60 protein-coding genes, 2 tRNA genes, 4 pseudogenes and 1 riboswitch (2 of these 67 running past the window's edge) are annotated in these 55860 nt (G+C 59.8%); of the genes and pseudogenes, 31 read left to right on the plus strand and 35 right to left on the minus strand.

Translation table 11 applies throughout. The features are described from left to right. Positions 1-1058, minus strand: a pseudogene (locus D3Y57_RS08130) (efflux RND transporter permease subunit); it reaches 2079 nt to the left of the window's first position. 269 nt (positions 1059-1327) lie between these two features. On the opposite strand from D3Y57_RS08130, the gene D3Y57_RS08140 reads away from it, so the two are divergent. After that, positions 1328-2458: an acyltransferase family protein gene (locus D3Y57_RS08140; RefSeq protein WP_121152575.1), complete on the plus strand. Its 1131-nt coding sequence runs from the start codon at positions 1328-1330 to the stop codon at positions 2456-2458. A gap of 52 nt (positions 2459-2510) precedes the next feature. On the opposite strand, the gene D3Y57_RS08145 is transcribed toward D3Y57_RS08140, so the two are convergent. Both D3Y57_RS08145 and epsC read right to left on the minus strand, forming a co-directional pair. After that, positions 2511-2903 (minus strand): DoxX family protein, encoded by a 393-nt coding sequence (locus tag D3Y57_RS08145; protein ID WP_121155616.1) that lies wholly within the window; start codon positions 2901-2903, stop codon positions 2511-2513. A gap of 131 nt (positions 2904-3034) precedes the next feature. Then, positions 3035-3994: a serine O-acetyltransferase EpsC gene (epsC, locus tag D3Y57_RS08150; protein WP_121152576.1), complete on the minus strand. Its 960-nt coding sequence runs from the start codon at positions 3992-3994 to the stop codon at positions 3035-3037. Positions 3995-4338: 344 nt separating this feature from the next. On the opposite strand from epsC, the gene D3Y57_RS08155 reads away from it, so the two are divergent. Together D3Y57_RS08155 and D3Y57_RS08160 are read left to right on the plus strand one after the other, a co-directional pair. Next, positions 4339-4887: an RBBP9/YdeN family alpha/beta hydrolase gene (locus D3Y57_RS08155; RefSeq protein ID WP_121152577.1), complete on the plus strand. Its 549-nt coding sequence runs from the start codon at positions 4339-4341 to the stop codon at positions 4885-4887. A 69-nt stretch (positions 4888-4956) separates the two neighbouring features. Beyond that, positions 4957-5697 (plus strand): glutamine amidotransferase, encoded by a 741-nt coding sequence (locus tag D3Y57_RS08160; protein ID WP_121152578.1) that lies wholly within the window; start codon positions 4957-4959, stop codon positions 5695-5697. Here D3Y57_RS08160 and D3Y57_RS08165 read toward each other — a convergent pair. Together D3Y57_RS08165 and D3Y57_RS08170 are read right to left on the minus strand one after the other, a co-directional pair. Further along, entirely contained in the window at positions 5682-7094 is a 1413-nt protein-coding gene (locus D3Y57_RS08165) for a helix-turn-helix domain-containing protein (protein WP_121152579.1), read from the minus strand. The genes D3Y57_RS08160 and D3Y57_RS08165 overlap by 16 nt on opposite strands. Positions 7095-7205: 111 nt before the next feature. Next, positions 7206-7994 (minus strand): enoyl-CoA hydratase, encoded by a 789-nt coding sequence (locus tag D3Y57_RS08170; RefSeq protein ID WP_121152580.1) that lies wholly within the window; start codon positions 7992-7994, stop codon positions 7206-7208. A gap of 76 nt (positions 7995-8070) precedes the next feature. On the opposite strand from D3Y57_RS08170, the gene D3Y57_RS08175 reads away from it, so the two are divergent. Continuing rightward, entirely contained in the window at positions 8071-8706 is a 636-nt protein-coding gene (locus D3Y57_RS08175; protein ID WP_121155618.1) for a glutathione S-transferase, read from the plus strand. 42 nt (positions 8707-8748) lie between these two features. Here the strand turns inward: D3Y57_RS08175 and D3Y57_RS08180 are convergent, their stop codons facing one another. Genes D3Y57_RS08180 through D3Y57_RS08190 form a run of 3 tightly spaced genes read right to left on the minus strand, consistent with a single transcriptional unit; the run spans position 8749 to position 11111 of the window. Next, positions 8749-9516 (minus strand): glycosyltransferase, encoded by a 768-nt coding sequence (locus D3Y57_RS08180; protein WP_121152581.1) that lies wholly within the window; start codon positions 9514-9516, stop codon positions 8749-8751. Further along, positions 9517-10314, minus strand: a complete 798-nt coding sequence (locus tag D3Y57_RS08185) for a glycosyltransferase (protein ID WP_162987052.1) — start codon at positions 10312-10314, stop codon at positions 9517-9519. Further along, positions 10311-11111 (minus strand): glycosyltransferase family 2 protein, encoded by an 801-nt coding sequence (locus D3Y57_RS08190; protein ID WP_162987053.1) that lies wholly within the window; start codon positions 11109-11111, stop codon positions 10311-10313. The genes D3Y57_RS08185 and D3Y57_RS08190 overlap by 4 nt, the downstream gene beginning before the upstream one ends. A 229-nt stretch (positions 11112-11340) precedes the next feature. Between D3Y57_RS08190 and D3Y57_RS08195 the strand changes: the two genes are divergently transcribed. Continuing rightward, entirely contained in the window at positions 11341-12216 is an 876-nt protein-coding gene (locus D3Y57_RS08195) for a family 16 glycosylhydrolase (RefSeq protein WP_162987054.1), read from the plus strand. 24 nt (positions 12217-12240) lie between these two features. Here D3Y57_RS08195 and D3Y57_RS08200 read toward each other — a convergent pair. Then, a tRNA-Gln gene (locus D3Y57_RS08200) sits at positions 12241-12315 on the minus strand. Between the two features lie 59 nt (positions 12316-12374). Continuing rightward, a complete protein-coding gene (locus D3Y57_RS08205; protein WP_121152585.1) occupies positions 12375-13472 on the minus strand; it encodes a branched-chain amino acid aminotransferase in 1098 nt (365 codons plus the stop codon). A 60-nt stretch (positions 13473-13532) separates the two neighbouring features. On the opposite strand from D3Y57_RS08205, the gene D3Y57_RS08210 reads away from it, so the two are divergent. Continuing rightward, positions 13533-14033 (plus strand): MarR family winged helix-turn-helix transcriptional regulator, encoded by a 501-nt coding sequence (locus D3Y57_RS08210; RefSeq protein ID WP_121152586.1) that lies wholly within the window; start codon positions 13533-13535, stop codon positions 14031-14033. On the opposite strand, the pseudogene D3Y57_RS08215 reads toward D3Y57_RS08210, so the two are convergent. The 5 genes and pseudogenes from D3Y57_RS08215 to D3Y57_RS08235 form a co-directional block, all read right to left on the minus strand. Beyond that, a pseudogene (locus D3Y57_RS08215) lies at positions 14017-14813 on the minus strand (pyrroline-5-carboxylate reductase family protein). The gene D3Y57_RS08210 and the pseudogene D3Y57_RS08215 overlap by 17 nt on opposite strands. A gap of 7 nt (positions 14814-14820) precedes the next feature. Then, positions 14821-15324 carry a type III secretion system chaperone family protein gene (locus D3Y57_RS08220; protein WP_121152587.1) on the minus strand — a complete coding sequence of 168 codons (504 nt, stop codon included), beginning with the start codon at positions 15322-15324 and terminating at the stop codon, positions 14821-14823. Positions 15325-15394: 70 nt separating this feature from the next. Further along, the gene (locus tag D3Y57_RS08225) at positions 15395-15640 is read right to left on the minus strand and encodes an accessory factor UbiK family protein (RefSeq protein ID WP_121152588.1); all 246 of its coding nucleotides are present in this window, start codon (positions 15638-15640) and stop codon (positions 15395-15397) included. 25 nt (positions 15641-15665) lie between these two features. After that, positions 15666-16220, minus strand: coding sequence for a TspO/MBR family protein (locus D3Y57_RS08230; protein ID WP_121152589.1), 555 nt, complete (start codon positions 16218-16220; stop codon positions 15666-15668). 32 nt (positions 16221-16252) lie between these two features. Further along, positions 16253-16990, minus strand: coding sequence for a TlyA family RNA methyltransferase (locus tag D3Y57_RS08235; RefSeq protein WP_121152590.1), 738 nt, complete (start codon positions 16988-16990; stop codon positions 16253-16255). Positions 16991-17142: 152 nt separating this feature from the next. Here D3Y57_RS08235 and D3Y57_RS08240 point away from each other — a divergent pair, with 152 nt between their 5' ends. Next, the gene (locus D3Y57_RS08240) at positions 17143-17826 is read left to right on the plus strand and encodes an RBBP9/YdeN family alpha/beta hydrolase (RefSeq protein ID WP_121152591.1); all 684 of its coding nucleotides are present in this window, start codon (positions 17143-17145) and stop codon (positions 17824-17826) included. Here the strand turns inward: D3Y57_RS08240 and dxs are convergent. The 3 genes from dxs to D3Y57_RS08255 are packed head-to-tail and all read right to left on the minus strand — an operon-like array spanning position 17823 to position 20661. Then, positions 17823-19748, minus strand: coding sequence for a 1-deoxy-D-xylulose-5-phosphate synthase (dxs, locus tag D3Y57_RS08245; protein WP_121152592.1), 1926 nt, complete (start codon positions 19746-19748; stop codon positions 17823-17825). The genes D3Y57_RS08240 and dxs overlap by 4 nt on opposite strands. A gap of 26 nt (positions 19749-19774) precedes the next feature. After that, positions 19775-20230 (minus strand): Fur family transcriptional regulator, encoded by a 456-nt coding sequence (locus D3Y57_RS08250; protein WP_121155620.1) that lies wholly within the window; start codon positions 20228-20230, stop codon positions 19775-19777. A gap of 41 nt (positions 20231-20271) precedes the next feature. Next, positions 20272-20661 (minus strand): MerC domain-containing protein, encoded by a 390-nt coding sequence (locus D3Y57_RS08255; RefSeq protein ID WP_121152593.1) that lies wholly within the window; start codon positions 20659-20661, stop codon positions 20272-20274. Between the two features lie 183 nt (positions 20662-20844). Here D3Y57_RS08255 and D3Y57_RS08260 point away from each other — a divergent pair, with 183 nt between their 5' ends. Continuing rightward, positions 20845-21162: a DMT family transporter gene (locus D3Y57_RS08260; RefSeq protein WP_121152594.1), complete on the plus strand. Its 318-nt coding sequence runs from the start codon at positions 20845-20847 to the stop codon at positions 21160-21162. A 189-nt stretch (positions 21163-21351) separates the two neighbouring features. Here the strand turns inward: D3Y57_RS08260 and D3Y57_RS20150 are convergent, their stop codons facing one another. The 5 genes from D3Y57_RS20150 to mutM all read right to left on the minus strand — a co-directional run bounded on the left by D3Y57_RS20150 (position 21352) and on the right by mutM (position 25453). Then, positions 21352-21504 carry a hypothetical protein gene (locus tag D3Y57_RS20150; protein WP_162987055.1) on the minus strand — a complete coding sequence of 51 codons (153 nt, stop codon included), beginning with the start codon at positions 21502-21504 and terminating at the stop codon, positions 21352-21354. Beyond that, positions 21501-22304: a DUF167 domain-containing protein gene (locus D3Y57_RS08265; protein WP_205590105.1), complete on the minus strand. Its 804-nt coding sequence runs from the start codon at positions 22302-22304 to the stop codon at positions 21501-21503. The genes D3Y57_RS20150 and D3Y57_RS08265 overlap by 4 nt, the downstream gene beginning before the upstream one ends. A 52-nt stretch (positions 22305-22356) precedes the next feature. Then, the gene (gene dnaA / locus D3Y57_RS08270) at positions 22357-23775 is read right to left on the minus strand and encodes a chromosomal replication initiator protein DnaA (protein ID WP_121152595.1); all 1419 of its coding nucleotides are present in this window, start codon (positions 23773-23775) and stop codon (positions 22357-22359) included. 486 nt (positions 23776-24261) lie between these two features. Continuing rightward, positions 24262-24525 carry a 30S ribosomal protein S20 gene (rpsT, locus tag D3Y57_RS08275; RefSeq protein WP_121152596.1) on the minus strand — a complete coding sequence of 88 codons (264 nt, stop codon included), beginning with the start codon at positions 24523-24525 and terminating at the stop codon, positions 24262-24264. 112 nt (positions 24526-24637) lie between these two features. Then, positions 24638-25453 carry a bifunctional DNA-formamidopyrimidine glycosylase/DNA-(apurinic or apyrimidinic site) lyase gene (mutM, locus tag D3Y57_RS08280; protein ID WP_121152597.1) on the minus strand — a complete coding sequence of 272 codons (816 nt, stop codon included), beginning with the start codon at positions 25451-25453 and terminating at the stop codon, positions 24638-24640. Between the two features lie 56 nt (positions 25454-25509). On the opposite strand from mutM, the gene D3Y57_RS08285 reads away from it, so the two are divergent. From D3Y57_RS08285 to D3Y57_RS08305, 5 genes are all read left to right on the plus strand, one after another. Beyond that, positions 25510-26241: a class I SAM-dependent methyltransferase gene (locus D3Y57_RS08285; protein ID WP_121152598.1), complete on the plus strand. Its 732-nt coding sequence runs from the start codon at positions 25510-25512 to the stop codon at positions 26239-26241. After that, positions 26238-27788, plus strand: coding sequence for a 2-polyprenylphenol 6-hydroxylase (gene ubiB, locus D3Y57_RS08290; RefSeq protein ID WP_121152599.1), 1551 nt, complete (start codon positions 26238-26240; stop codon positions 27786-27788). The genes D3Y57_RS08285 and ubiB overlap by 4 nt, the downstream gene beginning before the upstream one ends. Positions 27789-28311: 523 nt before the next feature. Further along, on the plus strand, positions 28312-29493 hold the full coding sequence (coaBC, locus tag D3Y57_RS08295) for a bifunctional phosphopantothenoylcysteine decarboxylase/phosphopantothenate--cysteine ligase CoaBC (protein ID WP_121155624.1): 1182 nt from the start codon (positions 28312-28314) through the stop codon (positions 29491-29493). After that, positions 29480-29929 (plus strand): dUTP diphosphatase, encoded by a 450-nt coding sequence (dut, locus tag D3Y57_RS08300; protein ID WP_121152600.1) that lies wholly within the window; start codon positions 29480-29482, stop codon positions 29927-29929. Before coaBC ends, dut begins: the two co-directional genes overlap by 14 nt. Continuing rightward, positions 29930-30685: a HesA/MoeB/ThiF family protein gene (locus D3Y57_RS08305; protein ID WP_121152601.1), complete on the plus strand. Its 756-nt coding sequence runs from the start codon at positions 29930-29932 to the stop codon at positions 30683-30685. Here the strand turns inward: D3Y57_RS08305 and topA are convergent. The 3 genes and pseudogenes from topA to plsY form a co-directional block, all read right to left on the minus strand. Then, a pseudogene (topA, locus tag D3Y57_RS08310) lies at positions 30682-33260 on the minus strand (type I DNA topoisomerase). The gene D3Y57_RS08305 and the pseudogene topA overlap by 4 nt on opposite strands. An 81-nt stretch (positions 33261-33341) precedes the next feature. Beyond that, positions 33342-34475 carry a DNA-processing protein DprA gene (dprA, locus tag D3Y57_RS08315; RefSeq protein ID WP_121152602.1) on the minus strand — a complete coding sequence of 378 codons (1134 nt, stop codon included), beginning with the start codon at positions 34473-34475 and terminating at the stop codon, positions 33342-33344. Further along, positions 34468-35082, minus strand: a complete 615-nt coding sequence (gene plsY, locus D3Y57_RS08320) for a glycerol-3-phosphate 1-O-acyltransferase PlsY (RefSeq protein ID WP_121152603.1) — start codon at positions 35080-35082, stop codon at positions 34468-34470. Before plsY ends, dprA begins: the two co-directional genes overlap by 8 nt. 142 nt (positions 35083-35224) lie before the next feature. Here plsY and murI point away from each other — a divergent pair. Further along, a pseudogene (gene murI / locus D3Y57_RS08325) lies at positions 35225-36021 on the plus strand (glutamate racemase). A 98-nt stretch (positions 36022-36119) separates the two neighbouring features. Further along, positions 36120-37334 (plus strand): 5-aminolevulinate synthase, encoded by a 1215-nt coding sequence (gene hemA / locus D3Y57_RS08330; protein ID WP_121152604.1) that lies wholly within the window; start codon positions 36120-36122, stop codon positions 37332-37334. Here the strand turns inward: hemA and D3Y57_RS08335 are convergent. The 4 genes from D3Y57_RS08335 to D3Y57_RS08345 all read right to left on the minus strand — a co-directional run bounded on the left by D3Y57_RS08335 (position 37331) and on the right by D3Y57_RS08345 (position 39697). Further along, on the minus strand, positions 37331-37954 hold the full coding sequence (locus D3Y57_RS08335) for a class I SAM-dependent methyltransferase (RefSeq protein ID WP_430739040.1): 624 nt from the start codon (positions 37952-37954) through the stop codon (positions 37331-37333). The two genes, hemA and D3Y57_RS08335, sit on opposite strands and share 4 nt — an antisense overlap. An 18-nt stretch (positions 37955-37972) precedes the next feature. Beyond that, positions 37973-39193, minus strand: coding sequence for a BtaA family protein (locus D3Y57_RS08340; protein ID WP_121152605.1), 1221 nt, complete (start codon positions 39191-39193; stop codon positions 37973-37975). A 79-nt stretch (positions 39194-39272) separates the two neighbouring features. After that, complete coding sequence (locus tag D3Y57_RS20155) at positions 39273-39449, minus strand: hypothetical protein (RefSeq protein WP_162987056.1); 177 nt, start codon at positions 39447-39449, stop codon at positions 39273-39275. 62 nt (positions 39450-39511) lie between these two features. After that, positions 39512-39697: a hypothetical protein gene (locus D3Y57_RS08345; protein ID WP_162987057.1), complete on the minus strand. Its 186-nt coding sequence runs from the start codon at positions 39695-39697 to the stop codon at positions 39512-39514. A 110-nt stretch (positions 39698-39807) separates the two neighbouring features. Here D3Y57_RS08345 and rpiB point away from each other — a divergent pair, with 110 nt between their 5' ends. From rpiB to D3Y57_RS08365, 4 genes are read left to right on the plus strand one after another with little or no spacing between them, the layout of a single operon-like run. After that, positions 39808-40281 carry a ribose 5-phosphate isomerase B gene (rpiB, locus tag D3Y57_RS08350; protein ID WP_277873341.1) on the plus strand — a complete coding sequence of 158 codons (474 nt, stop codon included), beginning with the start codon at positions 39808-39810 and terminating at the stop codon, positions 40279-40281. Continuing rightward, the gene (gene glyA / locus D3Y57_RS08355; RefSeq protein WP_121152607.1) at positions 40278-41591 is read left to right on the plus strand and encodes a serine hydroxymethyltransferase; all 1314 of its coding nucleotides are present in this window, start codon (positions 40278-40280) and stop codon (positions 41589-41591) included. Before rpiB ends, glyA begins: the two co-directional genes overlap by 4 nt. Beyond that, the gene (gene nrdR, locus D3Y57_RS08360; protein ID WP_121152608.1) at positions 41592-42053 is read left to right on the plus strand and encodes a transcriptional regulator NrdR; all 462 of its coding nucleotides are present in this window, start codon (positions 41592-41594) and stop codon (positions 42051-42053) included. It begins immediately after the preceding gene. After that, entirely contained in the window at positions 42047-42760 is a 714-nt protein-coding gene (locus D3Y57_RS08365; protein ID WP_121152609.1) for an RNA methyltransferase, read from the plus strand. The genes nrdR and D3Y57_RS08365 overlap by 7 nt, the downstream gene beginning before the upstream one ends. A 3-nt stretch (positions 42761-42763) precedes the next feature. Here D3Y57_RS08365 and D3Y57_RS08370 read toward each other — a convergent pair whose 3' ends face one another. Then, complete coding sequence (locus tag D3Y57_RS08370; protein WP_239025988.1) at positions 42764-43075, minus strand: chorismate mutase; 312 nt, start codon at positions 43073-43075, stop codon at positions 42764-42766. Positions 43076-43278: 203 nt separating this feature from the next. Here D3Y57_RS08370 and rpsD point away from each other — a divergent pair, with 203 nt between their 5' ends. The 4 genes from rpsD (at position 43279) to aguB (ending at position 47442) form a co-directional block, all read left to right on the plus strand. After that, positions 43279-43893 carry a 30S ribosomal protein S4 gene (rpsD, locus tag D3Y57_RS08375; RefSeq protein WP_121152610.1) on the plus strand — a complete coding sequence of 205 codons (615 nt, stop codon included), beginning with the start codon at positions 43279-43281 and terminating at the stop codon, positions 43891-43893. Between the two features lie 71 nt (positions 43894-43964). Further along, entirely contained in the window at positions 43965-45614 is a 1650-nt protein-coding gene (locus tag D3Y57_RS08380; protein WP_239025989.1) for a M28 family peptidase, read from the plus strand. Between the two features lie 5 nt (positions 45615-45619). After that, positions 45620-46597: an agmatine deiminase family protein gene (locus D3Y57_RS08385; RefSeq protein ID WP_121152611.1), complete on the plus strand. Its 978-nt coding sequence runs from the start codon at positions 45620-45622 to the stop codon at positions 46595-46597. Beyond that, positions 46594-47442 (plus strand): N-carbamoylputrescine amidase, encoded by an 849-nt coding sequence (gene aguB, locus D3Y57_RS08390; protein WP_121152612.1) that lies wholly within the window; start codon positions 46594-46596, stop codon positions 47440-47442. The genes D3Y57_RS08385 and aguB overlap by 4 nt, the downstream gene beginning before the upstream one ends. On the opposite strand, the gene D3Y57_RS08395 is transcribed toward aguB, so the two are convergent. Next, entirely contained in the window at positions 47415-48110 is a 696-nt protein-coding gene (locus D3Y57_RS08395) for a uracil-DNA glycosylase (protein ID WP_239025990.1), read from the minus strand. The genes aguB and D3Y57_RS08395 overlap by 28 nt on opposite strands. A gap of 126 nt (positions 48111-48236) precedes the next feature. Here D3Y57_RS08395 and folK point away from each other — a divergent pair, with 126 nt between their 5' ends. Both folK and D3Y57_RS08405 read left to right on the plus strand, forming a co-directional pair. Further along, entirely contained in the window at positions 48237-48620 is a 384-nt protein-coding gene (gene folK, locus D3Y57_RS08400; protein ID WP_239025991.1) for a 2-amino-4-hydroxy-6-hydroxymethyldihydropteridine diphosphokinase, read from the plus strand. A 23-nt stretch (positions 48621-48643) separates the two neighbouring features. Further along, a tRNA-Lys gene (locus D3Y57_RS08405) sits at positions 48644-48719 on the plus strand. A gap of 20 nt (positions 48720-48739) precedes the next feature. Here the strand turns inward: D3Y57_RS08405 and D3Y57_RS21085 are convergent. The 3 genes from D3Y57_RS21085 to D3Y57_RS08420 are packed head-to-tail and all read right to left on the minus strand — an operon-like array spanning position 48740 to position 49919. Further along, positions 48740-48961, minus strand: a complete 222-nt coding sequence (locus D3Y57_RS21085; RefSeq protein WP_121152613.1) for a diguanylate cyclase domain-containing protein — start codon at positions 48959-48961, stop codon at positions 48740-48742. Further along, positions 48946-49155 carry a GGDEF domain-containing protein gene (locus tag D3Y57_RS21090; protein ID WP_121152614.1) on the minus strand — a complete coding sequence of 70 codons (210 nt, stop codon included), beginning with the start codon at positions 49153-49155 and terminating at the stop codon, positions 48946-48948. The genes D3Y57_RS21085 and D3Y57_RS21090 overlap by 16 nt, the downstream gene beginning before the upstream one ends. Beyond that, the gene (locus D3Y57_RS08420) at positions 49146-49919 is read right to left on the minus strand and encodes a hypothetical protein (RefSeq protein ID WP_162987058.1); all 774 of its coding nucleotides are present in this window, start codon (positions 49917-49919) and stop codon (positions 49146-49148) included. The genes D3Y57_RS21090 and D3Y57_RS08420 overlap by 10 nt, the downstream gene beginning before the upstream one ends. A gap of 127 nt (positions 49920-50046) precedes the next feature. Further along, positions 50047-50244: riboswitch (cobalamin riboswitch) on the plus strand. Positions 50245-50326: 82 nt separating this feature from the next. On the opposite strand from D3Y57_RS08420, the gene D3Y57_RS08425 reads away from it, so the two are divergent. The 6 genes from D3Y57_RS08425 to D3Y57_RS08450 all read left to right on the plus strand — a co-directional run. After that, on the plus strand, positions 50327-52234 hold the full coding sequence (locus D3Y57_RS08425; RefSeq protein WP_239025992.1) for a TonB-dependent receptor plug domain-containing protein: 1908 nt from the start codon (positions 50327-50329) through the stop codon (positions 52232-52234). 2 nt (positions 52235-52236) lie between these two features. After that, positions 52237-53019 (plus strand): ABC transporter substrate-binding protein, encoded by a 783-nt coding sequence (locus tag D3Y57_RS08430; protein ID WP_121152617.1) that lies wholly within the window; start codon positions 52237-52239, stop codon positions 53017-53019. Then, positions 53016-53969 (plus strand): FecCD family ABC transporter permease, encoded by a 954-nt coding sequence (locus D3Y57_RS08435; RefSeq protein WP_121152618.1) that lies wholly within the window; start codon positions 53016-53018, stop codon positions 53967-53969. The genes D3Y57_RS08430 and D3Y57_RS08435 overlap by 4 nt, the downstream gene beginning before the upstream one ends. Positions 53970-53977: 8 nt before the next feature. Continuing rightward, a complete protein-coding gene (locus tag D3Y57_RS08440) occupies positions 53978-54496 on the plus strand; it encodes an ABC transporter ATP-binding protein (protein WP_121152619.1) in 519 nt (172 codons plus the stop codon). Next, complete coding sequence (locus tag D3Y57_RS08445; protein ID WP_162987059.1) at positions 54496-54717, plus strand: ATP-binding cassette domain-containing protein; 222 nt, start codon at positions 54496-54498, stop codon at positions 54715-54717. Before D3Y57_RS08440 ends, D3Y57_RS08445 begins: the two co-directional genes overlap by 1 nt. Before the next feature lie 68 nt (positions 54718-54785). After that, positions 54786-55860, plus strand: partial view of a TonB-dependent receptor gene (locus D3Y57_RS08450; protein ID WP_121152621.1) — the start only. It continues 1076 nt past the right edge of the window; only the first 1075 of its 2151 coding nucleotides appear in the window; it begins with the start codon at positions 54786-54788; the stop codon falls past the right edge of the window.

Consider the following 55860-nt stretch of genomic DNA (forward strand, 5'->3'; position numbering starts at 1 on the left):
ATCACGAGGACAACCGCTTCGAACAATGTCTTGATGACTTCGTTCACCGACAATTTGATGAAATCGGTTCCGTCATAGGGAAAAGCGTATTTGAAGCCGGGCGGGAACGACTTCGCCTGATTTATCACCTCGTTGCGAACAAGCGCTGCGGTTTTCAACGCATCGCCACCCGGTGCCAGTGAAATCGAGATACCAGCACCCGGATGTGTGTTCAGTCGACTGATCGCCGAATAGCTTTCACTGCCCAGTTCGATTCGAGCGACATCGCGTAATCGCACGCTCGATCCATCAGTCTGCGTCTTGACGATAATGTCGCGAAACTGGTCAGGGCTGGTCAGTCGCGATCGCGCCGTTACCGTGGCGTTCAGCATCTGGATGTCGGGTGAAGGCTGACCGCCGATCTGACCCGCCGCAACCTGAGTATTCTGCGCCTGGATGGCGTTAATGATGTCGCTCGGCATTAGTTTGACGCGGGCGAGCTTAAAGGGATCGAGCCACACCCGCATCGCATATTGCGAACCGAAGACGTTGATATCCCCGACACCCGCTAGTCGGGACAAAGAATCCTGCAAATTCGAAACCAGATAGTCGCCAATGTCACCGCTCGTAACACGATCGCTGCTATCGTAGATCGCGGCGATAATCAGCGGATCGCTGGACGCCTTGGTCACGACCAGCCCCTGTTGCTGAACAGCCTGAGGCAGACGCGGCAGCGCTTGCTGGACTTTATTCTGGACCTGAACCTGCGCGATATCGGGGTTAGTCCCCTTTTGCAGCGTCACCGTCACCGTGACCGATCCGGCCGAGCTCGATTGCGATGAGAAATACAGCAACCCGTCGATCGATGTGAGTTGTTGCTCGATAATCTGGGTAACGCTCGACTCCAGCGTTTCCGCTGACGCTCCTGGATAGGTTGCGCGGACGTTGATCGATGGCGGCGCAATATCGGGAAACTGCTCGACCGGCAGCGATAAAATGCCACCGACCCCGGCCATCATCACAATGATCGCCAAAACCCAGGCAAAGATCGGGCGATCAATGAATATGCGGGAAATCAACGCAGCGTCCCCGCACTGCGCGCACGCGCCAGATTATCGGAAATACGACCATATGACATTCGGCGAGCACCTATGTTTGCGAACCACGGTGCCGGAATCAATGCCCCCGAACATGGCCGAAATTACGTTTTGTCTACCCGTCGCCGGTTCAATAGCGGACGCTGTGGATTTTGAAAGGCAGGCTGTCATTAAAAAGCAGCTATATTTTAACGTGAATTCGATTGGGACCGTGGCATAGGCAGGCCGATTGAAACCCTGAAGATCAATTCATGCATCGTGGCCTGTCCATCTATCTCGATCTCCTTCGGCTGGTGGCCGCGCTGGAAGTATTCGTTTTCCATCTGGCCGGCCTTCCCAATACGGGCGTTGCAAGCGGTATCTGGAACGGATTCGGGCATGAAGCCGTCACAATATTTTTCGTGCTGTCGGGGTTCGTCATTCCCTATGCCGCCCAATCGCGCGAACCCGATCCGCGCGCGTTCGCCGTTGCCCGTCTCACGCGCATCTATTCGGTTGCCATCCCCTGCCTCGCGCTGACATTCGTGTTCGACTGGATCGGTCATCGTTTCGACCCGGCAATTTATCAGGGTCTGACACCCGGCGGTTCGACGCTTTTCCGACTTGGCATCGGCGCTGCGATGCTGAACGAAGCTTGGACTTCTGTGCAGATGTTGTCGAACACACCGTATTGGTCGATCAGCTATGAGTTTTGGTATTATGTTGTTTTCGCTGCATTGTTTTATCTGCGCGGGCGTCTTCGGCTGATCGCAACCTTGATCGCGATGCTGGTTGCAGGTCCGAATATCATGCTGTTGTTTCCGATCTGGCTGATCGGCTGGCTGGCCTATCGCGAACGGGCAACGGCTTCATGGCCAAGATGGCTGCTCTGGCTGGCCTTTGCTCAACCGCTGATCGTATTTGCGGCATATCATTACTTTGATTTCCAGGGCATTGGTGGACGGTGGCTTGAGAGCGCGCTGGGCCATGAACTGTGGTGGAATCAACTCGCGTGGTCCCGTTATTTGCTGACCGACACTTTGCTTGGGCTGAGTGTCGCCCTCAACCTGGCCGCCGCGAAAAACCTAGGCCCCACATTCGAAAGTGCACTCGGTTGGGTCAAGCGTCCTATCCGCTGGGGCGTTGCGCGTTCGTTCACGCTCTACCTCTTGCACCAGCCGGCAATTCTCGTCGTGACCGCCTTGCTTTCGACAACCCTGCCTCCTCAATTCAGGGGCATTTCGATCGCAGCCATTTCACTGGTGATCGTCATCCTCGTCGCACAACTGACCGAATTGCGACGGGATGCGCTGAAGCCGATTATACAACGATCGATCGACCTGATCTGCAAGGCTTGGTCTGTCATCACGCAAAAGCTACGACCCGCCCATGCACGCGCCTGACGCCCTCGATCGCTGCTCCGCGCCCTTTAGCGCCAATTTTCCTGCGTAACCGTTATCGGCGTGTCGCGCGTGACGCATCGATGCTCCATCGCCCCGCCCCGACCGTGCTGATGTACAGAAAGACAAAGCAGAACATCACCGCCATCTCGCCGCCATTGGCAATCGGAAACGGTGACTTTGGCATGTGCATCATAAAATAAGCCACCGCCATCATCCCCGACAGAACGAATGCCACAGGTCGCGTGAACAATCCCACCGCAATCAATGCACCGCCGACCAGTTCCAATATTCCCGCCACACCCAGCAACGAAGCCGGCTGAACGATTCCGAACGATGCCTCCATCGGAAAGCCAAAATACTTCTGAACCCCGTGCGCCAGGAACAATACGCCAGTCACAATACGCAGCACTGCAAAACTTTGACCGCTCCACGCCGTAGAATTCATCGCGACCTCCCGTTCGACATGATGTCGTTGCCACATGGTCCCCGTCACATCCGCGCGAGTCAAGATGTCGTTTATTATCAGAGGCTCGGCATTGCCCGGATCGCGGTCAACGGCTTAACCGTGGTTGGACGTCACTCCGTACCGACACGATCGCCGGTGATACTTCTCATATCCGCGACACTCACGGCGACGGTCGTGCCCTGCGGCACATCTGTCGTGATCCAGACATTGCCGCCGATCACCGATCCCTGGCCGATTGTCACCCGCCCCAAAATCGTTGCCCCCGAATATATGATGACATTATCCTCGACGATAGGATGGCGAGCGATGCCCTTGGTCAGGCGCCCGTCGGCCTCGCTCGGAAAGCTTTTCGCGCCGAGGGTCACCGCCTGATACAAGCGCACATTATTGCCGATTACCGCGGTCTCGCCGATGACCACGCCCGTGCCGTGATCGATGAAAAAGCTGTGGCCGATGATCGCGCCGGGATGAATGTCGATGCCCGTCCGTGAATTGGCGATCTCTGAAATAATCCGTGCGACCAGAGGCGCGCCAAGCCGATAAAGTTCATGCGCTATCCGGTGGTGGATGACCGCGATCAGGCACGGATAGCAGAGCAGCACCTCGTCCACACTCCGCGCCGCCGGATCACCAAGATATGCCGCCTGCACGTCGCTATCCAACACCGTCCGCAGGCGCGGCAACGCCCCGGCAAACTCGCCGACGATGATGTTAACGCGGGCCTCGATCGCCAACGCATCAAGTTCGCGGTGAGCGTAAATCAGATTCAGCCGAACCTGCGCACCAAGCTGTGAGAGCGCAGATTCCAGCGTTGCCTCAACAAAGGCATCCTCGTTATCCGGGTTCAGTTCGGGCGGCCCCAGTCGCAATGGAAACAACGCCGCGCCAATCGCGCCGACAATCCGGTCGAGCGAACGACGCGACGGAAAACCATGCGTGCCGAGTTCGGCATGACGCTGATGCGCGGCTCTCCACTCATCGCGCGCCGATCGCAGTCCGATGATGACACCCGAAATGTCGAGATGGTTCGGTGCCTCAGCCTCGACAACGGTAAGTTTATTCTGGGTCATGATCTTGTTTCTCTGTCTGTCTCTCCACTCGATAAAGCCCGCGCCTTATCGAATGAGAAGCTGCATTTTCTGTGCACGCCCAAGGTTAAGTTTGCCCATCGGATTTTGGCGCAAATTCCTCACAGTTCGGCGAACACCCCTTTGCAATTACACGATTTCGGGAGTTACTACACTCGATCGCTAGGAATTGCCCGAGTCGCACCGAAATTGGCGCTTCGGGCTTCTGGCAGCGGTCCTGTGCGAAGTGCCCCCTAGGGCGAAAATACCCACTGCGGTCCGGCCGGTCGGTCGGACCGTATTTTTCAACGAAGGCCCGAAAAGGGTCGCCTAAACAGGAGAAGCGCATGATGTCCCGGTCCACCGTTCTCCTTATCCCTGGCCTGCGCGGCTCCGAACCCGATCACTGGCAAACGCGCTGGGAAGAGGAACGCACCGACTGCCGCCGCATCGATCAGGGAGAAGGCGATCCCGATCCTCTCCGCTGGCTCGCGCGCATTGATGCTGCCGTCGATCAGGTTTCCGGTCCTGTCGTGCTTGTCGCGCATAGTCTCGGTTGTCTTGCGGTGGCCGCCTGGGCGCTGCTGAGTCAGCGCGCCACATCGGGCCGCATTCAGGCGCTGCTGGTCGCGCCATGCGACCCGGGCCAGATCGACGCCCCCTCGGTCATCCGTCGCTTCGGCTGCTTTGCATTTACCAAACTGCCGATTGCGACCACCGTCATCGCCAGTTCGGACGATCCCTATGCCAGCCTTGGTCGCGGCTACGCCATCGCTCGCACATGGGGTGCCAATGTCGTTGAAGCAGGCGAGGCCGGGCACATCGACGCCAACGCCCGGCTGGGATCGTGGCGCTGGGGTCAGGACGTTCTCGATCGCCTGATCGCACGTTCGTAAACAGCCCGGCTTGTGAGGGCGAAAGCAAAACACGCTCTCAATTTCGCACCGACCTTCTAATCTGCCCCGATGTCATCTGAATCGACCAAGGCAAAACGCGGCCTCATTATCCGTCACGTTCCCCACGAAGGGATCGCCGGTTTTCGTGATCCGATCGAAGCGGCGGGTTACGAACTCGACCGCATAGACGTGTGCGGCCCCGAATTCGCGACGGCCGACTTCCTGTCGCCTGACCTGCTGATCCTGATGGGCGGGCCGATGGCGGTTTACGAACGCTACGCCCATCCGTGGATCAACCATGAAGTCGAACGCCTTGCCGAACGGCTCGACCACGGCTTGCCGACGCTCGGGATATGTCTCGGCGCACAGCTTGTCGCCGCTGCACTCGGAGCAGAAATCTACGCCGGCCCAACCAAGGAAGTCGGCTTTGCGCCTCTCACACTAACTGAGGCAGGATCCGCTTCCCCCGTCGCGCATTTGACCGATGTTCCTATCCTGCACTGGCATGGCGATACGTTCGACCTGCCGCCCGGCACCGAGTTGCTCGCTTCTACCCCCAGCTATCCGCATCAGGCATTTCGGCGCGGACGTGAACTGCTCGCGCTGCAATGCCATGCCGAAATGGGTACCGACCCGCGCATCGACGCATGGATCGCGGAGTCCAGCGACTATCTGTCACAAGCCAATGTCTGCCCGAACGCGCTTCGATCGGAATATGACATCACCGGCCCGGTCAGCGAACGCGCAGGACAGCGGATGATTACCGCCTGGCTCACTGAACTGAACCAGCCGCTTCAATCGAATGTATAGGGCACAACCCCGCGATGATCGGGGTCCACGACGATATGCCGCCCTGCCGGGGGAAAGGCGCGCTGTTCGCAATCCCGACGCGGGCAGATGCGGCATGACACCCCGATCGGCGTCGCGCTCCGCTCTCCGTCCACATCAAGTTGGTCGCCATATATAAAGTCCGCCGCATATTCGACCTCGCACCCCAGCGCGACGGCATAGCGGCGGCTTGGTCGCGCATAGCTTCCCGATGGCTTTACCAGCCCCTTCGCCATCGAAACATAGCGCACCCCATCGGGCGTTTCGGCCAGTTGCACCAGAACACGATCAGGAATCGCCACTGCCTCATGCACGATCCACAACGGACACGCGCCACCGAAGCGCGCGAATTGCAGCCGGGTCGCCGAATGCCGCTTGGTGATATTGCCCGCCATATCGACGCGGCAAAAAAAGAACGGAATCCCCGTCGCTCCCGGCCGCTGTAACGTCGACAGCCGATGACACGCCTGTTCGAAACTGACACCAAAAACCAAACGCAGCGCATCAATATCATGGCGCAATTCGCGCGCCGCTGCCCGAAACGGAGCATAAGGCATCAGCAACGCCCCCGCTGCGTAATTGGCGAGACCGACCGACAGTAGTTGAAACGCCTCCTCCGATCGCAACTGCGCATTGCCGATCGTCGCCCCGATCGTTGCCGCCAGTTCCAGCCGCATGAGCTGGTGCGCCAGCAGGAACAATCGGCTCTCGTTCGGAAGCGCGGGATCGACCGTCAACACTCGGGCGGCGACATCGAAACTGCGCAACGGATGGTCGGCTGCAACCGCGCTGCTGATCGTTACCCCGTGCACCCGTTTGAGCCGTTCGGTGATCGCATCAGCCGCGTTACCGCCTGTGAGGATTTCGGCCGCGACACCTTCTGCCTGCCTGTCGATCGCATCGATGTAATTGCCCGATGCGTGAAACCAGTCGCGCACCTCCTCCCACGGCAATGGTGTCTCGCTGCCACTGTCCAGCGCATCGTCGAGCGAACGCAACTGTTCCTGCGAACGTGCGAGCGCCGCGTGGGTCGACACAAGATACCGTGCCAGCAACGGCTGTTGATTGACCGCTCGCCTCATCGCATCCGGCGTGAACTCCGCATCGGCAAACACAGTCGCCTGTACCGCGTTCTCGACCCCCGCCAGCAACGCCATCGTGTCGTCGGCCCCTGTGTCCGCCCAATCGGACGGAAACGCGCGTGCAAAGGCCATGAGGACCGCATCCGTCATCGGCCGGTCATTGCTCTCTATCTGCGAAAGATAGCTGACCGACAGGCCGATCCGCGCCGCCAGCTCAGTCTGGTTCAGCCCATGCCGCGCCCGCAAGGCGCGCGCGCGCTCCCCTGCAAAAACCCGCTTACGTGGCGTCGGTGACATGCTGATGCGCCCCTGTTGCAAACTCCCTCGCTCATTTTGCAAAACTGGCGAGGGAGTCAAGCTGACTGAACGCTATGTCCCCAATATCGGCAATGTCCCGATCGAGTTAACTTACGCCCCAGTCCATTTCGCCGGTCGCTTTTCGGAGAACGCAGCCATGCCTTCTGTCTGATCCGCCGTACCGAACAGCCCGTGGAACAGCCGTCGCTCGAACGAAATGCCCTGCTTCAGCCCAGTCTCGAACGCGGCATTGACCATTTCCTTGTTCGCCAGCACCGCCAGCGGCCCCATTCCGGCAATCGTCGTCGCAGTTTTTACGGCTTCATCGACCAGTTCGGAAACGGGCACGATGCGGCTGACCAGGCCCGAACGCTCGGCCTCGACCGCGTCCATCATCCTGCCGGTCAGGCACATTTCCATCGCTTTCGCCTTGCCGACAGCACGCGTCAGGCGCTGCGAACCGCCCATGCCGGGGGTCACGCCCAGCTTGATTTCAGGCTGGCCGAACTTCGCATTATCGGCCGCAAGGATGAAATCGCACATCATCGCCAGTTCGCATCCGCCGCCCAGCGCATAGCCCGCCACTGCCGCGATGATCGGCTTGCGCGTGGCGGTAACGCGATCATATCCGCTGAAGAAATCACCACCGAACACATCGGCAAAGCTCAGCGTCATCATCTCCTTGATGTCCGCGCCCGCCGCAAATGCCTTTTCGCTGCCCGTCAGGACCGCGCACCCCTGTCCCGGATCGGCGTCATAAGCGCCCAGCGCGGCAATCAGGTCGGCCAGTATCTGACTGTTCAGCGCATTAAGCGCCTGTGGGCGATTGAGCGTGATAAGTGTGACCGGACCGCGCGTTTCCACGAGCAGCGTTTCGTAAGTGGGAATAGGATTTGTCATGGTAGAGCGTTAGTCGGTGAACCATACGCGATGCAATATCCGGGACAATATCAGTGGCAATTTTCGGAAAACGATCTTGAACGAACTTCCAATCCTCTACAGTTTCCGCCGCTGCCCCTATGCCATGCGGGCGCGGATGGCGTTGCTGGTCAGTGGCACCGTCTGCGAACTGCGCGAAGTGAAGCTGAGCGACAAACCCGCCGAACTGATCGCGCTGTCGCCCAAGGCCACCGTGCCGGTCCTGCTCGCTCCGGGCGCAAAAATCGTCGATCAAAGTTTTGACATCATGCACTGGGCGCTGACCGTGAACGACCCTGAAAACTGGCTGGCGAGCGTCGACGATCCCTTGATCGCAGCGAACGACGGCCCGTTCAAATTTCACCTGGATCGTTATAAATATCCCGACCGGCACCAAAGCGACCCTCTGGAACACCGCGCCCTCGCCGTCGGCATATTGCAAACTTTGGAAGCCCGCCTGCAATCTTCCGATAACCTCTGCGGCCCGCTCCGGTCTTTCGCGGACATGGCGACCATGCCGTTCGTGCGCCAATTCGCGAACACCGATCGGGCATTTTTCGACGCTCAGGAATTACCCCGTGTTCAGCACTGGCTGGCATCCCATATCGCCTCAGCGCTTTTCGAAACCACCATGACCAGTTATCCGCGATGGTCTGCTTCCGCCACCGAACCGATCTATCTCACCATTGGCTGAAACATTTTTACCACCTGGCAATGCCGCTCAGACTGACGATCGTCACCTGCCCGCAACCGGCAAGCTCGCCCCGATCAGTGACAGTGCCTGCGTATAAGTCGCACAATCGTCGATCGCGGAACTCCTGGAAAATACGCGCTCGAAATGCTCCTCGTCGTTCACATTGCGATCGTGCACCGTGTAGCAATAACCCATCGGGTAATCGATTTGGACCAGCGCGTGCAGCGCGGCCATCTTTGCGACCACATAGAAATCTTCTTCGCGAGCCAAGGCGGGAAAAACCGGCACAACCGACCGGTCCGCAACCATCGACCCCTCCCATGTTCGCCCATAGCTCACCCGCAACAGTTCGCGTTCAGGCCACCAAAGCAGCAGCCGGGACAGGAAACATGCCTTTGCTCCGGTCGCCGCAATCGCCGCCATCTGGAGCGCAAGCCGGTCTTGATGGTAAAGGTCATCATCGTCCCAGTGACACACAAAATCGCCGGATGCCTGCGCAACGCTGAAGTTACGTAATTCACCCAGCACGCGATCCTCGACCTCATGGCATCGGATCGTAGGATCGTTCAGTTCGGCAACCAGTGCGCCCACGGCACTGTCGCGTTTTGCCGTCACGATCACCAGTTCGCGGTTCGCATAGCTCTGCCGCCGATAGCACTCAATCGCAGCCGCCGCCGGAGACGCATCGCCGCGCGAAACCATCAGGCAGGACACCAGCGGCCCTGTAACGACCTGCCCTTCGCGCAATCGTAAAGTTCGATGAAGCGCCGGTGTATATGGCGCCGAAAGCTTCATTTCGAACGTGAGCATTCAAACGCCGCCACGCGCGAGAAACCCGGCATAGTCTGCCACCGGAACGCGCGCTCCGGCCGCGGCCAGTTCACGGTTATAATCGACCTCGGGTATAACAAGGCTCCCGGCTTCGAACCGCCGTTCGAAATGCGCCGCTCCACACGCATTCAAGCCGTGATGCACATAGAAATAACTGTCCGGTGACAGGATCAGACACGACCGGTGATGCCGTTCGAGCATTTGCGCGACACGGGTATCCTCCGCCAGATTTTCGGCGGCATAGATAGGGATCGCCTCGCGCTTGACGAGCATGGTGTTTTCCCATCCCCGCGCTTCCGATTTCGCCAGCCACCGTCGCGCAGGCCACCACAATGTGATCGCTCCGAAATAGCAAGCCGTGGAATAGCTCTGCGCTAGTGCCGCTGTCTGCAGCTCAAGCCGGTCAGGAGCGCTCAGATCGTCGTCGTCCCATTGGCAGATCAGCTCGCCCGACGATTGCGCGATACTGATATTGCGCAAATCGCCCAACGAAGCCGGAGCCACAGATACAAATTTGATCGTCGGGTCGCCGATTTCCGCGATCATGTCGCGGAGACTGGTATCGGCGGCTGCGGAAACCACAATCAGCTCGCGATTGGCATAAGTCTGCCGCCGGTAGCATTCGATCGCGAATACCGCTGGATAAATCACCCCCCGCGACACCATCACGCACGAGATTAATGGCCCAGCAACTTCGAAACCGGCGGCCACGGTCATCGAGCCCTCTATCTTTCGACCATCGGGTTCACGCAACAGGACCGGAACCACCCGCGTCACCACGCAGTGCCGTCCGCCAGATGAGAGGCATAGTCTGTCATGGGCAATGACGACGCCAGCGCGGCGATCTGCGCGTCGTAGCGATCTGCCGAAATGACCTCGCTAGCCCAACTCACCATGGTTTCGAAATGTGCATTCTCATAGCTATTGGCTCCATGGACGATGTAGCAATAGAGCGAAGGCCGGTCGATCAGCAGCGTCGCGTGCATCGAACAAAGGCGCGCTATCGTGATATTATCCTCCGCCAGCGCCTGAGCTGGATAGGCTGGCAATACATCCCGGCCGACCAGCATACTGCCCTCCCATGTCCTGCTTCCCGACACAGCAAGCTGACGCCGCGCAGGCCACCAGATCAACCAGCGCTTCAGGAATACCGCGGCAACATCGTGGCTGAGCAGCGCTGCCATCATGAACTCCAGCCGCCCGGCATCGTAAAGGTCATCGTCGTCCCACTGGCAAAGAAAATCACCGCGCGCGTGTGCAACCGATATATTGCGCAACTCACCCAGCGAAGCAGGGGCGGCTTCGACATAACGGATCGTCGGATCGCCCAGGCTGGCGACTAACGCTTCGATCGCACTGTCGGCAACATCGCAAACGATCACCAGCTCACGGTTCCGCCAGCTTTGTCGCCGAAAACAGTCCAACGCGAATGCAGCGGGCAGTTTGCCACCGCGCGTAACCATCAGGCACGATATCAGCGGACCGGAAACCCGTTCACCCGCCTCGAACGAATAGGCCCCACTCTGCGGTGACTTCGCGGGGGCAAGTCTGATCGTAGAAACCGCTATGGCCATCAGCCACCCTAACCGACCCGCGACCGGCGGCAAGCCTGACATGGCAATCAGCCAATGATGATTTCTGACAGTATAACGCGTTTGCGCCACGCATGGGCGACGGACCAACGCCATGTTCTTCTGTCCGCGCTAGGGTCCATTGCACAGCGGGTTGCTACACAATGCTAGGTCGTTGTTAATCTTCTGTCGGCAGCATGGGCTGGCAACGCAGAAATCCGGGATCGCGATCATGAAATCGAAAACGAAATTGATATGTGGCATCTCGGCGCTGATCGTTGGCGTGGCGGCTAGCGCACAGGTCGCGACGGTGAAAACTGCCGCCCAGACAAGTAAAGTTGCCGCCCTGCTCAATGGCGCATCCCGCGCGCTCCTCGCCCCCACCCCGATGGCAAATCCGGCAGCCGCGGCAACGCCTGCCGTTGCAGCACTGCCGCCCCTCGATCTTTCCGATATGCGGATGTGGAACTGGAACGGGAAATGGCTCGCGTCCGAATGGGACAATGTGAACGGCCCAATTCCGTGGCGCTACAACCATATCGTCCAGAAATCGGGCAAGGATACCGTGTTCACACTCGACGCTACGGGAGCACCACAGCTTCAGGGCATGAACGGCACGCCAGCCTATACGCGCGGGCTTTGGGAAACGGAGGTCACGCTGCCATCACTGCACGAAGGCGTAATCGTCGCGCCACTCTGGATCTACGACACCGGCAGCAAGGACGAAATCGACTTCGAATTTGCAGGGCGCAGGGGCCTGGACGTGTCGATGCACGTTTACGTCAACGGCGTGCATCAGCAGAACACCGTCCGCCTGTTCGCAGGCACTGATATGTCGGGACAGCGCCATCGCTTCGGCATCAAGATCGATGAAACTGCGGGCTATGTCGAAATGTATGTCGACGGCCAGCGCGTCCACCGCTGGGAGCGCAGCAGCACCACGTCCTTCATCTCACATCCTATGAAACCGTGGATCGAGATGTGGCCGACCAACCCCTCGAACGCGGGCTTTGTGCAATGGGCCGGACAGTGGAAAGGCCTCGCCCCCAATGAAAAGCTGACCATGACGGTTCACGGCTACGGCTACGGCTACACCACAATCCCCTGATCACGGGGCCGTTCACAGAATGTCTGGCTGGGGCGGCAGGATTCGAACCTACGAATGGCGGCATCAAAAGCCGCTGCCTTACCACTTGGCGACGCCCCAACAGAGCAAGCGCCCTTAGCCGGGGCGAATGCTGCTGAAAAGGGGGTGTAGAGCCTGTTTCAAAAGAGTCTCTCGACCCAATTGTGCGGATCGGGGGCCAATCCACGCTGAATATCGACGAGCCGCGCGCGCAGTTTCTCGGTCAACTGGCCGGGACCACCACTGCCAATCGTGAACGACTGGCCCTCATCCTGCACGACGCCGATCGACGTGACGACGGCTGCGGTCCCGCAGGCGAAAGCTTCAGTCAACCGTCCGCTCGTCGCATCGGCGCGCCATTGGTCGATCGAATAACGCTCCTCACGCACCGTCAGACCTTCGTCATGAGCCAGTTTGATGATCGATTCGCGCGTGATGCCGGGCAGGATCGTCCCTTCCAGTGGGGGCGTCGAAATCGACCCGTCATCGAACACGAAAAACGTGTTCATGCCGCCCAATTCCTCGACCCAGCGATGTTCGGCGGCGTCGAGAAACACCACCTGATCGCATCCCTGCCGCACGGCTTCAGCCTGAGCAATCAGGCTGGATGCGTAATTTCCACCGCATTTGGCGGCGCCCGTCCCGCCCGGTGCCGCGCGGGTATAGTGACGCGACACGCCGAGTGAGATCGCCTTGGCACCGCCCTTGAAATAGGCTCCCACAGGCGATGCAATGACGATAAACAAATATTCGTTCGACGGCCGCACGCCAAGGAACACCTCGCTCGCGAACATGAACGGGCGGAGGTAAAGCGCCCCACCCTCACCATGCGGAATCCAGTCGCGGTCGATCGCCACCAGTTTGCGCACCGAATCGAGAAACAGCGCTTCGGGCACTGGCGGCATCGCCATGCGTTCTGCTGACTGCGCAAAACGGCGGGCGTTGGCGTCGGCACGGAACAGCGCGGCACCGCCGTCGGCCAGCCGATACGCCTTCATCCCTTCGAATATTTCCTGCGCATAATGGAGAACCGCAGTTGCCGGGTCCATCGGGATAGGCGCACGCGCAGTGATTTGCGCATCGTGCCAGCCTTTTTCACGCGAAAATCGAACCACCGCCATGTGGTCGGTAAAGACCTTGCCGAACCCCGGATCGACCAGCAGGACATCGCGATCGGCAGCGCTGACGGGCGAGGCATGGGCTTCGGTCCTGAACTCCAATGTGTCGCCGCCATCCATCAAAACTGTCCTCGAGTAATCATTTGCGATTTCGTATCCCCACTGGCAAAAAGGGTCAACATGGCTGGCCAAACTTCTACCACCGGGGCGTCCCCGTTATTTTTGCGAGATGCCGAAATCCGGCGCGGCGGAGAACTTTTGTTCTTTGGATACAGTCGCATGACGCGCGCGCTCGACGAACAGCTTATCGAACAGGGTCTGGGACGCGCGCATCACCGGGCACTGTATTTCATTTCGCGCCACCCCAATCTGACGGTCGGCGAATTACTGCGCATGTTGCTGGTGACTAAACAGTCGCTGGGCCGCGTGCTGACCGAACTGACCGAACGTGGGTATATCGAAACCCGACCCGGCCGCGACGACCGTCGCCAAAAGCTTCTACGTCTGAGCGAAACCGGCACGGTGCTGGAAGCCAAGCTGTTCGAATCGATGAAGGAACGCATCGGTGCCGCCTATGCCCATGCCGGACAGCACGCGGTAACAGGGTTCTGGCAGGTGCTGGAAGGGCTGATCCCTCCCGAAGACCGCGCCCTGATGGCCGACATCAACCGGCGCGGCTAGCCGCTGCCATTTCGGCGTTACGGGCCTGAGCAGCCGCCAGCGTATCGGTCAGCAACCGAATCAGCGCGCCGTCGTGATCGAGGACATCCAGCCCCTTGCGGGTCGATCCACCCTTGCTCGCAACCCGGTCGGCCAGCACTGCGGGGGACACATCCGAAGCGGCCGCCAGCAGCCCCGATCCCTCGATCGTGGCAATCGCCATCCGCTGCGACTGATCCCCGACAGGCCAATCGCCACGCCCGCTTGCGTCAGGGCGTCAATAAACCGGTACAGGAAAGCCGGGCCGGAACCGGCAAGCGCGGTAACGGCATCGAACTGATGCTCATCTGCGATCCATTCTACCAACCCGAGCGGCTGCATAAGCGTATCCACTTGGGCGCTATGGTCGCCATGCAAGGCAACCACGCCCTTGCCGATCGTCACGGGAAGGTTCGGCATCGCCCGCACGACCGCCCTCGCGACGGGGAAACAACGTCGCAGCGTTGAGGTTTCGGTGCCTGCAAGGATCGAAATTACGGTCGCACCGGCACTCGCCGCTGACAGTTGCGGCGCGACGTCGAGGAGGTGAAACGGTTTGAACCCGAGCATAAGAATCGCCGGGGCTGGTTCATTCGGCACTTCGGTCACCACCCGCACACCGTTTGCAACCGGCTTACCGCTTGGCCGAACCACAGTGACGCGCGACGGGTCCAGTCCCGTTTCCAGCCAGCGAGACAGCATCGCGCCCGCCATATTGCCGCAACCGATCAGCCAGATCGCACTTATGCCCGCCTCGCTCATGCTTCGCTCAAGCCTCGCCGCGCGTTTCGACCATAGCGGCTGCGATCGCATCCTTTGGCGACTTGCCACCCCACAGAACGAACTGGAACACCGGATAAAATCGGTCGATCTCGTCCACGGCAGTCTCGATCAGCGTCTCCGCCTGATCGAGCGAAAGCACGCCATCGTCGGTCAGCAGCGCGGCGTGACGGAACAACAGGCTGCCGTTACCCGCCCAATACTCAAAATGCCCGATCCACAACTGCTCGTTGATGAGGCCGATGGTTTCATAAATCACAGCAGCCTGATGGTCGGGCACGCGGATGTCGGGAAACGCGAGAAACTGCAGCACCGCATCGTCATTGCGATAAACGCCGCGCAGTTCGTAACTGCCCCACGCGCCCGCAGTAGAGGCTACGATCTCCTCGTCGCCGACACGCTCATTGGTCCAGCTATGCGCGTCGAACCACGCCTCGAGCATCTCGATCGGCTCGCTGCTGTTTCCGTCTTCGTCGATGGTGCTCACTCTCATGCCGTTACGGGTGACGTGGAGTCGTCCGCTAGGCAAGCACCACGCCAATGATAACTGTGGATAAAACCGACTATTTCTTGCCTGCTTCCAAAGCAGCAAGGCGCGTTTTCAGTTCATCGACCTCGTCGCGCGCAGCGGCCGCCATGGCTTTAACGGCTTCGAATTCATCGCGGCTGACGAACTCCAGTCCGCCGATCCATTCCTTGGCCTTCTCGCGAACGCCGGCTTCGGCCTCACGGGTCATCCCGGCAACAGTGCCGGCCGCGCCGTTGAAGAACTTTGAAACGTCGTCGAAAAACTTGTTTTCGGTCTGCATGGGTAAAGCCTTTCCCGGAAAATCGTCAAAGCTCTATTTGGGTATGGGGACGCGCTGGCACAAGCGTTTCTGCATTAGGATTCAGCGAATGAACCTGCCAGTTGAGAATGCTGGCAAAACACAACCACGCCAGATACGGAACCATCAGCCACGCCGCCGCGGCCCGCACCCGCCCGAACGCGAATGTCGTCGCAACGGCGAGCGCGAAAATCAGCAGGATGAGCACAAACGACACGACCACCTGATGGGCGGCAAAAAACAGCGGCGACCAGGCAAGATTCGCAATGAATTGAAGCACGAACAGCGCAATCGCAGGCCCGCGAAATCGAGCGCGCCGCGCATTCAGGATCATCGCCAGCGCAATGCCCATCAGAATGTAAAGCACCGTCCAGGCCGCGCCGAACGCCCATCCGGGTGGCATCGCGGCGGGCCGAACCAGCGCCTCAAACCAGCGGTTGCCGGCACTCGATCCCGCGACCCGCCCCGACAGGAATCCGAGAAACACGAGCAGAGGCACCGTAAACAGCACCCACCGCACGAACGACATACGCAACTGATCGCGCGATGCTAGTTCACCCATTCGTCTATCCTAAAGGGCGATTCGTCGCGCGGTCAAACCATCGCGTGTGCCGCAATCAGAAATTCCACATTTCCTTCGGGTCCGGTGATCGGGCTTTCGACGATTCCCTCAACGCGCCACCGTTTGGCCGTCACCCATTCGGCGACGCCTTCACAGGCGGAACGGTGTAATTCGGGATCGCGAACCACGCCCCCCTTGCCCACCGCATCACGTCCGACTTCGAACTGCGGCTTGATCAGCGCCATCAGTCGCGCATTGGGTTTTGCAAAGGTCAGTGGCCGTTCCAGCACCTTTGCCAGCCCGATAAAGCTCGCATCACAAACGATAATATCGACCGATTCGGGAATATGCGCCGCCGTCAGGATACGCGCGCTGGTCTGTTCCAGCACGACAACGCGCTGGTCCTGCCGCATTTTCCATGCAAGCTGGTTCGTCCCCGAATCCACGGCATAGACCTTGGTCGCGCCCTTGGTCAGCAGAACATCGGTGAATCCGCCGGTCGACGATCCGACATCCATCGCCACCGCGCCGGTCACGTCCCAGCCGAAATGATCAAGGCCATGCGCCAGCTTGACGCCCCCGCGTGACACCCACGGATGATCACGGCCCCTGACATCGAACAACACATCATCCGCCACCGGCTGCCCGGCCTTTTCGACCCGTCGTTCACCGATAAAGACATTCCCTGACAAGATCAGCGCCTGCGCACGCGCGCGGCTTTCGCATAGGCCCAGATCGACGAGGCGTTGGTCGGCACGGAGACGTTTCATACGCCTCCTTATCGCTGAAAGTCAGACTTTGCGCGTCCCAAAGACAATTGCCGCGGAACCAATACCCTAGTGAGTTAGTATGAATACTAGAAGCCCGACTAACGCAAAGAATCGCTGCCTCTCTCTCAACGCTCGTTTCAAAGGTGAATCCGATGAACATCACCAGCAATTCCCGACCTGCCGTATTCACGCTGCCCGGTCTCGGTAACAGCGGCCCCGACCATTGGCAGACACATTGGGAGGCGACCCAGCCCGACGTATCGCGGGTCGAACTGGGGATGTGGAACGCCCCGCGCCGCAATCCTTGGGTAACGAAACTCGAACAATCGCTGCGTGGCACTGACGCGCCGGTCATACTCGTCGCCCATAGTCTCGGCTGCCTGACCGTCGCATGGTGGGCCGCACTGGCAACGCCATCATGGGGAGCGCCGGTCGCAGCGGCACTGCTGGTCGCGCCGCCCTGTTTCGAATCCGACAGCTTTCCCGTTCTGACCAGGGAATTTGGGCACCTCCCTCAGTCACCCCTGCCTTTCCCTACCATCGTGGTCGCCAGTCATGACGATCCCTATGCGCGATTTGCCGACACGGCTGGCATGGCAAATGATTGGGGAGCACATCTGGTGGACGCAGGCACCATCGGACACATCAACGCGCTGTCAGGGCTGGGCGTCTGGCGCGAAGGGCTCGTGCTGCTCGACCGACTGAAACATTTTGTACGAACTGGCGACGCCAGCGCGCTATCCACCGTCCAGAATGACTATGATCGGGCCGTCGCTGACTATGGCAGAAACGATCCGGCCGCGCCTTTTCACGCAGCAGAACCGACCCGGCTTTAAGCGCGTACCTCTTCGACAACGCCGACGCTGTTCATCCGCAGCGCCTTCAGCACCGTCTCGACAATCGATTCCGCGTCGAGCCCGGCTTCCTTATATTGAAGTTCGGGCTTGTCGTGATCCTGAAACACATCCGGCAAACGCAGCGTGCGTAACTTCAGGCCGCCGTCGATCAGCCCCTCATCACTCGCCATTGTCAGCACATGCGCGCCAAGGCCACCGATGCTGGCTTCCTCGACCGTGACCGCAACCTCGTGTGAAATCAACAGCTTGCGGATAAGTTCAACATCCAGCGGCTTGGCAAAACGCAGATCTGCGACAGTCGTCGACAACCCTTTGGCGTCGAGAATATCGGCCGCCTTCAACGCTTCGGCCAACCGCGTGCCAAGTGACAGGATCGCCACCTTCTTGCCCTGCCGCACGATCCGGCCTTTGCCGATCTCCAGCAGTTCCGGCACTTCGGGCAATGCAACCCCGGTCCCGTTGCCCCGCGGATAACGCACCGCGATCGGCCCGCTGTCATGCATCGCGCAGGTGTGAACCATGTTGACCAGTTCCGCCTCGTCCGCCGCTGCCATCACGACGAAATTCGGCAGCGACGCCAGATAGGTCACATCGAACGACCCCGCGTGAGTCGCACCGTCCGCCCCGACCAGTCCAGCGCGATCGATCGCGAAACGCACCGGCAAATTCTGGATCGCCACGTCATGCACGACCTGATCGTAAGCGCGTTGCAGGAACGTCGAATATATCGCGCAGAACGGCCGCATCCCTTGCGCCGCCAGCCCGGCAGCAAAAGTCACCGCGTGCTGTTCGGCGATCCCCACATCGAAACTGCGGTCGGGAAATGCCGCCCCGAACGAATCGACACCTGTCCCGCCGGGCATCGCAGCCGTGATCGCGCAGATCGTCGGATCGCGCTCACCCTCTGCGATCAGCGCCTTGGCAAACACGCTGGTATAGCTTGGCGGCCCCGGAGGTGCCTTTGCCTGAGCGCCTGTGATAACGTCGAACTTCTGCACGCCATGATATTTGTCGGCAGATTCCTCGGCAGGACCATATCCCTTGCCCTTGGTCGTCACGACATGGATCAGGCACGGTCCCTCTGCGGCATCACGCACGTTTTCCAGAACCGGGATCAAATGCTCGAGGTCGTGTCCGTCGATCGGCCCGACGTAATAGAAACCTAGTTCCTCAAACAACGTCCCACCCATCGCCATGCCACGCGCGAACGAATCGGTCTTGCGCGCGGCGGAATGCAGCGCCTTCGGAAGCTTCCGCGCCAGTTTCCGCGCAAGCTCACGAATCGACAGAAACTCGCGGCTCGAAACGATGCGCGCCAGATAGGACGACAGCCCACCGACCGGCGGCGCGATCGACATGTCATTGTCGTTCAGGATCACAATCAGCCGATTGCCCGCCTGCTCGGCATTGTTCATCGCCTCATAGGCCATGCCCGCGGACATCGCGCCGTCACCAATCACCGCGATCGCCTTGCCCGGCTTACCCGCAATCTTGTTCGCCACTGCAAAACCAAGTGCTGCGCTGATCGACGTCGACGAATGCGCCGCGCCGAACGGGTCGTATTCGCTCTCGCTCCGCTTGGTAAAACCCGACAGCCCACCACCCTGCCGCAGCGTGCGGATACGACTGCGTCGCCCGGTCAGTATCTTGTGCGGATAGGCCTGATGCCCGACATCCCAGATCACCCGGTCGCGCGGCGTATCGAAAACATAGTGGATCGCGGTCGTCAGTTCGACCACCCCAAGCCCCGAACCAAGGTGTCCGCCAGTGGTCCCGACGGCAGAAATCATCTCCGCTCGAAGCTCGTCAGCCAACTGCCTGAGCTGGCTCTGATCCAGCTTGCGAAGGTCGCTCGGCGTGTCAACGGTATCGAGCAGCGGCGTTACGGGAATCTCACTCATCCCGACGCTTCTAAACTCAAGCTATCTCAGTCGCAATCGGCACATTTACCACGGACCTCGATAACCGGCCTCACTTGTGAGAAACCCGCGTTGGTCGCAGCAGCCCGGACCCGCGCACTCAGGCTGTCATCGTCGAGGTGAGTGACCTGTCCACAAGTATCGCAAACCAGAAAAATACAGTCGTGGACACAATCCGGATGCGCATTCGCCACATAGGCATTCGCGCTTTCGACCTTTCTCGCCAGATTCGCGGTCACGAACAGGTCGAGAATCCGGTAAACACTGTTAGCGGCAATCCGTCGCCCTTCCGAAGTCGAAACCGCCTCTGCGATATCATAGGCGGAGGCGGGCTTCGGAAACCTCGATAGCGTTTCGAACACGATCGCGCGCATCGCCGTCCACTGCTCACCCGAAGCCTCGAACGCGGTCTGTGCGGCCTTTGCCAGCGGTGCACCGTGATGCAGTGTGTGTTGTGCTCCCATCGCCTTATCCAGATAGGGATTCACAGGCGTTCGGTAAAGTATCAGCCGCGCGCGCTATGATCGGAACCGTGCGCTTTGCGATTAAGCCAATGCGCGCCGGCAAGGAAACTGACCCCGATTATCGTCAGCAAAGCCTCTCGTCCGCCGTGCGGCACGAACAGCGCGGACCCCATGAAAATCAAACCGACCGCGCCGATCAAAGTCGGCAAAACACGCCCATGGCTGAACGCCCCGCCTATCAGGGCAACCGCACCCAGCGTAGTCGCCAGCGCCAGCCCAACCTCATGAATCAACGGATTGCCCAGCCACGATGCGACCGATGACACCAGGCCAAGCAACACAACCGTCGCCACGCAATGAACGACACAAAGGCCGGACAGCGTCACCGCGATCCGATCGATCGTTCCATTACGTAATACGCGGCTAGCCAAGCGATTCTCTCCTTAATGAAATCGCCTATGCACCACGATCATCAAAGATACAATATATCATCATTGACGAACACGGACTTTGCAAATTTGCGTACTCCGAATATATAAGCCACGCGGCGACCACGTTCCCGCCCCGTTGAGGGGATCAAGACCGGGACGGCCCGGCAGCCTGAGGAGGCTGCTATGGCGTGGATTTCATTGATTTTTGCTGGTTTGTTCGAAATTGTCTGGGCCACCGCGATGAAACAGTCGCAAGGCTTCATCCGCATTTGGCCGAGCATCATAACCATAGTCGGTATGCTGATCAGCTTCGGATTACTCTCATGGTCGATGCGAACGCTTCCGTTAGGAACGGCTTACACAATCTGGACAGGTATCGGGGCCGTGGGAGCATTTATCATCGGTATTTTTCTTCTCGGCGAAGCGGCCAGTCCGCTGCGTATTTTAGCAGCACTCCTGATTGTGAGCGGACTCGTCATCATGAAGGTCGCCACTTCCTGACATCAGAATGCACGCAAAGAAGAAGCACAATCTTAAGTCCCTGCCCTCAAATCCCACGAGACAAGGACGCACAGGCATTCGTCGATACTGCCGATCTTTCCAATTACCCTGTCATCGCTAGCGCTGGGTTAATTCGAATTCTCAAGCAAGGATGCGCGGGTTAACATGCATCTGCCTACCGTGATCGCTTTAGAAGCTGAGCATTAATTTATAGCAGCTCGCCTCGAGCGCTTCGGCCGCAGCTTCGTGCCCCTGAGCGTCCTCGTCGACCGCGTTACGGCACCGCAAATCGACGGCAACGGCCGACTTTAGATCGGTCGTGGCGTCGGGCACACCGGTCACGCCAAAGCGATCCGTTTATCATCGAGATCGTGGCTTGTTTCGAGCTTCTGTAGCAATTGCTGGACGGGAAGACGCGCAAGCTCAGGATCAGGCCCCTTAGCACTGGAATCGCAGGCGGCTATGGTCAGGGCGAAACCGATAATAAAGATTCGCTTCGCGGTAACGCAGGCAACGGTTTTTTCCAACACGCTATCCCGATGTCCGTTGAGTTCATGGAATAGGTCTCCCAATTTATCGCCACCTAGTTGGGCTAGTACATAGAATAGCAAAGATATGCCGAGCGACGGAAAACTAGGTTTGCCGTCACCTTTCCCCGGGAGAAACCCCGAAACTACCGACTCTGAGCCAAAGTATCGGAAAACGTGCAGCAAACCTGATCGCATTGCCCAAATGTACGACAACCTCGTTTCAGGGATTTGTCGACAGGCCAAAACCACGCCGCGAAACAATAGAAACGCGCCGCTACAACAAACTCGCCTGCCGATAATCGCGGGAAGTTTGGTCGGAGCCTTTATCCTCAACTGCTTGTTCACATTAAAGCGGCCGAAAACGACCTCAATCGCCGAACGTGAAACGCCGAACTGACCGGCCAGATATCGCACCATATGATCGGTGGCCTGACCCAGTTCGGGGGCTGCCGTCACGCTGATTTTTAGCTGCGCGCCCCTGGATTTGCCGATGGCGTCACGGCTGGCGCTGGGCCTGCCCAAAATGTTGATAACCAGAACATTGCCCTCCCACCAATAGAATGGGAGATTCACGTCGGCGGCGGGTTCGGCTTTTGCCCGTTTCCGCTTCACGCCCGTCGCGGTTTTCGCGACCCGACGCCCAACCCGCTCGCTCTCCAGTCGCTCAGCCCTCCAGCGACCTCAGCAAAGTCCGCACGTCGCTGTCGATCTCGCTATCGCTCGCGCGCAGCTTTTCGATCTGCTTCACCGCATGGATGACCGTCGTATGATCGCGCCCACCGAACCGCCGACCGATTTCGGGAAGCGAACGCGGGGTCAGTTGCTTGGACAAATACATCGCGATTTGCCGTGGACGTGCCACTGCACGCGCCCGCCGCGCCGACACCATTTCCGCGGCACGAATGTTGAAATGGTCCGAAACACGGCGCTGGATTTCGTCGATCGTCACCCGACGACGACCTGCGCGGAACATATCGGCCAGCACGTCCTCAGCAAATGCTTCATCGATCTCGCGACCATTGAGCGAAGCATAAGCCATCAAACGGTTAAGGCCGCCTTCGAGTTCGCGCACATTCGACGCGATCCGGCTCGCCAGCATGTCAAGGACGACCGGCGGTATCGTAACGCTCGGGATTGCCGCAACCTTGGCGTCCACGATCGCACGGCGCAGCGTCAGGTCGGCTGGCTGGATATCGACCACCAGTCCTTGCGTCAGGCGCGACAGGATGCGCCCCTCTATGCCGTCGAGTTCTTGTGGGCTGCGATCCGACGTAATAATCAGCCGCCGTCCGCCGCGCACCAGTTCGTCGATCGTGTAGAGGAATTCCTCCTGCGTGGTGCCCTTGCCCGCGATGAACTGGAAATCGTCGATCATCAGAAGATCGACGGACCGCAGGCGCTCCTTGAACGCCATCGTGTCCTTGTTACGCATGGCGTTGACGAAATCGACCATGAAGCGCTCGGCCGACATCGCAATCGCGCGGGCCTGTGGCTTGCGCGCCATATAACCGTGGCCGATCGCATGGAGCAGATGCGTCTTGCCCTGCCCGGTCGGTCCATAGATGAACAGCGGGTTGAAGCGCATCGGTCCACCCTCGGCGATCGCGCGGCCCGCATTGCACGCGATGCGATTGCCTTCACCGGTCACGAAAGTGTCGAACGTCATGCGCGGATCGAAACGGAATGGCCGTTCGCCGGTTGGCACCTGAGCCTGCGCCGTCGGCTGCTGGACAATCGCCGGTGCCATCTGAACGACATCGGCACATTCGGCGATAATCCGCACGCTCAACACTTCTGGCATGATCGACCGCCACGCCAGTTTCAGCCGATCGGACAAATTGCTCGTGACCCAGTTCGCCATGAAAGCAGAGGGCAGGACCAGCGTGATCGACCGGTCGTTCGGACAATAGTCGCCGAGCCTGATCCGGGACACCCAGTTATCGAAGCTGCGCGCGCCAAGATCGCGACGAAGGCCATCACGCACTTTTGCCCACGCGTCCGCAACTGGACCTTGAGCAACCGGACCTTCAACAACTCGAGCCGCGGCCAAGGGGCCGGAGCCATCGGTGCCGCTCGAATTCATAGTCCCGTTAGATGGCAAGAAAACCTCCCCGTAGTTTCATTCATCGCCAATCAGTTTGTTGCGGCATCGCACCCCCCGCGCCGCAGACAAGCGACTCCGCAAGGCAACGGCCTACATAGACCGCAGCATGTCGAGCACCGCTCTTTTCAATCTGATCAGCAAAAGCGATTCGCTCGCTTGCTAGACATGATTTTTGGGCGGTCCAGACCGGCTTCGCAAGCACGGTCTTTTCAAAAAAGTGAAATAAACATCGTTGACTCGGCAAACACTAGGGAATCCGAGACTTTCAGATTAAGTCTTTGATTTTCTGATATTAAGTGAAAATTGGTGCACTGCACTGACATCCCGAATCGCCGGAATTCCTGACTTTTTTCTGTAATGCACTTGTCACGAAAAACGGCCCGCCGACCGGGTGGTCGACGGGCTGCCTGAAAGAGAAGATTTATGTACCGAAATTAACCAAACGGCGACTTCGGGACAGCTGGATCAGCCGAGAGCGGCAACCCGCTTGGACAGACGCGAGAATTTCCGCGCTACAGTGTTCTTGTGAAGCACGCCCTTGGCAACGCCGCGCGCCATTTCAGGCTGGGCTGCAGCCAGAGCTTCGGCAGCGACGGCCTTGTCGCCCGCCAGCAGCGCCAGTTCGACTTTCTTTACGAAAGTACGGATGCGGCCAACGCGGTTGCCGTTGACGACTGCACGCCGGTCATTACGGCGGATACGCTTCTTTGCTTGCGGCGTGTTCGCCATAGAAACCCTCGGATCGAAATAAGGAAAACAAAAAGCGGCGCGAATCCCGCACCGTTCGGTCGCTGCGCGTAGCGGAGGTCGGCCCGAAGGTCAACTTTGCGGGCGCAATTCGTTACGTTTGGCAGCTTTGGCACCAGAAAGTGGACCGTCCACTGTCCACTGTCCGAATCACCGTCCCGTCTTCACGGGGGCACGGCTGTCCCTCACGTCCATACACCCGCCACTGCTTGGCGAAATAGCCCAATTGTCCATCGGGCCGCGCATAATCCTTGATCGTCGATCCGCCCGCCTCGATCGCCGCCGCCAGAACCGTGCGTATAGACGTCGCGAGCACCTCCAGCCGGCTAAGCGAAATCCGCCCCGCTTGTCTCCCCGGAGCAATCCGCGCCATGTTCAGCGCCTCACACACATATATATTGCCCAAACCCGCCACCACGCGCTGATCGAGCAGCAACGCCTTCACCGGTGCGACCCTGCCCGCAAACACACCCTTCAGATATGCCCCCGACAAAACCTCGCCCAGCGGCTCCGGCCCCAGCGCCGCAAACGGCGGCCATTCCGCCAGCTTCGCCGTCTCCACCAGATCGAGCGAGCCGAATCGCCGGGGATCGTTCAGCGCCAGAACCCGTCCCGCCTCCGTCTCGATCACCAGATGGTCGTGCGGCCCCGGTTCATCGACATCCAGTCGCCATCGCCCCGACATGCCGAGGTGAAAGACCATGCTGTCCCCACGATCCGTCTCGATAATCCCATATTTCGCCCGCCGCGCCAGGCCGGTCACCCGCGCCCCCGTCATCCGCTGCCGCAAATCGACGGGTATCTCTCGCCGCAGATCGGGCCGCCGCACGTCGACACGGACCAGCTGTTGCCCCAGCAAGGCAGGCTCCAGACCGCGCACGGTCGTTTCGACTTCGGGAAGTTCAGGCATGACAATCGGCTAGGATGCGTTTGCGGCGCTCGCAACCCCCCGCTACAGGCTTTGCCATGAGCGAAACCGTATCCTTCGGCTATCAGGACGTAGCCGTTTCCGAAAAGACCGCCCGCGTCGGCGAAGTTTTCACAAGTGTCGCCCGCAATTACGACCGCATGAACGATGCGATGTCGGGCGGGATGCACCGATTGTGGAAGGACCGCTTCGTCCGCCGCGTGAAGCCGCGTGCAGGCGAATTCATCCTGGATATGGCGGGGGGCACCGGCGACATCGCCTTTCGTATGGAGCCATCCGAGGCACAGATCACCGTCGCCGACATCAATGCCGAAATGTTGGAAGTCGGTATCGCCCGCGCCGCCGAACGTGGCATCGACACCCTCGTCTGGACGCAAGCCAACGCAGAATCGCTGACGTTCGATACCAAGAGCTTCGACGCCTACACAATTGCGTTCGGCATTCGAAACGTCACCGACATCCCCGCCGCCCTGTCCGAAGCACACCGCGTCCTGAAGCGCGGCGGACGGTTTTTCTGCCTCGAATTCTCGACGACGGTGTGGCCCGGCTTCGGCGATCTCTATGACGCCTACTCCCACAAACTGGTCCCCCGGATCGGCCAGATGATCGCAGGCGATGCCGACAGCTATCGCTACCTGATCGAATCGATTCGTCGCTTCCCCGACATGCCGACTTTCGAATCGATGATCGCAAAGGCTGGCTTCGTCCAAACCCGCGTCGAACCCATGCTCGGAGGGTTGGTCGCAATCCATAGCGGCTGGAAGATTTGACCCGCTCCGCCACCCACGTCTGGCGCCTCCTGAAATGGGGCCGCATCCTCGCGCGGCATGGCGCTTTGCAGGGGATAGAGCGCGACCCGCTGACCCCGCCGCAAGTCCGCCGCCTGATTCGCGTCGCCCGGTTTGGCGCCCGCATTCCGAAACAGCCCACCTATGCCGACGCATTCCAGGCGATCGGCCCCGCCGCGATCAAGCTCGGTCAGTCGCTCGCCACTCGCCCCGACATCATCGGTGACGTTGCAGCCAAAGACCTTGAGCGCCTTCAGGACCGCCTGCCCGCGCTCCCCTTCCCGGTTATAAAAGCCGCCATCGAACGCGGCCTCGCGCGCCCTGTCGAAGAATTGTTCCTCAGCATCGAGGAAGAACCCGTCGGTGCCGCCTCCATCGCCCAGGTTCACCGTGCCGTCACGACCGAAGGCGTTACCGTCGCGATCAAGGTCATCCGCCCCGGCGTCGAAGCAGAATTCGCCTCCGCTCTCGAGACCTACGAATGGGCGGCGCGCAAGGCCGAACTGGCGGGTGGCGAACTCGCCCGCCTGCGCCCACGCCTGACCATCGCCACCTTCCGCCAGTGGACCCTGCGCGAACTCGATCTTCGCCGCGAGGCCGCCTCCGCCTCCGAACTCGCCGAATCGATGACTGCCGAACCCGGCTTCCGCATCCCGACGATCGACTGGAAGCGCACATCGCGCACTGTCATGACGCTCGAATGGATCGACGGCATAAAGCTGTCGAACCTCGACGCCCTCAACGCAGCGGGCCACAATCGCCGCGCGCTCGCCACCACTCTTGTTCGCGGTTTCCTGCGTCAGGCAATCTCCGAAGGCTTCTTTCACGCCGATCTGCACCAGGGCAATCTTCTGGCCGCTCCCAATGGTGATCTCGTCGCCATCGACTTCGGTATCATGGGCCGCATCGACGTTCGCGCCCGGCGCTGGCTGGCCGAAATCCTGTTCGGCTTGATTACCGGCAACTACCGTCGCGTCGCCGAAATCCATTTCGAGGCGCAATATGTGCCGCCCCACCATAATGTCGCCGAATTTGCGACCGCGCTGCGTTCGGTCGGGGAGCCAATGCGCGGACTGCCCGTCAAGGACATGTCGATCGGCAATATGCTCGATTCGCTGTTCGCGATCACCCGCGACTTCGACATGGCGACCCAGCCGCACCTTTTGTTGCTCCAGAAAACGATGGTCATGGTCGAAGGCGTCGCAACCGCGCTCGATCCCGAAATCAACATGTGGGAAACCGCCGAACCCTTCGTCCGCGAATGGCTGCGCGGCGAACTCGGCCCAGAGGCACGCCTTGCCGATGCCATCGTAGAGAACGTCAAAACCCTCGCCCGGATGCCCGATCTTGTCCGCCGCATCGAAGCGAAGTTTCCGTCAGCAGGCGGTGCGCCTCCGTTGCCTCCGATGGCAGAAGACATATCCGTGCGCTTCAAGGGCGGCTCGCTTGGCTATGTGATGGCAGCACTGGGTGGGGCGGTGCTTTGCGGCGCTACTATTGCGGCAACCCTGTTTCTGCCGCTCCATTAACCGCGTTCGACTAACGCTACTCCCACGGTTTGGGGGGAAGCGGCGGGTCCAGCAGAGCAATATGCGCTGGCCTGCCCGATGCCTGTTGCTTCCCTGATGACAATTTCTGCCTAGAGTTTTGCAATTGGCGGCCAGCTACAGACGCCTGCACCGTCGCCAAAGGCAACCACCGACGGCACGCTTTATCGCGCAATCGATGCCCGGATGGCCCGCGGCGAAAGCTATTATGCAGCCGTAATCGCTGAACACCGCGCTCACCAATTTCCTCTGCACCCGTCCGTAACCGTTCGGCCACCCTTATTGGCCGAGATAACTACGGCCGTCGGCAGCACAACTCGCCGCGTCGGCCCTGATCGTCACGCCGTGCGTGTTCATGATCTTTGGTCGCAGTGAAAATTAATATTGGGTTGCACTCGTCGCTCCGATTCTGACAATCGGGCTGGTCTTCGCTCCTTCCGGCATTGCGCGTCTCTACCGAAAGGCCCGCTAGACTCCGCTCCTCCCAACCGGCATTGGAATGGAAATGCACAACAAGCGCATCCTCCTGATCGTCGGCGGCGGTATCGCGGCTTATAAAGCTTGCGAACTGATCCGCCTGCTGCGCAAGGGCGGCTACACAGTCCGCTGCGTTCTAACCGCTGGCGGCGCGCATTTCGTGACGCCGATGACGCTCGCGGCGCTCAGCGAACACCCGGTTTATACCAGCCTGTGGGATTTGAAGGACGAGGCCGAAATGGGCCATATCCAGCTTAGCCGCGAGGCAGATCTGGTCGTTATCGCTCCCGCCACCGCCGATCTGATGGCAAAGATGGCGGCTGGGATTGCCGACGATTTGGCGACCACATTATTGCTTGCCACCGACAAACCGGTTTTGGCCGCACCCGCGATGAACGTGCGCATGTGGCAACATGCCGCGACCGTCCGCAACGTCGCGCAGCTTCGCGCCGACGGTGTGACGGTCCTGTCGCCCGACGAAGGGCCGATGGCTTGCGGCGAGTTCGGTCCCGGTCGGCTTCCCGAACCGGCGGCGATCTTTGCGGCGATCCAGTCACATTTTGCCGATGGTCAGGCGCTCGCCGGAAAACATATTCTGATTACCGCCGGGCCCACGCACGAGCCGATCGACCCGGTCCGATACATCGCCAACCGGTCCTCCGGGAAACAGGGTTTTGCCATTGCCGCTGCCGCTGCCAGTCTCGGCGCACGGGTTACACTGGTCGCAGGCCCGGTGGCACTCGATACCCCAGTCGGCGTAACCCGCATCGACATCGAAACTGCGCTTCAGATGGCGGCGGCGATCAATGCCGCGCTCCCTGCTGATGTCGCGATACTGGTTGCCGCCGTGGCCGACTGGCGAAGCGATGCCGCCGCAATCAAGATCAAAAAGGACGGCAACGCGCCCGCGCCGCTGGCGCTCGTCGAGAACCCGGACATCCTCGCCACGTTGGCGGCCAGCCCCCAGCGGCCCAGACTGTTGATCGGGTTTGCCGCCGAAACCGACCATGTCCTCGATCACGCACAGGCAAAACTTGCTCGCAAGGGTTGCGACTGGATCATCGCCAACGACGTGTCAGGCGATGTAATGGGCGGCTCCCACAACCGCGTTCACCTCGTCACGGCGACGGGCGTGGAAAGCTGGGATGAACTTCCCAAACAGGCCGTCGCCGACCGTTTAGTTTCAAGGATCGCCGATGCCCTCACCTGAAATCCAGATTGCCGTCGTTCGTTTGCCACACGGCAACGACTTGCCCCTGCCCGCTTATGCCACCGCTGGCGCATCGGGCATGGACGTCGTCTCCGCCGAAGCGCTCACCCTGCAACCGGGCGCACGCAAAGCCGTCGCCACCGGGTTTTCAATTGCGATTCCTGTTGGTTACGAGGTTCAGGTTCGCCCGCGTTCAGGTCTCGCGCTTAAGAACGGCGTTACCTGCCTCAATACGCCCGGCACCATCGACAGCGACTATCGCGGCGAAGTGAAAATCATCCTTGCCAACCTCAGCCACGAGCCCTTCGTGATTGCGCGCGGCGACCGCATTGCCCAGCTGGTCCCCGCTCCCGTCCAGCGTGCGGTGCTGATCGAAACCGACACACTGGACGAAACCGATCGCGGCACAGGCGGATTCGGTTCGACCGGACGCTGAATGCTCAGCGACGCTGAACTCGAACGATATGCCCGCCACATCGTCCTTCGCGAAATCGGTGGCGTAGGTCAGGTTAAGCTAAAGGCTGCGCGGGTTGCTGTGGTGGGCGCTGGCGGTATCGGCTGTCCCGCGCTCCAATATCTCGTCGCAGCGGGCGTGGGGCGCATCACGCTGTTCGACGACGACATTGTCTCGGTGTCCAATCTCCAGCGCCAGATCCTGTTCGGTGAAGGCGATGTGGGCAAACCGAAAGCCGAAGTCGCAGCAGCCGTATTGGCGCGGCTTAACCCCGAATCAGTGGTGACAACAAAGCTGGTCAGGCTCGACCCGTCCAACGTACTGGCCCTGCTGGCCGGTCACGACGTAATCCTCGACGGCACCGACAGTTTCGCCAGTCGCCTTGCCGTCGCGGATGCCGCTTATGCTCTGAAAATCCCGCTCGTTTCCGCCGCAATCGGTCAGTTCCATGCCCAGGTCGCAACATGGCGCGGCTGGGAAACGACCAATCCCTGCTACCGCTGCTACGTCGGTGACGCCTTCGACGCAGAGGATTGCGACACCTGTGCCGAACTCGGCGTACTGGGTGCGATGACCGGCATGATCGGCAGCTTCGGCGCGATGGAAGCAATCCGCGCCATCACCGGCTTTGGCGACGACACGACCGGCAAGCTGCACCTGATCGACGGCCTGACCCCCGCAATGCGGACGATCAGGATGCCGAAAGACCCCGCCTGCCGGACCTGCGGGCAGGCTTAGGCTTCAGCGACTTTCTTCGCTGGAGCTTTTTTGGCGGCGGGCTTCTTTGCAGCAGGCTTTTTTGCAGCAGCTTTCTTCGGAGCGGCCTTTTTAGCCGGAGCCTTCTTGCCCTTCTTCACTGGAGCCATCGCCGCCCGCGTGTCGATCAACTGCGCCGCTTCTTCGAGGGTCAAAGCATCCGCTGCAATGCTTTTTGGCAGCGTCGCATTGGTGGTGCCATCGGTCACATAGTTCCCGTAACGCCCCTCCATCAGCTTGATCTCAAGCTCGGTCCGCGGATGTTTCCCCAGTTCCCGCAAAGGAGCGCGCGCCGCCCCTCGTGCAGGACGCCCGCCATTCGCCAGTGCCTCAGCCAGCTTGACGACGGCTGTATTCATGCCCGTCTCGAACACCTCAGCCGTCGAGGCAAGGCGCGCATATTTCCCATCATGGACGAGGTAGGGACCATAGCGCCCAATGTTCGCGGTGATCGGATTACCGCTTTCAGGATGCGTGCCCACAGTGCGGGGCAATGCCAATAGCTTCAGCGCCCATTCCAGATCGAATTCGGCCACATCCTTGGGGATCGAAGCGCGCTTGGCTTCCTTGCCTTCGCCCAGTTGGACATAGGGTCCAAAGCGCCCCGACTTCCGTTCAACGTTCAGCCCGCTGACCGGATCGACACCCATGACCTCGTCGCTCCCGCCAGCTTCCGCCTCGGGTGTCCCGCCCTGCGCGAACCTGCGCGTATATTTGCATTCGGGATAATTTGAACAGGCAACGAACGCCCCGAACTTGCCGCCGCGCAGCGCAAGCCGTCCATCACCACAATTCGGGCAGATCCGCGGATCGGTGCCATCTTCCTTTGCCGGGAACAGGAACGGTGCCAGAAACAGGTCGAGTTCGGCAGTCACCTCGGACGGCTTGGCCTCCATAACCTCCGCAGTCTTCGGTTTGAAATCGCGCCAGAACGCCTCCAGCACGGCCTGCCATTCGGTACGCCCCCGGACACATCATCCAGGCTTTCTTCAAGGCCAGCGGTGTAGTCATAACTGACATACCGCTCGAAATACCGCTCGAGAAACGCCGTAACCAGCCGCCCGCTTTCGTTCGGCGAGAAGCGGTTTTTGTCGGTGCTGACGTAATCGCGATCCTTCAGCGTTTGCAAGATCGACGCATAGGTCGATGGCCGCCCGATGCCGAGCTCCTCCATCTTTTTGACGAGACTGGCTTCGGAATAGCGCGGCGGTGGCTGGGTCGAGTGCTGCTCTGCATTGACCGCTTTCTTGGCCGGAGCGTCGCCCGTCGAAAGACGCGGCAGGCGGCGCGATTCTTCGTCGTCGCTGTCGTCGCGGCCTTCTTCATAAAGCGCCAGATACCCTGGAAACAGGACAACCTGCCCCGTCGCGCGCAGAGCCGTCTGCCCGGTGCCGTCGGCCATTTCTATCGTCGTGCGCTCCAGCCGCGCCGACGCCATCTGGCTCGCCATCGCACGCTTGAAAACCAGTTCGTACAGCTTGGCATGATCGCCCGAACCCGCTTTGTCGCGTGAGAAATCGGTTGGCCGGATCGCCTCATGCGCTTCCTGTGCGTTCTTTGCCTTGGTCGTATAGATCCGTGGCTTATCCGGCACATAGCTCGCATCATAACGGTTCGCGATGGCACCACGCGCCGCCGAAATCGCGCTGTGATCCATCTGCACGCCGTCGGTTCGCATATAAGTTATCGAGCCGTCTTCATACAGCCCCTGCGCCAGCCGCATCGTGTGGCTTGCCGAAAACCCAAGCTTACGCGCGGCTTCCTGCTGCAACGTCGATGTCGTGAACGGCGGCGGCGGATTGCGCGTCAGCGGCTTGGTCTCGACATCCTGCACAGTGAAGTGTCCGGCCTCGACCGCAGCCTTTGCCGCCATCGCATCGCCCTCAGACCCGATCGTCAGGCGCTCGATCTTGTCGCCCTTCCAACGGACCAGACGGCCCTGAAATGGTGTACCGTCCTGCTCCAGATCGGCAGTAACCGACCAATATTCCTGCGCCCGAAATGCCTCGATCTCACGCTCGCGGTCGACGATCATGCGCAATGTGACGGACTGAACCCGCCCCGCCGACTTCGCACCGGGCAGCTTGCGCCAAAGCACCGGCGACAGCGTAAAACCAACCAGATAGTCCAATGCCCGTCGCGCACGGTAAGCATCGATCAGATCGTCATCCAACGCACGCGGAGCAGCCATCGCGGCCAGAACCGAAGCCTTGGTAATGGCATTAAAGGTAACGCGCTCAACCTCTTTCGGCAGCGCCTTCTTCTTCGCCAGCACTTCACGGACGTGCCAGCTAATCGCCTCACCCTCGCGATCGGGATCGGTTGCAAGGATCAATCGATCGGCTGTTTTAGCCAGATCGGTTATGGCCTTCAATTGCTTCGCCTTGTCGGCGTAGTTTTCCCACTCCATCGCAAACCCGTCATCGGGGTTCACCGAACCATCACGCGGCGGCAGGTCGCGGACGTGGCCATAGGATGCAAGGACGCGATAGTCCTTGCCCAGATAACCCTCGATGGTTTTGGCCTTGGCTGGCGATTCGACGATAACGAGTTGCATGGATGAAAAACCGTCCCTTACGTGTACGCACGAGGGTGGCTGGGTTCGGCCGCAGGCGTCAAGAGCAGGATTGTTACACTCTTAACCGCGTTTACCCAGGCTGACACGTCCCCCGGCATGCCGTTCCAGCCGCCCACCCAGTTCGAGTTCAAGCAGCACCGTCGCCACGACGGCAGGGTGAAAACCCGACTGCCGCACCAGTTCGTCCACCGAAACCGGCGTGTGGCCCAACAGGTTCGTTATCGCCCGGCGCTCGACATCGCTGGCATCGGCATCGACCGGCGCGGCACGCCATCCCGTCGAAGGCTGCGCAACGTGACTCGACATCGGTCGAATCGTTTCCAGCACATCGCCCGCATTCTGGATCAACGTCGCGCCATCGCGGATCAGCGCGTTACAACCCTGCGCGCGCGGGTCGAGCGGCGACCCCGGAACGGCCATGACCTCACGACCGGCTTCGTTCGCCAGCCTTGCCGTAATCAGCGACCCCGATCGCGGAGCCGCCTCCACAATGACAGTGCCGATCGCCAGTCCGGCGATAATCCGGTTACGCGACGGGAAATGCCGGGCCAACGGTTCGCGGCCCGGTATCTGTTCCGCGATCAGCACGCCGAACTGCGCGATATTTTCCTGCAACTCCTCGTTCTCAGGCGGGAAAGCGATATCGATACCACTGGCGATAATCGCCGCAGTGGCACCGCCCTGCCCCTGACCCAGCGCGCCCTGATGCGCCGCCGTATCAATGCCGCGCGCCAATCCTGAAACGACGATACAGCCCTCCTCGGCCAGATCGTGCGCCAGCCCACGGGCAAAGCGACAGGCGGCGGCGCTGGCGTTGCGCGCACCAACGATGGCGACTGCCGGACGGTCGAGCAGGCGAAGATTGCCGCGCACGATCAGCACCGGTGGCGCACTGTCCAATTCGGCGAGGAGCGTCGGATACAGCCCCTCCCCCACGAACAAATGCCGCGCGCCCAGCTTTTCGACGGCGCGAATCTCGCTTTCGATCTCGCGAATTTCGGCGATGCGCGGTGCCCTGCCACCGCCGCGCCCGGCCAGTTCAGGAATTGCAGAAAGGGCGGCCCCCGCCGTGCCGAAACGCGCCAGCAACTGAAAATAACTGACCGGCCCGATATTCGCCGAACGGATCAGCCGCAGCTTGTCGAAGCGTTCGCTTTGCCCATAGCTCGTCTGAGCATCGGAACCGTCAGCCACTCGCGCTGGCAGACTGTCCAACAGATTGGCCGACCCGTGGTTCGTCACCACTGAGCAGCCGTTCGATGTTCGCGCGGTGTTTCCACAACACGATCAGCATTAGCGCCAAAAGCAGTACCGCCATTTCAAATTCGCTCCACAACGCCGCAGCGACCGGCGCGGAAACTGCCGCCGCCATGCCACCCACCGATGAGTATCGGAACAGCGCCAGCACGGTCAGCCAGACGCCTGCGTAAACCAGTCCGACCGGCCATGACAGCGCCAGCGCAATGCCGAGCAGCGTAGCCACACCCTTGCCACCGTGAAAACGCAGCCACACCGGATAACAATGGCCCAGAAACGCCGCCAACCCACCGAGCAGCGCGTAATCGGGGTTGATCCAGCGTGCGACCATCACGGCCGCAGCACCCTTTGCCACGTCGAGCAGCAGCGTCAGCGCGGCCAGCCCCTTACGCCCCGTGCGCAGAACATTGGTGGCACCGATATTACCCGATCCGATCGCCCGCAGATCTCCCGCCCCGCCGATGCGGGTCAGCAACAGTCCGAACGGAATCGAACCGAGCAGATAGCCCAGCACGAGCGCTGCCAGAGGTGCAGTCCATAACATCGCTGAAATTAGTCCAATTGCTCCCAAGTCCTTCAAATATAACGCATCGGCGCTGGTTCGCAAACGAAACAAAAATGTATCGCCATAAGCAGAGGCTTAGCAGCTTCTTTGCACACAATATCGGCGGTGTTAGGGGCGGGGAATGAACCGCGACGCTCCGATATTGTTTTTCGACTCAGGGGTGGGTGGCCTCTCGGTCGTGGCCCCTGCCCGTGCGTTGCTGCCCACCGCCCCATTTATCTATGCGGCTGACTCGGCCGGCTTTCCATATGGCACGAAGACGGAAGCAGAGATCGCCGCGCGGGTGCCGGCTCTGCTCGGTCGGCTGGTCGAACGTTACCGGCCCCGGCTCGTCGTCATCGCCTGTAACACGGCTTCGACAATCGCCCTGTCGGTCGTACGCGCCGCTCTGGACGTGCCGGTTGTTGGAACCGTCCCCGCGATCAAACCTGCGGCGCTTGCCTCTCGGTCACGGGTTATCGGCGTCCTCGGCACCGATGCCACGGTGCGGCAACCCTATGTCGACCGACTGTCCGCAGAATTTGCCGCCGACTGTGTCGTCATCCGGCATGGGTCCGCTGAACTGGTTGCGCTGGCAGAGGCGAAATTGCGTGAGGAACCGATCGAGCCAGCCGCTGTCACCCGCGCGATTTCGGGCTTGTTTTCACAAGCGAACGGTGACCGGATTGATACAGTGGTCCTCGCCTGCACGCATTTTCCGCTGCTCGCCGACGAATTGCTGGCGGCAAGTCCTCACCCCGTTTCGTTTGTGGATGGCAGCGCCGGGATCGCACGTCGGATCGCCTTTCTGACGGCGGGACAGGATTTCCCCGATGCACCCCGCCGGGCATTGCCGTATTTACACGCGTCGATGCGGCGGTAGTCGCTCTTGCTCCCGCGCTGGCAAAACACCAGTTTATGGAGACGGCACAACTCTAGTTGCGAGACGTTCGCACTGGCTTCCCCCGCAAGATGGCCTTAATTCGCCGCACCAACGGGGCAGCGCACTCTATTTCTACAACGGAGCTAACTGGGCTTTGGATTACAACCGCGTTTTTAATCAGGCGATCGACCGGCTTCATGCCGAGGGCCGCTACCGGGTTTTCATCGACATCCTTCGCAATAAGGGTGCCTATCCAAACGCGCGCTGTTTTGCCGGGCATAATGGTCCAAAACCGATCACGGTCTGGTGTTCGAACGACTATCTCGCGATGGGTCAGCATCCCAAAGTAATCTCCGCAATGGAAGAAGCGCTGCACAATGTCGGCGCAGGCTCCGGCGGCACGCGCAACATCGGCGGCAACACGCATTACCATGTCGATCTGGAAGCCGAACTGGCCGACCTGCATGGCAAGGATGGCGCGCTGCTATTCACCAGCGGCTATGTTTCGAACGAGGCTACGCTCGCGACTCTGGCGAAAGTCCTGCCAGGCTGCATCGTGTTTTCGGACGAACTGAACCACGCATCGATGATCGCGGGCATCCGCAACTCGGGCTGTGAAAAGCGCGTGTGGCGGCACAACGACCTCGCCCATCTCGAAGAACTGCTCGCCGCCGAGGACGAGGAAGTTCCAAAACTGATCGCGTTCGAAAGCGTTTATTCGATGGACGGCGACGTCGCCGACATCGCCGCGATCTGCGATCTGGCCGACAAGTATAACGCGCTGACCTATTGCGACGAAGTCCATGCCGTCGGGATGTACGGCGCGCGCGGCGGTGGCATCACCGAACGCGACGGCGTTGCCGATCGTGTGACCATCATCGAAGGCACGCTGGGCAAGGCATTTGGCGTGATGGGCGGCTATATTGCGGCCAGCCAGACCATCGTCGATGTGATCCGTTCCTATGCGCCGGGCTTCATCTTTACGACGAGCCTGTCTCCCGTGCTCGTTGCAGGCGTGCTGGCAAGCGTGCGCCACCTGAAGGCATCGAGCGAAGAGCGCGATGCTCAGCAGGCTGCGGCGGCGACTTTGAAGGCGATGCTGACCGAGGCGGGGCTACCCGTGATGGCGACGACAACGCATATCGTTCCGCTGATGATCGGCGACCCGGTCAAGGCAAAGAAGGTCAGCGACATCCTGCTGGCCGAATACGGCGTCTATGTTCAGCCGATCAACTACCCGACCGTTCCGCGCGGCACAGAACGCCTGCGCTTTACGCCGGGGCCAACGCATAGCGTCGAGATGATGCGCGAACTGGTTGATGCGCTCAGCGAAATCTGGAGCCGGATCGAGCTGCGTAAAGCCGCCTAGCGGGTCAGGCGCGCACTCCAGGCATAGCCTCGATATAGCGGCTCAAATCTGGTTTTCAGTCCCAGCTCGTTCAGGACAGCGGGTAAATCTGCCCGCGGCTCGACATCGAACTTCGCGAGCCACGCCCTGAGCATCCGCCTGAACCACATCGGCAACCGTTCCTGCTGGCCGAAATCAACGAGGCTAAGCGTTCCGCCCGTTGCCGTCGCGCCTTGCATCAATGCGGCCCGCCAGTCGGGAATCATCGACAGCGTATAACTGAAGAACACCCGATCGAACTGCGGCTGCCCGAACAGCCCCTTGGCATCGAAATCGGTGGCATCGGCTTGCTTCAGGACAATGCGCGCGCTCAGGCCCGCTCGCGCGACATTCGCTCGCGCCGTCGCCAGCATCGCCTCCGATATGTCTAGCCCGAACAGCAATGCGGTCGGATAGCGCCGGGCAACGGCAATCAGGTTACGTCCGGTCCCACAGCCGATCTCCAGCACCGAACCCCCGACCGGAACGTCCAGCCGCGCAATCAGTCTGTCGCGACCAAGCAGGTAATATTTGCGCGTTAAGTCGTAAAAGTGACGTTGTTGTACATAAATCGCGTCCATTCGCGCCGCATTTCCGACCATCGGGACACTGGTCACGGATCAGCCCTTCAGCACGTAAAGATGCACCCCACCATAGATGGATGACCGGTCGCGCGCGGTAAACTCGCGTGATTCACCCGCCCGATATTCCCAACAATCAAGGATCGCATCCGGCACTCGCCCCGGCAGCAAAGTCCGTTCTGCGGCAGTCCTAAACAGCACTCGCGCACCCGGCTTCGCAGTCCGCGTCATCTCCGCCCACAGCCCCGTCAGTTGCGCGTCGGTCATCCAGTCCTGCGCATCGAGCAGCACATAACGATCGCGACTCGCGCCGGGCAGACTGGCGAGGTGATCCCCAAAATTGGCATGCAACATCTCGACTCGGTCGATCCGATCAACCACCGCGCGATAATTCTCCTCTTGAAGATACGGCGGCACCGACGCGTTTTCCGCCCGCGCATACCGCCGACCAAAAGCCTGCTGAGCAAAATAATTGTCACGAACATCGAAATCGCAAGCCAGTTTTTCCAGCCGCCCTTTCAACACCGCACGAATGCCATCGGGATCGTCACTAGCCAGCGCATCATATTGCGCTGGAGGGATGCCCAGCCCGAACAAGGATGCCGGCTGGTCGATCAGCCAGCGCACAAACTTTTTGTCGAAGATCGGGGCCAGTCGCGTTTCAAATATCCGGCGCTGTTCAGCGACCGAACCGGCCTCCAGAACCTCAGCCAGATCGACCTTATAAAGCTTGGCGAGCAGATGCGCGGTGCCTATAAACCCACCGAGCAACCCACGCTTATAGATGTTCTTCGTAAACCCTCCGATCCGACGCCGCCCGATCAGGTCGCGCCCTTCCCAATAGCGTCGCGTCGTATCGTCCAGTTGTGGCCGCACCCATTTTCGATACGCCGCCACATTGCCCTTCTGGTCGGCCTCACCAAAAAACCGATAGAGCGCGACGTGGTCGGGCAGGCGTCGCACCGCAGCCAGTTTCAGCCGATTATAGGCGACGTGGGCGGTGTTGAGATCGACCGCCGTGATCGCTGCAGGATCGGCGGTGAGATAACTCAAAACATTGCAGCCACCACTCGCAATCGTGACGATGTGGCAGTCCGGTGTGATCGCCAGCGCCTCCATATCGACGACTGGGTCTTCCCAAATCTGGGCATAGACCAGCCCCCGGAACGCAAATGTAAACGCGCGCTCCAACAACCCAGCATGCGACAATTGATCATGTTGATGAACGGCCGACTCGACCTTGGCAAACGCTGTAGCCACGTCATCACTCCCCGATAGATCTGTATGGGGAGGCTCTTAGGTCAAGGCTGTGACGCGCCGGTGACGCGGAGATTACAGTTCAGCGGCAGAAACCTTCGCCGGGCTTGATGATCAGACAGTCATCCTTTTCGGCAAGATATTTCAGGCCGGTTTCCGCGCCTGTGCCCGCATGGATCGTTTCGGTCTGGCCATCGCGAGTGAACTCTATTTGGTCATCCTCGACCGTGCCAACATAGTCTTTGGTGCCGTCGAGCAAGGTGATCTTTAGTTTGCGCGTATCGGCGGTGGTGCCCGGCGCGACGGCAAGGACGAGTCCCTCTACTCCGACCCATTTGCCGTTCCAGTCAGCAACGGCAGTTGGCCCCTCCCCCCGCCGCTGTCGTCGGCGACTTCGGTGATGTCGGGGTCAGCGACATTACCCACCGCGACATTTTCAGGAGCCGGTTTGGCGCATGCGGCGATCAACAACAGCGCGGCGAGGGGGGCGATATGTTTCATAGCCATCGTTTTCGCCAACCGTCGTCTCAAGTCAAACGCGAAGGCTGTGGCAAAATAAGACAGGGGCGCTACAGAGCGGCACATCGACTCATTTACGTTATTCGGGAAACGCCACATTGAGCAACCGACCAGATCCGCTCGCCATCGCCATTGCTTCGGACCACGCGGGGTTCGAGATGAAGACGATGCTTGTCGAATGGCTCCGAACGCAGGGCCATGCTGTTGCCGATCTCGGCCCGTTCGACACGGCATCGGTGGATTATCCAGACTATGGCTATAAACTGGCAAACGCGATCGCCGCTGGGGAAGCGCGCTTTGGCGTCGCGGTTTGTGGTTCGGGCATCGGCATTTCAATTGCGGTCAATCGCAATCCGGCCGCGCGCTGCGCGCTGGTTTCGGACAGCCTGAGTGCACGACTCGCGCGTGAACATAACGATGCAAATGCCATCGCTTTCGGTGCGCGTCTGATCGGGCCTGACACCGCAAAGGATGCCCTCGCGGTTTTCCTCGCCACGCCATTTGCCGGCGACCGCCATCAAAATCGCGTCAATAAACTCAGCAACCCGGCCTCGGGAAAGGAATCAGTATGAGCAGCAAGCCCGTATCTTTGCATGACGTTCAGCCCGACGGCTTTTTTACGCGCGGTCTGGCTGAGAGCGACCCGCAGGTATTCTCCGGCATTACGCGCGAGATCGATCGCGAACGTCACCAGATTGAACTGATCGCATCCGAGAATATCGTGTCGAAAGCGGTACTTGAGGCTCAGGGTTCGGTGTTCACAAACAAGTATGCGGAGGGGTATCCGGGTAAGCGTTACTATCAGGGTTGCGCACCATCCGATGCCGTTGAGACGCTGGCAATCGAGCGCGCCAAGCAGTTGTTCGGGTGCGGGTTTGCCAATGTGCAACCGCATTCGGGCGCGCAGGCGAACGGTGCGGTGATGCTGGCGCTGGTCAAGCCGGGCGACACCATCCTCGGCATGAGCCTCGATGCAGGTGGCCATCTGACGCACGGGGCGCGCGCTGCGATGTCGGGCAAATGGTTCAACGCCATCCAGTACGGCGTGACCGAGCATGACCATCTGATCGACTTTGCACAGGTCGAGGCACTGGCAATCGAGCATAAACCCAAGCTGATTATTGCCGGTGGTTCGGCTTATCCGCGCCACATCGACTTCGCGCGCTTCCGCGCGATTGCGGACACGGTTGGCGCAATCTTCATGGTCGATATGGCGCATTTCGCCGGGCTGGTTGCAGGTGGCGTTCACCCATCGCCGTTCCCGCACGCACACATCGCGACGACAACGACGCACAAGACTTTGCGCGGCCCGCGTGGCGGCATGATCCTGACCAATGACGAAGCCATTGCGAAGAAGATCAATTCAGCTGTGTTCCCCGGACTTCAGGGTGGCCCGCTGATGCACGTTATCGCGGCGAAGGCAGTTGCGTTCGGCGAAGCGTTGCAGCCCGATTTCAAGCTGTATTCGCAGGCTGTTCTGGACAATGCCAAGGCGTTGGCCGCGCGTCTTGCCGAACGGGGTGCGAACCTTGTTTCAGGCGGGACGGACACGCATCTGGCGCTGGTCGACCTGACCCCGCTGGGCGTCACCGGTCGCGATGCCGATGAGGCGCTGGAGCGCGCGGCGATCACCTGCAACAAGAACGGTATTCCGTTCGACCCTCTTCCCCCCGTCAAGACCAGCGGCATCCGTGTGGGTTCGCCCGCAGGCACGACTCGCGGGTTCGGCGTAAAAGAGTTTCGCGACATCGCCGACATGATCGCCGACGTTCTCGAAGGTTTGCGCACCAAGGGCGAGAGCGGCGACCCTGAAGTCGAAGCCGACGTCCGCACTCGGGTCCGCGCGCTATGCGAACGCTTCCCGATCTACCCGGAGCTTTGATTGCGCTGCCCGTTCTGCGCCCATGACGACAGTCAGGTGAAGGATAGCCGCCCCACCGAAGACGGGGCGGCTATCCGGCGGCGGCGGCAGTGTGAAAGCTGTAGCGCGCGATTTACGACGTTCGAACGGATACAGCTCCGCGACCTGATCGTGTTGAAAAGTGAGGGACGACGTGAATCGTTCGAGCGCGACAAACTGGCGCGTTCGGTTGCCATCGCATGTCGAAAGCGGCCCATTGACGCGGCGCGGATCGACCAGATGGTGTCAGGTATCCAGCGCCAGTTGGAAACGCTGGGCGATGCCGAAATCGAATCGCAACAGATCGGTGCGCTCGTCATGGAAGGGCTGAAAGGTCTCGATAGCGTGGCCTATATTCGGTTTGCCAGTGTTTATAAGGACTTTGCCGAAGCACGCGATTTTGAGGAATTTGCGGGTGCGGTGAAAGACGCCGGCACATCGTGAATCCAGTCATCGTTTTAATCCGCCCGCAACTGGGTGAGAACATCGGCAAGGCCGCGCGCGCGATGTTGAACTTTGGGCTGACAGAGTTGCGGCTTGTTTCCCCGCGTGATGGCTGGCCCAATCCACAAGCAGGCCCTGCGGCTGCTGGTGCCGACGTGGTAATCGCCAACGCCCAAGTGTTCGACACCGTGGCCGAGGCCGTGGCCGACTGTCACCACGTTTATGCGACCACGGTTCGAAAGCGCGGTGTTACCAAGCCGGTGGTCACGCCAGAAGCTGCTGCAATCGCGATCCATGCCGCGCCCGAACGGTCCGCAATCATGTTCGGTCCGGAGCGCTCGGGACTCGAAACCGATGACGTTGCGGTCGCGCGCACGATATTAACGGTGCCAATCAACCCGAAATTCGGTTCGCTGAACCTTGCTCAAGCAGTCATGGTCGTCGCGTATGAATGGTCCAAGGGCGAAGATTTGGCGCAGCCTCCGCTGGTGCCGACCGAACCGCCCGCTCCGCAGCATGAACTCGATGGATTGATCGGGCATCTGGATGAGATGCTCGACCATGCAGGGTTTTATTTTCCGCTGGCCAAGGTGCCGACCATCAAGCGTGCGGTGCGGACTATTATGACCAAGCCGGGCTGGAATGAGCAGGAAGTGCGAACGTTGCGTGGAGTGCTGACGGCTATCGAAAAGCCGCGGCCCAAATAACGCCTAACGAGCGTCGAATCGCTCCATCTCATAAGCGATCGACGTTTCGACCAACATTTCCCAAATTTTCTCCGCCAGCACGATCGGATAATCGGCGGCCAGCGCATTCGCCTTGGCATGGCGCAGGACTTCGGCTTTGCGCGCTTCGTCACGCACATCCTCTCGTTTCGGCTTTATCCGCGCCGCCGCTTCCATATAGCGAAAGCGCAGACCCAGTAGGTCGGCAAGGAGACGGTCGGTTTCGTCCACGCCTTCGCGGACTTCGACCATGGTCCGACAAGAATCGGGTGTTTTGCAGCGTTCGGGATCGATCATGACCTGCCCATAACGCCGCTTGTGTTGACTTGCATCCCGTTTCCGCTAATGGCCGCGCCTTCGCAATTGACCCCGCACTCCGGTGAAGCGGTGGTCCTGCCCGGCCTTTGGCTGAAGTAGCGCGGACCCGGAACACCTGTCTCCATCAGGAGACGGATAACGAAAACAACGGCCCATTGGGTCACGCAATTGAAGGACTGACTATGTCGAAGCGTCAAAGCGCAAAGCACAAGCTCGATCGCCGTATGGGTGAAAATATTTGGGGTCGCCCCAAATCGCCCGTCAACAAGCGCGAATACGGTCCCGGCCAGCATGGTCAGCGTCGTAAGGGCAAGGTTTCCGACTATGGTATTCAGCTGAAAGCCAAGCAGAAGCTGAAGGGCTATTACGGCGAAGTCACCGAAAAGCAGTTCAAGCGTTCGTACACTGACGCTGCTGCGATGAAGGGCGATACCTCGCAGAACCTTATCGGTCTGCTCGAGCGTCGTCTGGATGCGATCGTTTACCGCGCCAAGTTCGCGCCGACGGTTTTCGCTGCTCGCCAGCTCGTTTCGCACGGCCACATTCGTGTCAACGGCGTAAAGTGCAACATCGCTTCACGGCGTTGTGCTCCCGGCGACGAGATCACTCTCGGCACCAAGGCGCAGGAAATGGCGCTGGTCATGGAAGCACAGAGCCTCGCCGAGCGCGATATTCCTGAATATGTCGCCATCGACGGCACCGCAAAGGCAACTTTCACGCGCGTTCCTACGCTCGACGAAGTTCCTTATCCGGTAAAGATGGAGCCAAATCTGGTCGTCGAATTCTACTCACGCTAAAATAGTGTTGCGGCGGTTGCGCCGCACACCCAGCTTTGCGAGACACGGGCGTCCTGTTTTCGGAGATTCCCGTGTCCGCCAAGTTTTTTACGTCTCTGCTGCTCGCCAGCGCACTTGCCCTGCCCGCGATTGCCCAGCCCGCCGGCACCCCGGCTCCCCACATTTCGGTCCAGACGCTGCGCGACGTCACTAGAACTCTCTCCGACGACTCATTCGAAGGCCGCGCGCCGACAAGCGCTGCTGAACCTAAAGTTATCGCCTATATTTCCGATCGTTTTGCCAAAGCAGGTCTGAAGCCCGGCAATAACGGAAGCTGGACGCAGGACGTGCCGATGGTCGAGATCGCCGTTGCACCAACCGCAGCGATGGCTTTCACCGGAGGCAAGACGCCTGTAACGCTGGCTTATAAATCCGACATGGTCATTTCGACGCGTCAGGTGCGCCCGAAAGTTACGATCACAAACAGTGATGTCGTTTTCGTCGGATATGGCATCAATGCACCTGAAAAAGGCTGGAACGATTATGCCGGGCTCGACGTGCGCGGCAAGACAGTCATCATCCTGATCAACGATCCCGACTGGGAAAAGCCAACGGTGGGCGGTGAATTCAACGGTCGTGCCATGACTTACTACGGACGCTGGACATATAAATACGAGGAAGCAGCACGTCAGGGAGCGGCGGCTGCAATCATTGTCCACGACACCGAGCCCGCCGCCTATCCATTCGACGTCGTGGTCTCTTCATGGGCCAAACCAACGCTCAACCTCGACGCCAAGAACGATCATATGAACGAATCGAAAGCGATCGGCTGGATAACCGGCGATGCAGCCACCCGATTGTTCGCGAGTGCGGGCCAGAACCTGACAGCATTGAAGCTCGCCGCAAAGACACACGGTTTCAAGGCCGTGCCGCTTGGATTGAAGCTGAATGTCACGCTCGACACCACAATCCGGCGTCAGATGTCGCATAACATCGTCGGCATCTTGCCCGGAACGTCGCGGGCGAACGAATATGTGCTGTATTCCGCTCACTGGGACCATCTTGGCCATTGCGAGCCGGTAAAGGGGGATAGCATTTGCAACGGCGCGCTCGATAACGCTAGCGGCGTCGCGGGCCTTGTTGCGCTTGCCGAAGCTGCCGCGAAAGCCGGCCCAACGCCACGCAGTCAGGTTTTCCTGGCCGTGACTGCCGAAGAGTCCGGCCTGCTGGGTTCTCAATATTATGCCGAGCATCCGATCTATCCGCTTTCCCAAACTGCAGGCGGCGTGAATATGGACGTGCTGAACGTGAACGGCAAAACCCGCGATGTCGAAGTTACCGGCATAGGGAAATCCGATCTGGACGACTATGTGAAGCGCTATGCCGCAGCGGGGGGGCGCACGATCAGCCCCGAAAGTACACCTGAAAAGGGGCATTATTACCGATCGGATCACTTCAGCTTTGCAAAGCTGGGCGTCCCGATGCTGGCTGCGGGCAGCGGTGAGGATCTGGTCATCGGCGGGTTAGCAGCGGGCAAAGCTGCATCGGAAGATTATACCATCAATCGTTATCACAAACCGCAGGACGAATATGTGGCGACATGGGACTGGTCCGGTGCCGTGCAGGATCTGACGATGTATTACGGCATCGCGCATGAACTGGCGACGACGACTGCGTGGCCGAACTGGGTTGCGGGCGATGAATTCCGCGCGATCCGCGACAAGTCACGTGCGGGGCAATAACGATCATGCCGCAATTCCCCGCTGAATGGTCGCCGCACTCTGCCGTCTGGATCGGCTTCCCGTCCGATCCCAACTTGTGGCTCGAAGATCTGGAACCCGCACAGGAACAAGTTGCAGCATTCGCACGAGCAATCCGCGCTGATGGCAAGGGTGAAGTTGTCCGGCTGATCTGTGCGAACGAAGAGGCGGCTGAGCGCGCGGTGGCGCTAAAAATCGGTGCCGAAATTCACATTCTGCCGTTCTTCGACATCTGGTTGCGTGATACCGGACCGTTGATGGTACGCGAGGAAGGGGCGTTACTCGCGCTCGATTATCGCGGGAATGGCTGGGGCGGGAAATATCCATCACCCCTCGACGATGCAATCGGCGGCTTGCTGGCGGTCAGCGCCAACCTGCCGATCAGCCCGCGCTCTATGATCCTCGAAGGAGGCGCGATCGATCTGGACGGCGCGGGGCTGTTGGTCACGACCGAACAGTGCCTGTTGAATCCCAACCGCAACCCAATGCTGACGCGGCCTGAAATAGAGGCGCAATTGCTGATCGATCTGGGCGCGACCCGCGTGCTCTGGCTGGGCGATGGACTGTTCGGCGATCACACCGACGGTCATGTCGACAATCTGGCGCGCTTCGTTGCGCCAAGCTTGCTGGCGTTACCCGAAGCTGATGGGACGAACGATCCAAATGCGGACGTTTATGCCGATGCCTGGGCGCGTGCAAAGGACTTCGGCGTTAAAACGACACCCCTGCCCTCTCCCGGCCGGGTCGAGAACGACGAAGGGATCGTCGCGGCCAGCTATATGAATTTCTACGTCGGCAACGCAGCTGTGGTCGTCCCGACTCACGGCGCCCCCAACGACGACGCTGCGGTAAAAGCGATCGCGGCACTATTCCCCGACCGTCTTGTGACCGGCCTGCCTACCAACCATATCCTGACCGGCGGTGGAAGCTTCCACTGCATCAGCCAGCAGGTGCCCTTCCTTTGACCCATATCTCCGTCGCAGCCCTTCAACTTGCGCTTGGCGCAGACACTGCGACCAACATCGCCGCCGTGGAAATGCTTGTCCGTGATGCCGCTGCAAAAGGCGCAAAGATCATCCTGCCACCCGAATTGTTCGAGGGACCGTATTTCTGCCAGCGCGAAGAATTGGACTGGTTCGCGACTGCAAAACCGACCACCGAACACCCCAGTGTTATCGCGATGCAGCAACTCGCCAAGGAGTTGCAGGTCTATATCCCGACCAGCTTCTTTGAACGTGACGGACAACATTATTACAACTCGCTCGCGATGATCGACGACGCAGGCGAAATCATGGGCGTCTATCGCAAGAGCCACATTCCCGATGGTCCAGGCTATGAAGAAAAATTCTATTTTCGCCCCGGCAACACCGGCTTCAAAATCTGGGACACGCGATACGGCAAGGTCGGCATCGGCATCTGCTGGGACCAATGGTATCCTGAAACCGCTCGCGCTCTAATGCTGATGGGCGCAGACATACTGATGTTCCCGACCGCGATCGGTGATGAACCCGCCGCCGAAGACCTCGACACGTCCCGGCTATGGCGACGCGCGATGATCGGCCATGCTGTGTCGAACGTCGTGCCGGTCGTCGCCAGCAACCGCATCGGGCGTGAGGGTGACCAGACCTTCTACGGCCACAGCTTCATCACCGACGAGCGCGGCGATTTCGTCGGTGAGTTCGGCGCAGGCGAAAGCGGCGTGCTGGTGGCGACGTTCGACCTCGACGAAATCGCCAAGAACCGCGCGGCGTTCGGGTTCTTCCGCGACCGGCGGCCCGAACTTTACGGGCGGTTGGTTTCCGACATCTGAAGTGCCCGTTCGAATACAGCCTCGAACATCTCCCGCGTCAGTCGCCCCGTGTTCTGATTATACCGCGAGCAGTGGTAGCTATCGATCAGAATTGTCCCACTCGGCATCCGATGTTCGTTCATATGGCCGAACTTGCATTTGGGCAGCCGTCCGCCGAGTGCTTTGACCGCGGACTGATGCGCAATCTGGCCCAGCGCGATGTAGACACGAGCCTTGGGCAGCATCCCTACGGCCTTCTCCAAAAACGGGCGACAGGTGCGAACCTCTCCGGGTGTCGGCTTGTTCTCGGGCGGCAGACATTTGACCGCGTTGATGATGATCGCGCCTTTCAGCTTTACGCCATCATCGATCTTTGCGTTGAACTTGCCATCGCTCAGACCATATTTGTCGAGCGTCTCGAACAACAAGGGGCCCGCGAAATCGCCTGTGAAGGGCCTTCCGGTCCGATTCGCGCCATGTTTGCCCGGCGCTAGCCCTATGATGCCCAGCCATGCCTCAGGGTCGCCGAACGACGGCACCGGCGCATTCCACCAGGTTGGAAACTCAGCCTGACAGACATGGCGAAACCCCGCCAGACGCGGGCAAAGCGGGCAATCAAGCGGCGGTTCACTCAGCGGAAGGGCGCTGGTCGGAACCGGCATCTCGGCAACAATGGTTTCAGTAATCATTTTTGGGCGATAGGAGGCGCGGGTGGTCGCATCAACCTATCTCATCGCCATCGGGTCGAATCGTCAGGGTCGCGCAGGCCGCCCGCGCAAAATAATCGCGGCATTCCTTCGTCACCTGGACCCATATTGGGGGGAGCCTGTCGCCGCGTCTTCCATCATCAGTTCACCCCCCTAGGTTTCGGCGTTCGCACCTACGCTAACGCCGTTGCGGCAATCGAAACCACCCTCACCCCGCTCGAACTTCTCGTTCGCCTGAAATCGATCGAACGCGCACACGGCAGACGACCGGGGCGACGCTGGGGCGACAGGGTCATCGATCTTGATATTATTGCATGGGGCGGTGGTATCTGGTCGTCCGCGAACCTGACGATTCCCCACCCGGAATTCCGCAAACGCCGCTTCGTGCTGGCTCCATTGTGCGAAATTATCCCCGACTGGCGCGACCCGATTTCTCAATTGACTGCACGACAATTACTGGCACGGCTTGACCGCAGGCTGCCCCGGACATAGGGGCAGCGCCTTCCAGGCAAATGGGGCCCGTAGCTCAGTTGGTAGAGCAACGGACTTTTAATCTGTAGGTCTCGGGTTCGAATCCCGACGGGCCCACCATTTGCCGAAAAAATGACCGACTACGCCGCCAGCGTCAGTTTCGGCACATCGCGCCAGACACGCAGAGTGTTTCCGCCATACCGCTTTGCCTGATACAGGGCGCTGTCCGCGCGTTCGATCAGGATGTCGATATCGCGCACTGACCCGTCCTCAAGCGCAATGCCGATGCTCGATCCGATCTGGAGGAGCGTGCCTTTGTCCATCATCGGTTCGGACAGCGCCTCGATCAGTCGGCTCCCCATCGCTTCGGCATCCCCCCCTTGGCAAGGCCTGTCTGGATGACGCAAAACTCGTCACCACCCAATCGGACGGCAAGACCTTCGTCACTCACGGTCTCTGTCAACCGCCGCGCAACTTCGCGAAGAACCCTGTCGCCGGTCGGGTGACCGTGCCGATCATTGACCGCCTTGAACCCATCCAGATCGATCAGCAGCAATGCAAAGGGTTGCCCCCGCCCCCACGATCTTCTTCGCTCGCCAGTTTTTCACGCATCGCCAGCCGATTCGCCAGTCCCGTTAGCGGATCAACGCGTGCAAATGCCGCAAGTTCGCGCTTGGTCGCCAGTTGCGCGAGTATCGCCCGGTAAAGATGCCGCACTGTCTCCAGACTGGACACAGCGAAAGTGCCGAACAGGACGCCGACGAATGCAAACACAATTCCGCTGGAGCCTCCCGTCCTTGCCGCCAGTATCAGGAACCCTATCGCGGTAGGAAATGCCCCCATGAGCACCATGAGTGCGCAAAGCTGCGGCCGGACAAAGCCCCGCGACACCATGCCGGCGCAAAAGCCGAAGGTTTGGGCAACCACCATCAAGCGCACCGCTTCATCGCCCGTATTCACCAGATGAAAATTAAACAGGCCGAACAGGATGGCGTATGGCAACACTACCCCGACGTATCGCACTTCCCACTTACAAGTTGCTGCCATCGTCAATGGTACAGTCTTCGCACTTCGTTTGAATGCTGTGACGATACCGGCGCGAATCATTAAAAGGACAAAGATACCGCCAGCGAAAGCCAGAGCACGATCATCTCGTCCCGCCAATTGAGACAGGATAGCAACCGACACGACGCTTAACGCCATAATCGCAATCGGAAGCCTGCCTCCGAGCAACAGCGTGACCAATTCGATATAGCTCGCGTCGGACAATCGTTCTGAACTGGATCTGTATTCTGGCAGTTTTGAAAATCGGCGGGCCACCTGCGTCCAACTCCTCAACATTGCTCGTCCGCCGGTCCCCACCAAAACGGTACGCTATATTATTCCTGCGGTGGTTAATTATTCGGGCCATGAATGCGTCAGTTTGCATTGCAGCAACGGCTGCGCTACTCGCCGCGCCGTGATGGGTTCCTCTCAAGAGGAATAATAGGGAAACCGGTTCGAACCCGGTGCTGTTCCCGCAACTGTAACCGGCGAGCTGCCCTCGCATATGCCACTGAAAAACTGGAAAACCGGCGGATTGGGAAGGCGCAAGAAGCAGCATTGACCCGCGAGTCAGGAGACCTGCCCGTCACAGTCGTACTTCGACCGTGCGGGAAAACACGGGCGAACGAGGGAGTTCCCTTGCGTGGCGACATTCGTATGTTGCTATGCAAAGGAAGAATTCCGTGATCCGTTTCAAATATGCCGTTGCAGCCATCGCGCTGCTCCCTGTTTCCGCGTTCGCCGAAGATGCTAACACCGCGTCGGATTCGAACATCGTCGTCACCGCGACCGGCGCGGCAGAAGAAGCCGACCAGTCCGGGCAAGCCATCACCGTCCTCGATAAAGCGACAATCGACGCGCGACAGTATCAGGCGGTCTCCGACCTTCTGTCCACAACGCCCGGCGTAACCGTCACGCGGAATGGCGGCATTGGTCAGCCAACCGCCGTGCGCATCCGTGGCGCCGAAGACACACAGACTTTGGTCCTTATCGACGGCGTTCGCGTCAACGACCCGACTTCACCGGGCGGGGCATTCGATTTCGGCAATCTGCTGACCGGTAACATCGATCATATCGAGGTACTGCGCGGGCCGAACTCGGTTCCCTGGGGAAGTCAGGCATTGGGCGGCGTCGTCAATATCGTGACTGCGCCTATTCCCGACGCCCTCGGCGGATCGTTGCGCGCCGAATATGGCTATAAGAACAGCAAGCAGGTTGTCGGGCAATTGGGCGGCAAATCAGGCATCTTTTCGGCATCGCTCGGCGGCGGTTATTTCGATGACGACGGGATCTCTGCATTCAAGGGCGGGACCGAAAGGGACGGCTATCGGCAATATGCGGCAAACGGGCGCGTTGGCGTCGCGTTCAGCGATACCATAAACCTGGACCTGCGTGCCAACTATGCAGACAGCCGGGTAGACTACGACGGCTATCAATCGACTTTTCCGTATAGTTTTACCGACACAGCGGACTATGCCAAAACACAGCAAATATTTGGCTATGCTGGCCTGAACGTTGCCCTGTTTGACGGCGCGTTGAAGAACCGTCTGGCGTTTACAATCAACGATACCCACCGCGATAATTTCGAACCTGCCTTTGGGTCAGCACCCAGCTTTGTCGCGCGCGGCCGGGTCGAGCGTTATGAATATCAGGGCGATGCGACGATAACCGACGCCGTGCGCGCGGTGTTTGGACTCGAGCATGAAAATTCGCGCTTTTTCGACGGGTTTTCGACCGAGCGCACGAACCTTGAAAGCGGTTATCTCCAGGCTATCCTGAAGCCGATCGAAAGCTTGACCGTGACCGGCGGTGTCCGCGTGGACGACCACAAAACCTATGGAACGAAGGTGACATTCAGCGCCAATGCGGCATGGCGGGTTGGCAGTGGTACCGTGATCCGCGCCAGCTATGGCGAAGGTTTCAAGGCGCCGACTCTTTATCAGGTATACGGTGCTTATGGAAAACCGGCGTTCGACGGAACCCAGGCTCTGGCGCCATTGCAGCCCGAAACTGCCAAGAGCTATGACATCGGCGTCGAACAATCCGTAATCGATGGCACGCTGAAGGTTGGTGCCACCGCGTTTCGTCGCGATACCCGCAATCAGATCGACTTCGTTTTTTGCGCAAGCACGAGCCTGTGCTCGCAAAGGCCGTCCGGCTATTACGACAACACCGCCCGCACGCGGTCACAGGGGGTCGAGGTGTTTGTGGAAGCGCGTCCGACATCGCATTTGACGTTCACGGCAAACTACAGCCTGATCGATGCGAAGAACCGCCTGACTGGAGAGACGCTGCTCCGTCGCCCGAAGCACAATATAAACGCATCAATCGACTGGAATGCGTGGGACCGGGTCAATCTTGGCGCAAGCGTCCAAACGGTGAGCGACAGCAACGACAGCGATTTCCAGACGTTCATGCCAACCACCCTTGACGGCTATACCATCGCCACCATCCGGGCATCGGTACCCATCGGCGACCGGTTCGAGGTGTTCGGACGAATCGAAAACCTGTTCGACGCTAAATATGAAGTCGTGTCGGGTTATGGCACCTTCGGCCGCAACGCTCATGTCGGCGTGCGGGTGAAAATCTAACGATGATCGGCGCACTCCTCCTGATGGCGAGCGCGCCGGTTTCAGTCCCCAGCCGGATCGTATCGAACAACCCATGTATCGATGCGATTCTTGCCGAGGTCGCAGCGCCTGCCCAGATTGCAGCGATCAGCCACTATTCGAACAATCCACGCGCAACGTCGGTCGATCTGAAATGGGCACGTCGCTTCAGGACAATCGGCGATACGGCCGAGGAAGTCCTTATGATGCACCCGGACCTGTTCCTGACCGGAATACCAGCTCCAACGGCAACAACATGGGCCGTGAAGCGCGCGAATATCCGTACTGTATCGGTCGGAGTTGCGAATACCATCGCTGAGAATCAGGCGCAGATCATGACGATTGCGGAGGCGGTCGGGAACCGTGCGGCAGGTGTAAAGCTCGTTGCGCGGATCGACGCCGCGGTGCGCGATGCCCGGGCAACAACAAAGATACCCGCGCTGATCTGGCAAGGGGGTGGGCTGGTTCCGGGGCAGGATTCACTGGCAAGCGAGATGTTGAAACTGTCGGGCTTTCGGAACATGGGTGCAGCCTATGGACTGGTCGGTTGGGGCACCCTCCCCCTCGAACCGGTGATAATGAACCCGCCGCGCGTTGTCCTGTCGTCGGGGGGAAACGAACGCGATATGGTGCAGCGGCACAGTGCGCTGGCGCGGTTGAAGGGACGAACGACGTTGGCTGACTTTCCCGAAGATATGCTCTTTTGCGGTGGACCGACGATCATTCGGGCGATGGCACGGTTAAAGCAGATCAGGATGGGTCTTTGAAAACCGGCCTCGTGATACTGGTTGCAATTCTGTTCGTGCTATCGCTGCTGGCGGGCAAAGTCTGGTTGCCGCCATCCGATTTATTCCATGATGGTCCGGCGGCATGGATTGTTCTCGACCTTCGCCTGCCGCGAGCGATCCTTGGGCTATTTATCGGTGCCGGTCTCGGACTCTCCGGCGCAGTCTTGCAGGGGTATTTGCGGAACCCGCTGGCTGACCCTTCGATCGTCGGGATTTCTTCGACAGCAGCGCTGGGAGCGGTGATCGCGATATTTCTGGGCGCCGCAGTTTCGCCGGCGATCGTTTTCGGCAGCGCGATGGTGGGTGCTGGCTTGGCCGTGCTGTTGCTCGTTGCAATGGGGGGCCGCGGAACCAGTCCGCTGGTGTTCATTCTGGCGGGGACCGTGTTGTCGAGCCTGTCGGGTGCGTTGACGGCTTTCCTGATTTCCATCGCGCCCAACCCGTTTGCGACGAGTGAAATCATCACCTGGCTGATGGGAGCGCTAACCGATCGGAGCATGGCGGACGCAATGCGGGCGGTGCCGTTGATCGTGGTGGGCGTGATCCTGCTGCTGACCACCGGACGTGCGCTCGACGCGCTGACACTCGGGGAAGATGCCGCGCGCAGTCTGGGAATTGATATGCGCTGGCTTCAGGGGATAATCGTGCTGGGCCTTTGCCTGACGGTCGGGGCTTCGGTTGCGGTGTCGGGAGTTGTGGGATTTGTGGGACTCATCGTGCCGCACATCGCGCGGCGGTTCATTGGCGAGCGGCCGTCGGCGATCCTGTTGCCTAGTGCGCTGGGCGGTGCGGCGCTGGTGCTGGCGGCGGATAGTCTGGTGCGGCTGACGCCGGGCGCGGGGGAAGTTCGGCTGGGTATTGCGATGGCACTGATCGGTGCCCCCTTCTTCTTTTTCCTTCTAAAACAACTCCGCGGGAAGTTTTCGTGAGTTGGGTGATGGGTAATGTAGTGCTTACCCAACGGGGGTTGGCGGGGATTTCGGCGGAATTTCTGGCGGGTCAGGTGACCGCGATTATTGGGCCGAATGGCGCGGGAAAGACCACTTTATTACAGATACTTAGCGGCCTGACGCGGCTGGATGCGGGGAGTGTTGTTCTGGATGGAGTCGCGCTGGACAGGTTTACACCCAATGAGCGGGCGCGGCGGATTGGGTATTTACCGCAGACTGGCGGCGGCGTTTGGAACATTACTGCGCGCGAATTGGTCGCTTTGGGACGGTTACCGCACCGTTCGCGGTTTGCGGGGCCGAGTTCCGCCGATGAAGCCGCCATCCAAAACGCACTGGAGGCGACCGATACCGCCCATCTGGCCGAGCGCCCGCTTGATCGAATGTCGGGCGGCGAGCGCGCGCGCGTGCTGTTCGCGCGCGTGTTTGCGGGGGAACCCGAATGGATGTTGACCGATGAACCGCTTGCCAACCTCGACCCCCACACCAGCAAAGGATGCTGCGGCTGATGCGTGGGGCGGCGGCACAGGGTCGCGGCGTCATCACCGTACTGCACGATCTGAACGCGGCGGCGACGGCAGACAGTGTTATCATGCTGGCGCGAGGGCGCGTCATCGCAGCCGGTCCCACCGACCGCGTGTTTACCGCCGAGGCGCTGAGCGAGACGTATGGAATGTCGTTCAGCTTGCAGAAGGGTAGGAACGGGCAGACGCTCGTCGGGACGGAATAAAAATGCCTTGATACATTATATCATTTCTTTAAGAGGCGCTGCGGGAGTGTCGTCCCCCGGAGAATCCAATGCGTCGTCTCGTTCTGCTCGCCAGTGTTGCCCTTTCTGGTCCGGCTCTCGCTCAAACCGTTCCCGATAACAGCGCCGACCAGACACAGGGCGATATCGTCGTCACCGCCAAACGGCTGGATGCTGCCCGTAACGATATTCTCCCGGCGCTGGGCGCGAGCGAGTTCAACTTCGACCGGACGGTGCTGAACAATCAGGTCGGCGGTGCGGACCGCAACTTGACGCAAGTGTTGCTGCAGGCACCTGGCGTGACCCAGGACAGTTATGGCGCAGTCCATGTTCGCAACGAACACGGCAACCTTCAATATCGGCTGAACGGCATCGTCGTACCGGAAAGCATTTCAGGATTCGGACAGACGTTCGATCCGCGCATTGCCGATTCCATCGCGCTGATAACAGGTACCCTGCCCGCCCAATACGGGTATCGCACATCGGGCGTCATCAACCTGTCGACCAAGTCGGGCGCGTTCGAAAATGGCGGCGATATCGGCTATTACGGCGGCAGTCGTGGCACTATCCAGCCAAGCGCGACGCTGCACGGATCGACCGGCAACCTGAACTACTTTTTTTCGGGCAGCTATTTGCAGAACGACCTCGGTGTCGAAAATCCGACCGGCACGCGCAACGCGATCCATGACCGCACCGAACAATATCGGGCGTTCGGATATCTGTCGGACGCGATTTCAGACACAAGCCGGATCACAGTGTTCGGCGGCACGGCCATCGGCAAGTTTCAGATTCCGAACGTGCCGGGACAGAATCCACAATTCGATCTGAACGGTCGCACGACGTTCGATTCATCGCAGCTCGATCAAAATCAACGCGAAACCACCCATTACGGGGTCGCGGCCTATCAATATGCGGGCGACAAGCTGAACTTTCAGGTCGCGCCATTCATCCGTTATTCGGCGACGCATTTCACGCCCGACCCGCAGGGCGGCGATATTATCTTTAACGGGTTCAGCGACAATTCGCGCCTGTCGAGCCTTGCCTATGGGCTTCAGGCGGATGCGAGCTACAAATTGTCGGACGCCCACACGCTGCGGTTCGGGGTATTCTTCCAGAACGAGCACA

The sequence above is a fragment of the Sphingomonas paeninsulae genome (genome assembly GCF_003660165.1).
Classification (GTDB): domain Bacteria; phylum Pseudomonadota; class Alphaproteobacteria; order Sphingomonadales; family Sphingomonadaceae; genus Sphingomonas_O; species Sphingomonas_O paeninsulae.

Bases quoted from the DNA above. Each gene is read 5' to 3' on its own strand.
- D3Y57_RS08140 (WP_121152575.1), top strand. From the start codon at position 1,328: ATGCATCGTGGCCTGTCCATCTATCTCGATCTCCTTCGGCTGGTGGCC.
- D3Y57_RS08145 (WP_121155616.1), bottom strand. From the start codon at position 2,903: ATGAATTCTACGGCGTGGAGCGGTCAAAGTTTTGCAGTGCTGCGTATT.
- epsC (WP_121152576.1), bottom strand. From the start codon at position 3,994: ATGACCCAGAATAAACTTACCGTTGTCGAGGCTGAGGCACCGAACCAT.
- D3Y57_RS08155 (WP_121152577.1), top strand. From the start codon at position 4,339: ATGATGTCCCGGTCCACCGTTCTCCTTATCCCTGGCCTGCGCGGCTCC.
- D3Y57_RS08160 (WP_121152578.1), top strand. From the start codon at position 4,957: ATGTCATCTGAATCGACCAAGGCAAAACGCGGCCTCATTATCCGTCAC.
- D3Y57_RS08165 (WP_121152579.1), bottom strand. From the start codon at position 7,094: ATGTCACCGACGCCACGTAAGCGGGTTTTTGCAGGGGAGCGCGCGCGC.
- D3Y57_RS08170 (WP_121152580.1), bottom strand. From the start codon at position 7,994: ATGACAAATCCTATTCCCACTTACGAAACGCTGCTCGTGGAAACGCGC.
- D3Y57_RS08180 (WP_121152581.1), bottom strand. From the start codon at position 9,516: ATGCTCACGTTCGAAATGAAGCTTTCGGCGCCATATACACCGGCGCTT.
- D3Y57_RS08190 (WP_162987053.1), bottom strand. From the start codon at position 11,111: ATGGCCATAGCGGTTTCTACGATCAGACTTGCCCCCGCGAAGTCACCG.
- D3Y57_RS08195 (WP_162987054.1), top strand. From the start codon at position 11,341: ATGAAATCGAAAACGAAATTGATATGTGGCATCTCGGCGCTGATCGTT.
- D3Y57_RS08205 (WP_121152585.1), bottom strand. From the start codon at position 13,472: ATGGATGGCGGCGACACATTGGAGTTCAGGACCGAAGCCCATGCCTCG.
- D3Y57_RS08210 (WP_121152586.1), top strand. From the start codon at position 13,533: ATGGCTGGCCAAACTTCTACCACCGGGGCGTCCCCGTTATTTTTGCGA.
- D3Y57_RS08220 (WP_121152587.1), bottom strand. From the start codon at position 15,324: ATGAGAGTGAGCACCATCGACGAAGACGGAAACAGCAGCGAGCCGATC.
- D3Y57_RS08225 (WP_121152588.1), bottom strand. From the start codon at position 15,640: ATGCAGACCGAAAACAAGTTTTTCGACGACGTTTCAAAGTTCTTCAAC.
- D3Y57_RS08230 (WP_121152589.1), bottom strand. From the start codon at position 16,220: ATGGGTGAACTAGCATCGCGCGATCAGTTGCGTATGTCGTTCGTGCGG.
- D3Y57_RS08235 (WP_121152590.1), bottom strand. From the start codon at position 16,990: ATGAAACGTCTCCGTGCCGACCAACGCCTCGTCGATCTGGGCCTATGC.
- D3Y57_RS08240 (WP_121152591.1), top strand. From the start codon at position 17,143: ATGAACATCACCAGCAATTCCCGACCTGCCGTATTCACGCTGCCCGGT.
- dxs (WP_121152592.1), bottom strand. From the start codon at position 19,748: ATGAGTGAGATTCCCGTAACGCCGCTGCTCGATACCGTTGACACGCCG.
- D3Y57_RS08250 (WP_121155620.1), bottom strand. From the start codon at position 20,230: ATGGGAGCACAACACACACTGCATCACGGTGCACCGCTGGCAAAGGCC.
- D3Y57_RS08260 (WP_121152594.1), top strand. From the start codon at position 20,845: ATGGCGTGGATTTCATTGATTTTTGCTGGTTTGTTCGAAATTGTCTGG.
- dnaA (WP_121152595.1), bottom strand. From the start codon at position 23,775: ATGAATTCGAGCGGCACCGATGGCTCCGGCCCCTTGGCCGCGGCTCGA.
- rpsT (WP_121152596.1), bottom strand. From the start codon at position 24,525: ATGGCGAACACGCCGCAAGCAAAGAAGCGTATCCGCCGTAATGACCGG.
- mutM (WP_121152597.1), bottom strand. From the start codon at position 25,453: ATGCCTGAACTTCCCGAAGTCGAAACGACCGTGCGCGGTCTGGAGCCT.
- D3Y57_RS08285 (WP_121152598.1), top strand. From the start codon at position 25,510: ATGAGCGAAACCGTATCCTTCGGCTATCAGGACGTAGCCGTTTCCGAA.
- coaBC (WP_121155624.1), top strand. From the start codon at position 28,312: ATGCACAACAAGCGCATCCTCCTGATCGTCGGCGGCGGTATCGCGGCT.
- dut (WP_121152600.1), top strand. From the start codon at position 29,480: ATGCCCTCACCTGAAATCCAGATTGCCGTCGTTCGTTTGCCACACGGC.
- D3Y57_RS08305 (WP_121152601.1), top strand. From the start codon at position 29,930: ATGCTCAGCGACGCTGAACTCGAACGATATGCCCGCCACATCGTCCTT.
- plsY (WP_121152603.1), bottom strand. From the start codon at position 35,082: ATGTTATGGACTGCACCTCTGGCAGCGCTCGTGCTGGGCTATCTGCTC.
- D3Y57_RS08335 (WP_430739040.1), bottom strand. From the start codon at position 37,954: ATGGTCGGAAATGCGGCGCGAATGGACGCGATTTATGTACAACAACGT.
- D3Y57_RS08345 (WP_162987057.1), bottom strand. From the start codon at position 39,697: ATGGCTATGAAACATATCGCCCCCCTCGCCGCGCTGTTGTTGATCGCC.
- glyA (WP_121152607.1), top strand. From the start codon at position 40,278: ATGAGCAGCAAGCCCGTATCTTTGCATGACGTTCAGCCCGACGGCTTT.
- D3Y57_RS08370 (WP_239025988.1), bottom strand. From the start codon at position 43,075: ATGATCGATCCCGAACGCTGCAAAACACCCGATTCTTGTCGGACCATG.
- rpsD (WP_121152610.1), top strand. From the start codon at position 43,279: ATGTCGAAGCGTCAAAGCGCAAAGCACAAGCTCGATCGCCGTATGGGT.
- D3Y57_RS08385 (WP_121152611.1), top strand. From the start codon at position 45,620: ATGCCGCAATTCCCCGCTGAATGGTCGCCGCACTCTGCCGTCTGGATC.
- D3Y57_RS08395 (WP_239025990.1), bottom strand. From the start codon at position 48,110: ATGATTACTGAAACCATTGTTGCCGAGATGCCGGTTCCGACCAGCGCC.
- D3Y57_RS21085 (WP_121152613.1), bottom strand. From the start codon at position 48,961: ATGGGGAGCCGACTGATCGAGGCGCTGTCCGAACCGATGATGGACAAA.
- D3Y57_RS08430 (WP_121152617.1), top strand. From the start codon at position 52,237: ATGATCGGCGCACTCCTCCTGATGGCGAGCGCGCCGGTTTCAGTCCCC.
- D3Y57_RS08440 (WP_121152619.1), top strand. From the start codon at position 53,978: ATGGGTAATGTAGTGCTTACCCAACGGGGGTTGGCGGGGATTTCGGCG.
- D3Y57_RS08445 (WP_162987059.1), top strand. From the start codon at position 54,496: ATGCGTGGGGCGGCGGCACAGGGTCGCGGCGTCATCACCGTACTGCAC.